Source organism: Rhodococcus sp. ARC_M5 (genome assembly GCF_022810405.1).
Lineage (GTDB): Bacteria > Actinomycetota > Actinomycetes > Mycobacteriales > Mycobacteriaceae > Rhodococcoides > Rhodococcoides navarretei.
Genome location: NZ_JALGQE010000014.1, coordinates 1 through 53967 on the forward strand (window position 1 = coordinate 1; position 53967 = coordinate 53967).

The 53967-nt window shown below is 64.2% G+C and carries 60 protein-coding genes and 1 pseudogene (1 of these 61 only partly in view); 34 read left to right on the forward strand and 27 right to left on the reverse strand.

Annotation, left to right across the window (positions count from 1 at the left end):
- The first annotated feature begins 89 nt into the window (after nucleotides 1-89).
- Together MTX34_RS19325 and MTX34_RS19330 are read left to right on the forward strand one after the other, a co-directional pair.
- The gene (locus tag MTX34_RS19325) at nucleotides 90-854 is read left to right on the forward strand and encodes an ArgP/LysG family DNA-binding transcriptional regulator (RefSeq protein ID WP_279393510.1); all 765 of its coding nucleotides are present in this window, start codon (nucleotides 90-92) and stop codon (nucleotides 852-854) included.
- A 69-nt stretch (nucleotides 855-923) separates the two neighbouring features.
- Nucleotides 924-1250: a hypothetical protein gene (locus MTX34_RS19330; protein ID WP_243610474.1), complete on the forward strand. Its 327-nt coding sequence runs from the start codon at nucleotides 924-926 to the stop codon at nucleotides 1248-1250.
- On the opposite strand, the gene lat is transcribed toward MTX34_RS19330, so the two are convergent.
- Nucleotides 1247-2575, reverse strand: coding sequence for an L-lysine 6-transaminase (gene lat, locus MTX34_RS19335; protein WP_243610475.1), 1329 nt, complete (start codon nucleotides 2573-2575; stop codon nucleotides 1247-1249). The genes MTX34_RS19330 and lat overlap by 4 nt on opposite strands.
- Nucleotides 2576-2699: 124 nt before the next feature.
- Here lat and MTX34_RS19340 point away from each other — a divergent pair, with 124 nt between their 5' ends.
- From MTX34_RS19340 to MTX34_RS19350, 3 genes are all read left to right on the forward strand, one after another.
- Nucleotides 2700-4235, forward strand: a complete 1536-nt coding sequence (locus MTX34_RS19340) for an aldehyde dehydrogenase family protein (protein WP_243610476.1) — start codon at nucleotides 2700-2702, stop codon at nucleotides 4233-4235.
- Nucleotides 4236-4251: 16 nt separating this feature from the next.
- Nucleotides 4252-5478, forward strand: coding sequence for a hypothetical protein (locus tag MTX34_RS19345; protein ID WP_243610477.1), 1227 nt, complete (start codon nucleotides 4252-4254; stop codon nucleotides 5476-5478).
- A gap of 68 nt (nucleotides 5479-5546) precedes the next feature.
- The gene (locus MTX34_RS19350) at nucleotides 5547-5978 is read left to right on the forward strand and encodes a hypothetical protein (RefSeq protein WP_243610478.1); all 432 of its coding nucleotides are present in this window, start codon (nucleotides 5547-5549) and stop codon (nucleotides 5976-5978) included.
- A 90-nt stretch (nucleotides 5979-6068) separates the two neighbouring features.
- Here MTX34_RS19350 and MTX34_RS19355 read toward each other — a convergent pair whose 3' ends face one another.
- Entirely contained in the window at nucleotides 6069-7781 is a 1713-nt protein-coding gene (locus MTX34_RS19355; RefSeq protein WP_374640089.1) for a cutinase family protein, read from the reverse strand.
- A 104-nt stretch (nucleotides 7782-7885) separates the two neighbouring features.
- Here MTX34_RS19355 and MTX34_RS19360 point away from each other — a divergent pair, with 104 nt between their 5' ends.
- Genes MTX34_RS19360 through MTX34_RS19390 form a run of 7 tightly spaced genes read left to right on the forward strand, consistent with a single transcriptional unit; the run spans nucleotide 7886 to nucleotide 14193 of the window.
- Nucleotides 7886-8107: a hypothetical protein gene (locus MTX34_RS19360; protein ID WP_243610480.1), complete on the forward strand. Its 222-nt coding sequence runs from the start codon at nucleotides 7886-7888 to the stop codon at nucleotides 8105-8107.
- Between the two features lie 26 nt (nucleotides 8108-8133).
- A complete protein-coding gene (locus MTX34_RS19365; RefSeq protein WP_243610481.1) occupies nucleotides 8134-9021 on the forward strand; it encodes a hypothetical protein in 888 nt (295 codons plus the stop codon).
- Entirely contained in the window at nucleotides 9018-11204 is a 2187-nt protein-coding gene (locus tag MTX34_RS19370; protein ID WP_243610482.1) for a cation-translocating P-type ATPase, read from the forward strand. The genes MTX34_RS19365 and MTX34_RS19370 overlap by 4 nt, the downstream gene beginning before the upstream one ends.
- A gap of 43 nt (nucleotides 11205-11247) precedes the next feature.
- Complete coding sequence (locus MTX34_RS19375) at nucleotides 11248-11481, forward strand: RNA-binding S4 domain-containing protein (RefSeq protein ID WP_032397061.1); 234 nt, start codon at nucleotides 11248-11250, stop codon at nucleotides 11479-11481.
- On the forward strand, nucleotides 11478-12215 hold the full coding sequence (locus MTX34_RS19380) for a class I SAM-dependent methyltransferase (protein ID WP_243595767.1): 738 nt from the start codon (nucleotides 11478-11480) through the stop codon (nucleotides 12213-12215). Before MTX34_RS19375 ends, MTX34_RS19380 begins: the two co-directional genes overlap by 4 nt.
- Nucleotides 12212-13729 (forward strand): NAD(P)/FAD-dependent oxidoreductase, encoded by a 1518-nt coding sequence (locus MTX34_RS19385; RefSeq protein ID WP_243610483.1) that lies wholly within the window; start codon nucleotides 12212-12214, stop codon nucleotides 13727-13729. Before MTX34_RS19380 ends, MTX34_RS19385 begins: the two co-directional genes overlap by 4 nt.
- Complete coding sequence (locus MTX34_RS19390) at nucleotides 13726-14193, forward strand: GNAT family N-acetyltransferase (protein WP_243610484.1); 468 nt, start codon at nucleotides 13726-13728, stop codon at nucleotides 14191-14193. The genes MTX34_RS19385 and MTX34_RS19390 overlap by 4 nt, the downstream gene beginning before the upstream one ends.
- Before the next feature lie 52 nt (nucleotides 14194-14245).
- Here MTX34_RS19390 and MTX34_RS19395 read toward each other — a convergent pair whose 3' ends face one another.
- Nucleotides 14246-14419 (reverse strand): hypothetical protein, encoded by a 174-nt coding sequence (locus tag MTX34_RS19395; RefSeq protein WP_243610485.1) that lies wholly within the window; start codon nucleotides 14417-14419, stop codon nucleotides 14246-14248.
- Between the two features lie 39 nt (nucleotides 14420-14458).
- Nucleotides 14459-14908: an Hsp20/alpha crystallin family protein gene (locus MTX34_RS19400; protein ID WP_243610486.1), complete on the reverse strand. Its 450-nt coding sequence runs from the start codon at nucleotides 14906-14908 to the stop codon at nucleotides 14459-14461.
- 230 nt (nucleotides 14909-15138) lie between these two features.
- On the opposite strand from MTX34_RS19400, the gene MTX34_RS19405 reads away from it, so the two are divergent.
- The 3 genes from MTX34_RS19405 to MTX34_RS19415 all read left to right on the forward strand — a co-directional run bounded on the left by MTX34_RS19405 (nucleotide 15139) and on the right by MTX34_RS19415 (nucleotide 16509).
- Complete coding sequence (locus MTX34_RS19405; RefSeq protein WP_243610564.1) at nucleotides 15139-15630, forward strand: N-acetyltransferase; 492 nt, start codon at nucleotides 15139-15141, stop codon at nucleotides 15628-15630.
- Nucleotides 15631-15700: 70 nt separating this feature from the next.
- Nucleotides 15701-16045, forward strand: a complete 345-nt coding sequence (locus MTX34_RS19410) for a helix-turn-helix transcriptional regulator (protein WP_243610487.1) — start codon at nucleotides 15701-15703, stop codon at nucleotides 16043-16045.
- A complete protein-coding gene (locus MTX34_RS19415) occupies nucleotides 16042-16509 on the forward strand; it encodes an SRPBCC family protein (RefSeq protein WP_243610488.1) in 468 nt (155 codons plus the stop codon). Before MTX34_RS19410 ends, MTX34_RS19415 begins: the two co-directional genes overlap by 4 nt.
- Nucleotide 16510: 1 nt before the next feature.
- On the opposite strand, the gene MTX34_RS19420 is transcribed toward MTX34_RS19415, so the two are convergent.
- From MTX34_RS19420 to MTX34_RS19430, 3 genes are all read right to left on the reverse strand, one after another.
- The gene (locus MTX34_RS19420; RefSeq protein ID WP_243610489.1) at nucleotides 16511-17530 is read right to left on the reverse strand and encodes a DUF5914 domain-containing protein; all 1020 of its coding nucleotides are present in this window, start codon (nucleotides 17528-17530) and stop codon (nucleotides 16511-16513) included.
- A 135-nt stretch (nucleotides 17531-17665) separates the two neighbouring features.
- The gene (locus MTX34_RS19425; RefSeq protein WP_243610490.1) at nucleotides 17666-17977 is read right to left on the reverse strand and encodes an AzlD domain-containing protein; all 312 of its coding nucleotides are present in this window, start codon (nucleotides 17975-17977) and stop codon (nucleotides 17666-17668) included.
- Nucleotides 17974-18702 (reverse strand): AzlC family ABC transporter permease, encoded by a 729-nt coding sequence (locus tag MTX34_RS19430; protein WP_243610491.1) that lies wholly within the window; start codon nucleotides 18700-18702, stop codon nucleotides 17974-17976. The genes MTX34_RS19425 and MTX34_RS19430 overlap by 4 nt, the downstream gene beginning before the upstream one ends.
- A 66-nt stretch (nucleotides 18703-18768) precedes the next feature.
- On the opposite strand from MTX34_RS19430, the gene MTX34_RS19435 reads away from it, so the two are divergent.
- Nucleotides 18769-19326 (forward strand): helix-turn-helix domain-containing protein, encoded by a 558-nt coding sequence (locus tag MTX34_RS19435; protein ID WP_243610492.1) that lies wholly within the window; start codon nucleotides 18769-18771, stop codon nucleotides 19324-19326.
- 242 nt (nucleotides 19327-19568) lie between these two features.
- Here the strand turns inward: MTX34_RS19435 and MTX34_RS19440 are convergent, their stop codons facing one another.
- Together MTX34_RS19440 and MTX34_RS19445 are read right to left on the reverse strand one after the other, a co-directional pair.
- Complete coding sequence (locus MTX34_RS19440; RefSeq protein ID WP_243610493.1) at nucleotides 19569-19955, reverse strand: hypothetical protein; 387 nt, start codon at nucleotides 19953-19955, stop codon at nucleotides 19569-19571.
- A 29-nt stretch (nucleotides 19956-19984) separates the two neighbouring features.
- Nucleotides 19985-20515 (reverse strand): DUF3558 family protein, encoded by a 531-nt coding sequence (locus MTX34_RS19445; protein ID WP_243610494.1) that lies wholly within the window; start codon nucleotides 20513-20515, stop codon nucleotides 19985-19987.
- A gap of 211 nt (nucleotides 20516-20726) precedes the next feature.
- Between MTX34_RS19445 and MTX34_RS19450 the strand changes: the two are divergent.
- Nucleotides 20727-21146: pseudogene (locus MTX34_RS19450) on the forward strand (ABC transporter ATP-binding protein).
- 58 nt (nucleotides 21147-21204) lie between these two features.
- Here MTX34_RS19450 and MTX34_RS19455 read toward each other — a convergent pair.
- A complete protein-coding gene (locus tag MTX34_RS19455) occupies nucleotides 21205-21591 on the reverse strand; it encodes a hypothetical protein (protein ID WP_243610495.1) in 387 nt (128 codons plus the stop codon).
- Nucleotides 21592-21619: 28 nt separating this feature from the next.
- Nucleotides 21620-22150, reverse strand: coding sequence for a DUF3558 family protein (locus MTX34_RS19460; protein WP_243610496.1), 531 nt, complete (start codon nucleotides 22148-22150; stop codon nucleotides 21620-21622).
- Between the two features lie 471 nt (nucleotides 22151-22621).
- Between MTX34_RS19460 and MTX34_RS19465 the strand changes: the two genes are divergently transcribed.
- Both MTX34_RS19465 and MTX34_RS19470 read left to right on the forward strand, forming a co-directional pair.
- Nucleotides 22622-23881: a reverse transcriptase family protein gene (locus MTX34_RS19465; protein ID WP_243610497.1), complete on the forward strand. Its 1260-nt coding sequence runs from the start codon at nucleotides 22622-22624 to the stop codon at nucleotides 23879-23881.
- 50 nt (nucleotides 23882-23931) lie between these two features.
- Complete coding sequence (locus MTX34_RS19470; RefSeq protein ID WP_243610498.1) at nucleotides 23932-24207, forward strand: YrhK family protein; 276 nt, start codon at nucleotides 23932-23934, stop codon at nucleotides 24205-24207.
- Between the two features lie 18 nt (nucleotides 24208-24225).
- Here the strand turns inward: MTX34_RS19470 and MTX34_RS19475 are convergent, their stop codons facing one another.
- From MTX34_RS19475 to MTX34_RS19490, 4 genes are read right to left on the reverse strand one after another with little or no spacing between them, the layout of a single operon-like run.
- A complete protein-coding gene (locus tag MTX34_RS19475) occupies nucleotides 24226-26358 on the reverse strand; it encodes an alpha-galactosidase (protein WP_243610499.1) in 2133 nt (710 codons plus the stop codon).
- A complete protein-coding gene (locus MTX34_RS19480) occupies nucleotides 26355-27284 on the reverse strand; it encodes a carbohydrate ABC transporter permease (RefSeq protein ID WP_243595786.1) in 930 nt (309 codons plus the stop codon). The genes MTX34_RS19475 and MTX34_RS19480 overlap by 4 nt, the downstream gene beginning before the upstream one ends.
- Entirely contained in the window at nucleotides 27284-28183 is a 900-nt protein-coding gene (locus tag MTX34_RS19485) for a carbohydrate ABC transporter permease (RefSeq protein ID WP_243595787.1), read from the reverse strand. Before MTX34_RS19485 ends, MTX34_RS19480 begins: the two co-directional genes overlap by 1 nt.
- A 52-nt stretch (nucleotides 28184-28235) precedes the next feature.
- Complete coding sequence (locus tag MTX34_RS19490) at nucleotides 28236-29534, reverse strand: ABC transporter substrate-binding protein (protein ID WP_243595788.1); 1299 nt, start codon at nucleotides 29532-29534, stop codon at nucleotides 28236-28238.
- 212 nt (nucleotides 29535-29746) lie between these two features.
- Here MTX34_RS19490 and MTX34_RS19495 point away from each other — a divergent pair, with 212 nt between their 5' ends.
- The 6 genes from MTX34_RS19495 to MTX34_RS19520 all read left to right on the forward strand — a co-directional run bounded on the left by MTX34_RS19495 (nucleotide 29747) and on the right by MTX34_RS19520 (nucleotide 37191).
- A complete protein-coding gene (locus tag MTX34_RS19495) occupies nucleotides 29747-31780 on the forward strand; it encodes a beta-galactosidase (RefSeq protein WP_243610500.1) in 2034 nt (677 codons plus the stop codon).
- Nucleotides 31780-32598: a DeoR/GlpR family DNA-binding transcription regulator gene (locus MTX34_RS19500; RefSeq protein ID WP_243595790.1), complete on the forward strand. Its 819-nt coding sequence runs from the start codon at nucleotides 31780-31782 to the stop codon at nucleotides 32596-32598. Before MTX34_RS19495 ends, MTX34_RS19500 begins: the two co-directional genes overlap by 1 nt.
- A gap of 16 nt (nucleotides 32599-32614) precedes the next feature.
- Nucleotides 32615-33730 (forward strand): galactose-1-phosphate uridylyltransferase, encoded by a 1116-nt coding sequence (gene galT, locus MTX34_RS19505; RefSeq protein ID WP_243610565.1) that lies wholly within the window; start codon nucleotides 32615-32617, stop codon nucleotides 33728-33730.
- Nucleotides 33727-34893 carry a galactokinase gene (gene galK, locus MTX34_RS19510; protein ID WP_243610501.1) on the forward strand — a complete coding sequence of 389 codons (1167 nt, stop codon included), beginning with the start codon at nucleotides 33727-33729 and terminating at the stop codon, nucleotides 34891-34893. Before galT ends, galK begins: the two co-directional genes overlap by 4 nt.
- A 21-nt stretch (nucleotides 34894-34914) precedes the next feature.
- Nucleotides 34915-36006 carry an ABC transporter ATP-binding protein gene (locus tag MTX34_RS19515; RefSeq protein ID WP_243610502.1) on the forward strand — a complete coding sequence of 364 codons (1092 nt, stop codon included), beginning with the start codon at nucleotides 34915-34917 and terminating at the stop codon, nucleotides 36004-36006.
- 354 nt (nucleotides 36007-36360) lie between these two features.
- Entirely contained in the window at nucleotides 36361-37191 is an 831-nt protein-coding gene (locus MTX34_RS19520; protein WP_243610503.1) for a MerR family transcriptional regulator, read from the forward strand.
- Here MTX34_RS19520 and MTX34_RS19525 read toward each other — a convergent pair.
- Together MTX34_RS19525 and MTX34_RS19530 are read right to left on the reverse strand one after the other, a co-directional pair.
- On the reverse strand, nucleotides 37179-37361 hold the full coding sequence (locus MTX34_RS19525) for a hypothetical protein (RefSeq protein WP_243610504.1): 183 nt from the start codon (nucleotides 37359-37361) through the stop codon (nucleotides 37179-37181). The two genes, MTX34_RS19520 and MTX34_RS19525, sit on opposite strands and share 13 nt — an antisense overlap.
- A gap of 38 nt (nucleotides 37362-37399) precedes the next feature.
- Complete coding sequence (locus MTX34_RS19530) at nucleotides 37400-38032, reverse strand: hypothetical protein (protein ID WP_243610505.1); 633 nt, start codon at nucleotides 38030-38032, stop codon at nucleotides 37400-37402.
- A gap of 135 nt (nucleotides 38033-38167) precedes the next feature.
- On the opposite strand from MTX34_RS19530, the gene MTX34_RS19535 reads away from it, so the two are divergent.
- From MTX34_RS19535 to MTX34_RS19545, 3 genes are read left to right on the forward strand one after another with little or no spacing between them, the layout of a single operon-like run.
- Entirely contained in the window at nucleotides 38168-39442 is a 1275-nt protein-coding gene (locus MTX34_RS19535) for a histidine kinase (RefSeq protein WP_243610506.1), read from the forward strand.
- Nucleotides 39433-40089, forward strand: a complete 657-nt coding sequence (locus MTX34_RS19540) for a response regulator transcription factor (RefSeq protein ID WP_243610507.1) — start codon at nucleotides 39433-39435, stop codon at nucleotides 40087-40089. Before MTX34_RS19535 ends, MTX34_RS19540 begins: the two co-directional genes overlap by 10 nt.
- A complete protein-coding gene (locus MTX34_RS19545; RefSeq protein ID WP_243610508.1) occupies nucleotides 40086-40859 on the forward strand; it encodes a DUF4097 family beta strand repeat-containing protein in 774 nt (257 codons plus the stop codon). The genes MTX34_RS19540 and MTX34_RS19545 overlap by 4 nt, the downstream gene beginning before the upstream one ends.
- Nucleotides 40860-40893: 34 nt before the next feature.
- Here MTX34_RS19545 and MTX34_RS19550 read toward each other — a convergent pair whose 3' ends face one another.
- Nucleotides 40894-42114: an FAD-binding domain-containing protein gene (locus MTX34_RS19550; RefSeq protein ID WP_243610509.1), complete on the reverse strand. Its 1221-nt coding sequence runs from the start codon at nucleotides 42112-42114 to the stop codon at nucleotides 40894-40896.
- A 43-nt stretch (nucleotides 42115-42157) separates the two neighbouring features.
- Entirely contained in the window at nucleotides 42158-42445 is a 288-nt protein-coding gene (locus MTX34_RS19555) for an FmdB family zinc ribbon protein (RefSeq protein WP_243610510.1), read from the reverse strand.
- A gap of 140 nt (nucleotides 42446-42585) precedes the next feature.
- On the opposite strand from MTX34_RS19555, the gene fmdA reads away from it, so the two are divergent.
- Nucleotides 42586-43839, forward strand: a complete 1254-nt coding sequence (gene fmdA / locus MTX34_RS19560) for a formamidase (protein ID WP_243610511.1) — start codon at nucleotides 42586-42588, stop codon at nucleotides 43837-43839.
- A gap of 6 nt (nucleotides 43840-43845) precedes the next feature.
- Nucleotides 43846-44343, forward strand: a complete 498-nt coding sequence (locus MTX34_RS19565) for a hypothetical protein (protein ID WP_243610512.1) — start codon at nucleotides 43846-43848, stop codon at nucleotides 44341-44343.
- On the opposite strand, the gene MTX34_RS19570 is transcribed toward MTX34_RS19565, so the two are convergent.
- Nucleotides 44340-44936 carry a hypothetical protein gene (locus MTX34_RS19570; RefSeq protein WP_243610513.1) on the reverse strand — a complete coding sequence of 199 codons (597 nt, stop codon included), beginning with the start codon at nucleotides 44934-44936 and terminating at the stop codon, nucleotides 44340-44342. The two genes, MTX34_RS19565 and MTX34_RS19570, sit on opposite strands and share 4 nt — an antisense overlap.
- Nucleotides 44937-44996: 60 nt before the next feature.
- The gene (locus MTX34_RS19575) at nucleotides 44997-45488 is read right to left on the reverse strand and encodes a hypothetical protein (protein ID WP_243610514.1); all 492 of its coding nucleotides are present in this window, start codon (nucleotides 45486-45488) and stop codon (nucleotides 44997-44999) included.
- Between the two features lie 120 nt (nucleotides 45489-45608).
- Between MTX34_RS19575 and MTX34_RS19580 the strand changes: the two genes are divergently transcribed.
- Both MTX34_RS19580 and MTX34_RS19585 read left to right on the forward strand, forming a co-directional pair.
- A complete protein-coding gene (locus MTX34_RS19580) occupies nucleotides 45609-47480 on the forward strand; it encodes an HNH endonuclease signature motif containing protein (RefSeq protein WP_243610515.1) in 1872 nt (623 codons plus the stop codon).
- A gap of 117 nt (nucleotides 47481-47597) precedes the next feature.
- Nucleotides 47598-47954, forward strand: coding sequence for a hypothetical protein (locus MTX34_RS19585; protein ID WP_243610516.1), 357 nt, complete (start codon nucleotides 47598-47600; stop codon nucleotides 47952-47954).
- Between the two features lie 4 nt (nucleotides 47955-47958).
- Here MTX34_RS19585 and MTX34_RS19590 read toward each other — a convergent pair whose 3' ends face one another.
- Complete coding sequence (locus tag MTX34_RS19590; RefSeq protein WP_243610517.1) at nucleotides 47959-48156, reverse strand: PLDc N-terminal domain-containing protein; 198 nt, start codon at nucleotides 48154-48156, stop codon at nucleotides 47959-47961.
- Nucleotides 48157-48203: 47 nt separating this feature from the next.
- Nucleotides 48204-49718, reverse strand: coding sequence for a hypothetical protein (locus MTX34_RS19595; protein ID WP_243610518.1), 1515 nt, complete (start codon nucleotides 49716-49718; stop codon nucleotides 48204-48206).
- A 134-nt stretch (nucleotides 49719-49852) separates the two neighbouring features.
- Here MTX34_RS19595 and MTX34_RS19600 point away from each other — a divergent pair, with 134 nt between their 5' ends.
- Nucleotides 49853-50095, forward strand: a complete 243-nt coding sequence (locus MTX34_RS19600; RefSeq protein ID WP_243610519.1) for a PLDc N-terminal domain-containing protein — start codon at nucleotides 49853-49855, stop codon at nucleotides 50093-50095.
- On the opposite strand, the gene MTX34_RS19605 is transcribed toward MTX34_RS19600, so the two are convergent.
- Nucleotides 50077-50460, reverse strand: a complete 384-nt coding sequence (locus MTX34_RS19605) for a GNAT family N-acetyltransferase (protein ID WP_243610520.1) — start codon at nucleotides 50458-50460, stop codon at nucleotides 50077-50079. The genes MTX34_RS19600 and MTX34_RS19605 overlap by 19 nt on opposite strands.
- A 55-nt stretch (nucleotides 50461-50515) precedes the next feature.
- Complete coding sequence (locus MTX34_RS19610; protein WP_243610521.1) at nucleotides 50516-51490, reverse strand: aldo/keto reductase; 975 nt, start codon at nucleotides 51488-51490, stop codon at nucleotides 50516-50518.
- Nucleotides 51491-51554: 64 nt separating this feature from the next.
- On the opposite strand from MTX34_RS19610, the gene MTX34_RS19615 reads away from it, so the two are divergent.
- Nucleotides 51555-52466 (forward strand): aminotransferase class IV, encoded by a 912-nt coding sequence (locus MTX34_RS19615; protein WP_243610522.1) that lies wholly within the window; start codon nucleotides 51555-51557, stop codon nucleotides 52464-52466.
- Between the two features lie 3 nt (nucleotides 52467-52469).
- Here the strand turns inward: MTX34_RS19615 and MTX34_RS19620 are convergent, their stop codons facing one another.
- A complete protein-coding gene (locus tag MTX34_RS19620) occupies nucleotides 52470-53618 on the reverse strand; it encodes a serine hydrolase (protein ID WP_243610523.1) in 1149 nt (382 codons plus the stop codon).
- 66 nt (nucleotides 53619-53684) lie between these two features.
- Nucleotides 53685-53967, reverse strand: partial view of a TetR/AcrR family transcriptional regulator gene (locus MTX34_RS19625; RefSeq protein ID WP_243610524.1) — the end only. 290 nt of this gene lie beyond the right edge of the window; 283 of the gene's 573 nt are visible here — the last part of the coding sequence; the start codon falls outside the window, past its right edge — the gene reads right to left on this strand; the stop codon is at nucleotides 53685-53687.

Below are 53967 nucleotides of genomic sequence, written 5' to 3' on the forward strand. Positions count from 1 at the left end.
TCCTACCGCCAACGCACCCGACCCGGAACAGTTGACCCCACCACCGACAACGAGCATCCTCAATAACGCGCCACGGTGGTCCCTACCCTCTGGCAACCAGGTGGTCCCATCACCCTGGCAAGCGACAGGGCCGGACCTTGGTGCAACGAAGCAAACCGGTGGTGGCCACCCAATCCGGCATTGCGGTGCTGCGTCTGGCGCGCCAGATCGATACGTTGACCGACCAGACTCGGGCGGAATTGAACGACGACGGCATGGCTGCTCCGATTTCCCTTGCCGTCAATGCGGATTCGATGGCGACCTGGGTGTTGCCGGCACTCGCGCCACTGGCGTCCCAGACGACCTTCGACCTGCATCGGCAAGATCAGGATCGGACCGCTCAACTGCTGCACGACGGGATCGTCTCCGCCGCAATAACGTCCGTGGCCAGTCCGGTTCGTGGCTGCACTGTTCGACGCCTCGGTGCGATGCGCTACCGGCCGTCGGCCACACCTGAATTCATCGAACGGTGGTTCCCTACAGGTGTGACGGCCGCTGCGTTGCGCGTCGCCCCAGTGGTCGTGTTCGATGCCGACGACCGGTTGCAGGACACCTACTTACGCCGCTACGGTATCGACCACGACGAGCCGCCCCGCCACCTGGTGCCGGCCTCTGCGGACTACGCGCAAGCCGTCGATCTGGGCTTCGGCTGGGGCATGATCCCCGATCTGCAGGCTCGCGACTCGCTGAAGTGCTTCGACGACAACGGAATCGACGACGTGACGCTGTACTGGCAGCAATGGTCACTGTCCTCTGCTGCACTCCAGCGAGCAGCCGATGCAGTCGCAGAGGGCGCAGCACGAATGCTGTTGTAGGCGTTTGTGACCTGCCGGGCTGCCCGATAATCGCTGTACCAGGCGAACTCCCGTTGCTACTTTGTGCCGATGACCATTCGCTATCACGTGACCTCGGTGCTCAACCGTGAGTCGATTCGGCAGCACGGACTCGACTGGCGTCGCATGGGTGCTGCTCGCGGTATTGCCGGTAGCCACCAGCCCGAGCAGGAAGGTTGCTTTCTGGCAGCCGATGCGTGGGAACGTGATTGGTTCGTCGGCATGAACAACACCGGAGGTCCGGTCGATGTCTGGGAGGTCAGCGGCGTCGAAGACGGTGATCTGCGGCAGTCGCCGGAGAACTTCTACTTCCGTTCCGGTGTCATTCCGACGTCACAGATTCGATTGGTGCAGAAGGACATCGAGCCCGAGCGCTAGAGCATGCTCAGCACCCGGTCGATGGACTCGACTGCCTGTGTCAGTTCGGCTTCGGTGATCGTCAGTGCAGGGCGGAATCGCACTGCCGCGTCGCCGCAGCCGAGCGCCAGGACATGTTCCTCGGTGCGCAAGAGCTCGATCACTCGGTCGCGGGTGGAGGCATCGGGCAGCGAGAAGGCGCACATCAGACCGCGTCCGCGGACCTCGGATACAACTGAGTGTCGAGTTGCCAACTCCTGCAGCATCGTCAGCAATACGTCTCCGAGCTGACCGGCACGAGAGATGAGCTTGTCGGATTCGACGACTTCCAGGATTCGACGCGACCGCACCATGTCGGTGAGGTTGCCGCCCCACGTCGAATTGATGCGTGAGCTGACGGCGAAGACGTTGTCGTCGATGTCGTCGACGCGACCGCCGGCCATCACGCCGCACACCTGGACCTTCTTGCCGAAGGCGACGACGTCCGGGACGACGTCGAGCTGTTGGAACGCCCATGCGGTGCCGGTCATTCCGGCTCCGGTCTGCACTTCGTCCATGACGAACAGCGCATCGAACTCGTGGCAGAGGGCGCGCAACTTCTGCAGGAATCGAGGCCGGAAGTGATGATCCCCACCCTCGCCCTGGATGGGTTCGATGATGGCGCAGGCGATGTCGTGCGGACTGGCCTCGAACGCCGCCCGCGCCGCTGCCAACGATGCGTCCTCGAGTTCGTCCATGTTCGCGTCGGATCTGATGAACGGGGACGGAATTCTCGGCCAATCGAACTTCGGGAATCGTGCGACCTTGTTGGGGTCGGTGTTGGTCAAAGACATCGTGTACCCGGAGCGGCCGTGGAACGCGTGCTCGAAGTGCATCACCTGTGAGCCCAGGGATGGATCGATGCCGTTGCGCTCGTTCCAGCGTGACTTCCAGTCGAAGGCGACCTTCAGCGCGTTCTCCACCGCCAAGGCGCCGCCTTCGACGAAGAACAGGTGGGGCAGTCGATCGTCACCGAGGACCCGCGCGAACGTGTCGACGAACCGTGCCATGGGGACGGTGTAGATATCGGAATTGCTGGGCTTGTTCATCGCCGCCTGCATGAGATCCGCCCGAAAGTCCGGGTCGTCGATCAGAGCGGGGTGGTTCATGCCGAGGGCGTTGGACGCGAAGAACGTGAACAGGTCCAGGTAGCGGGTGCCGTCCCTGGCGTCGACCAGGGTGGACCCGGTCGAGGCATCGAGGTCGAGAACCAGCTCGAAACCGTCGGCCAGGAGGTGTTCACCGATCACGTTCCGAACGTTGGAGGCGTCGATGGTCGCTCCGGTGCGCTGTAATACTTGCGTCATAAGGACGAAGATACGCGTTAATATTCCGTAAGCAAGCCCAAAAAGCAGGAAATTATACGGTTGTGACCGTCATCGGTAGGCTGATCTCCGACGGTTCGGTTCTCTTCACGGAAGGTGTACGCGCATGTCTGCATCCATCACCCACGACGAGTTGAGTGTGCGCACTCGCGCCATCCTCGACCGGCTGGGTGCCACGATCGCGCTCGACGCCCCCGCGGGACCGGACTCGATCGTCGCGCGCTCGCCGATCACCGGTGGGAATTTGGCGTCGCTGGCGTCGGCCTCTGCGTCCGATGTCAAGACCGTCGTCGCCGACGCGCGCACCGCGTTCGTGTCGTGGTCGCAGGTGCCGGCCCCCGTGCGTGGTCAGGTGATCAGGGAACTCGGTGAACTGCTGCGCGTACACAAGGAGGATCTGGGCGCGCTGGTGTCCATCGAGGCCGGGAAGATCGTCTCCGAGGGGCTCGGTGAGGTGCAGGAGATGATCGACATCTGCGACTTCGCCGTCGGACTGTCCCGTCAGCTGTACGGCAACACGATCGCCACCGAGCGGCCCGGGCATCGGATGATGGAGCAGTGGCATCCGCTCGGTGTCGTCGGCGTCATCACCGCGTTCAATTTCCCGGTCGCGGTGTGGAGTTGGAATACCGCTCTCGCTCTCGTCGCGGGAGACACGGTGATCTGGAAGCCGTCGGAGAAGACTCCGCTGACTGCCGTCGGAGTGCAGGCACTCTTCGAACGCGCCGCCGCCGCGGCCGGAGTGGACCCCAAGATCGCGCAGCTGTTGATCGGTGATCGCGCGTCCGGCGAAGCGCTGGTGGACGATTCGCGGGTTGCACTGGTCTCGGCCACCGGTTCGACGAGAATGGGCCGGGCTGTTGCACCTCGTGTCGCCGAACGATTCGGCCGAGTGTTGCTGGAACTCGGCGGCAACAACGCGGCGATCGTGACGCCGTCGGCCGATCTCGATCTGACGACGCGTGGGCTGGTGTTCTCGGCTGCCGGAACGGCAGGTCAGCGGTGCACCTCGCTCCGACGCGTCATCGTGCATTCCTCCGTCGCGGACGAACTGGTCGGCAAGCTGGTTGCGGCGTACCAGACGTTGTCGATCGGATCACCCTTGGCCAGTGACACTTTGGTCGGCCCGCTCATCGATGCGGGTGCTTTCGCGGGCTATCAGAAGGCGCTGGAGGCCGCGGTGTCCGACGGCGGAACCGTCGTGGTCGGTGGGGAGCGGGTGAACGTGGTCGACGAGTACTCGTTCTACGTTCAGCCCGCGATCGTGACGATGCCCGCGCAGACCGACATCGTCAAGCACGAGACGTTTGCGCCCATCATGTACGTGCTGACGTACGAGACCCTCGACGAGGCCATCGCACTGCACAACGATGTGCCGCAGGGTCTTTCGTCGTCGATCTTCACCACCGATCTGCGCGAGGCGGAGCGTTTCCTGTCCGCAGCCGGCTCTGACTGCGGTATTGCCAACGTCAACATCGGACCCTCCGGCGCGGAAATCGGCGGTGCCTTCGGCGGCGAGAAGGAGACCGGCGGCGGCCGCGAATCCGGTTCGGACGCATGGAAGGCCTACATGCGTCGAGCGACGAACACGGTCAACTACTCCAACGAACTGCCCCTGGCGCAGGGAGTGAAATTCGGCTGACGGCATGATCGGCAGTATGAAAGTACTGTCGATGATCCTCGCCGGCTTCGTCGTCGGCTATGCGATCAGTGATATCCGACCGTTCTACTCCCTGCTGAGCAGCACGGCCGAATTCGGTTCACCGGCAACGATCGTCAACGGGCTCACCGTCCTCGCGCTGACCGCGTGCCTGACCAGCGTCGCGCTGGCGCGTTGGAATGCACGGGGTGTGCTCGTGTTGGCGATAGGAGCTGTATTCGTCGTCGTGTTCCGGACAGTCGGCATGGTGACCGGATTGGTCGGCGACTGGGCCGGTGCTGTGGGAGCAGGCGTAGTGCTCGGCGCGTCCGCCGTGCTGGCGGGGCGACATCGCGGAGCACAGGCATCGCTGGCGGTCGCCGCTGTAGGAGCCGGTCTTCTCGGTAGAGCGCTGGATGCCTTGCTGCAAGCCGACGACGGCCCCGTGTTCGTGTGGGATGTCGTCGGTGCCGAGGACGCGGTGGTTCCGGAGCGGGCGATCATCATGGTGCTTGCGGCTCTGGGTGCGGCGATCTCGCTGTACGTGGCACACCGCGACGTGGCTTTGCAGTCGCACGAGACCCGAAGAATTCTGCTGGTCGGTCTTCCGTTGCCTGTGGTTGCCGGTGTTCTGAACTGGTTCGCCGACGGTCACGACAGTGGGGAAGCCGTGTGGCTCGGTGCACTCGCCGGTATGACAGCCATTGCGCTGTTGGCGTCGTTCGTGTTTCCGGGTCGGGACGGGCGCGTGCTGTTGGTGCTGTTCGCGTCGGCGACGGTCGGTTCGATGGGATTTGCCGTCGAGGATTCGCTGCAATTGGCCTTAAGTGCCGCGTTGCTGGTCGTCGGAGCGGGGATCGGCTACCGGTGGCCGCAGGTTTACGTCGGACTGGGCGGGCTGTTCGTCGTTGCAGGCGCATCCCTGGTCGAGGGCTACCTCGATCTGCCGTCGGTGTCGCAGTTCGCCCTGCCGTTCGTCGTCGCGTACGCACTGGTGTCCGTGCTGTCTGCTGCGCCGGGTTCATTGGCCGTCGCGTTGCCTGCGCTGTTCACCATGACCCTGCCGGTGACGGTGTACGCCGCAAGCTCGCAGATCGCCTCTACCTACGACCGCGCAGTCGCCACGCGCACGATCGAGCCCGACCACCTGGTGTTGTCGGTCGCCGGGCTGGCGGTCGTTGCAGTGGTGACGGTTGCCTGCGCGGTGCTGATGCGTCGGCCCGCCGTCGAGAGCGGCCATAGCTGAGCGAACGGTCGAACACGACTCCCGAAACGCCCGACCGGTCTGGGCACCGTGGACGTAGCCTGCAGGTGATGTCCGATCACAGCGGGAACACAGATCTGCCCGACGACGCCTCCGACGTGACACTGGGGTTCTTCCTCGCCGTTGCGGTGTTCTTGCCTTCGTATTTCGGCGCGACGCTCATCACCGACGCGTTGCTGGGCCGAGAAGGACTGCCGCTGTCTCCGTTGTTGTGGCTGTTCGTGGCGATACCGCTGGCGACAGTCATGGTGCATGTGGAAGATCGGGTCCAGAGCCGTTCCGACTGGGACCGGCTCGAGGGTTTCTGGTACGGCGGCGGTGCCTGTGCACTGACTGTGCCGCCGCTTGGGCTGGCCCTGCTCGCGCCGCTTCCGACGCTGACAGGTCTCGACCGTGGCGGTCCGTCGATGGTGGTGTTCGTGGCGGTGGCGCTGCTGATCGTGGGCATCGTGGTCCGAGGGAAGCTACGCGGCACGGCCTGAGGCCCGTCGCACTCTCGATGTGAAAACACAGAGCCCGCCCACCCAATGATTGCGGTGGACGGGCTCATGAGCGATCTGCGAGCAAACGGACTACGACGCAGGTACAACCTCGGTGGTCGTCGGAACCGCGGTCTCGGTCGCTGTTTCAGCAGCCGTTTCGGTCGCGGTGACACAGAGCGGCGGTGAACCCTCGACGGGGGTCTCACCCTCGACAGGGACGGTGCACTCGGGGGTTACGACCGGCTCGGATGCCGGTGCCGGTGCCGGTGCCGGTGCCGGTGCTTCTGCTGCGGGTGCAGGCACAACCGGAACCGTGGTGGTCACGACGGGCGTCGAGGTTGCCGGCGCGGTCGTCGTGGCCGTCGGGGTTGCCGTGGCCGAGGTGGTCTTCGGGGCCACGATCGTTTCGATCGCTGCACGTCCGGCCTTCTCCTGCACCTCTTTGGTCTTCACCGGCTCGCCCCTGTTGGCCTCCTCCAAGAGCTCGGTCAGCCAGGCGGCGGCGTACTGAGCCGATGTCAGTGGCTTGCCGTTGGCGGCGTCGGCGTCACGCCAGTAATCGAAGTGGTGTCCCGATCCCGGCCCCAACGTCAGACCGTACGGATCGTTCATGATCACCGGGACAGTGTTCTGGTTGGACGAGATGAAGCCGGTGATCTCGCGGAAGATCTTCTGCGGTAGGTACACCATGTCGATCATCTGATCGGTCCTGATGGGCTCCTGCTCGCCGTCGACCTCGGCTGAGACGGGGGTGGTGACTGCGCCGGGCTCGTAGCCGGGCTCGGACACCTTGATCAGCACGTCGAGGAACGTCTCGTCGCTCTGCATCCAGTTGGGCTGCGAGGCGATGTCGTTGAAGGCGTTGACTGCGATGCGGCCCAGTGCCAGCGCCAAATCCGCTCCAGTGGCGGGCGTCAGCTGCTCTCTCTCCAATGCGTCGGCATTGACCTGACGACCGATGTTGGCGGCCAGGTGAATCAGCGACGTGTTCTCCGGCAGTGCGCAGGTGAGGTCACCCTCGGAGCAGAAGGACGCCACTCGGCCGTCGAGTGCTCCGAAGCCACCCGATGTTCCGGGCAACGCGCCCTGGCCCGAGATTGCGGAGTTGCCGTTCTGGTACTTGGTGTCGAAACCGTCCGGGTTGCCGAACGGGTTCTCGGCACCGGGGAACGGGCCCTCTCCGGCGACACGGCCGGCGTCGGCGAGAATGACCACCCCGACGACCTGGGAGGGGTCGACGATGCCGTATTTGCCGTCGGCTCCGGCAACCTGGTTGCCGACCTCCATGGCGGTGCGACGAGCAACGTCGGCACCCTCGCTGTAGCCGACGATGGCGAAACGGGTCTGCGGGCAGGACGCCGAGATGGACTTCATGATGGTCTGCGAGTTGGTGACGCCGGTCTGCACGGCGTTCTCGTAGCTCGCCATGTCGGCCGGGTATTCGACGTACACCGCGGCGTACGAATCCGGAACGACGTTGCCGTTGTTGGGTGCCCGCACGACTTGGTCGATCCAATCGCTGGAGTAGTCGCCGGACATCGCGGCAGGCAGCCGTTCGCCATCGGGGGTGGTGAGCCACTTGACGCCCTCGCGCGGAGTGTCGTTGCGTCCGCCGATGGCGATGCTGACCATGTCGTAGCACGTTGCCGTCGACACCAGTTCGATCGACGCTTCGGTGGTCGTGGACGGAGCCGACCACGGTGCGGCCACTACTACTCCGGCACCGAGTGCTCCGATCGCGAACGCGCTCAGCGCAACGCGCACACGCTTCGACTTGCCAACATTCATGTTTTCGATCCCCATCACGTCCGCCCGAACCGTTCCCGACTGCAGTTGCCAGTGGGTTACCCGGGATTTCGTCGGTCGGGTCGTTTGCGTTACAAACCGCGTCATTTACCGTCGTACGCATGGGTTTTCACCCTCGAATGACATCGACGGGATTCGACCTGCCCGACGGCACCCACTGTGTTCTGCGTGAGGCGGTGGCGTCGGACCTCGGTGATGCGGTGGTGGCAACGCTGCAGCTGACGTCCCACGCCAGTCGAACGGACGCCCATCGCTTCTACCGGAGCCTGGGCTTCGTCGATTCCCATGTCGGCTACAAGATGCACCTCGAACCTACCGTTTAGATACCCTGGGGGGGTAGGGTGGCGATGTGAACTCAGGACGGCAGGAACTCGACGCACCCACCAGGCTCGTCGGATTTGTCGTCGGGATTGCGTTCCTGTTCCTGGCGGCCCTGTTCGTCGGCGACAAGATCGGACCCGACGCGCAGGCGACGGCAGCAACGCCGCACACCGACCACGGCGCACACGACGACACCACTGCCTCGGCGGCAGTTCCTGCCGGGCTGCAGGCGACCCAGGACGGCTACACGCTGTCGCTCGATCGGGCCGTGGTCGAGTCCGGCCCCGACGTACCGCTCGCCTTCACGATCAGCGGACCGGACGGAGCTGCTCTGACCGACTACGACGTCGTGCACACCAAGGAACTGCACCTCGTCGCCGTGCGGCGCGATCTGACGGACTTCCAGCACGTACATCCGACGCGAAACGCGTCGGGAACATGGTCGACGGCTCTCGATCTCACCCGGCCCGGGCCGTACCGTCTGTTCGCCGACTTCACTCCGGCCGGCGGGGAGAATATCACCCTCGGAGCCGAGCTGACCGTTCCCGGTGACTATCGGCCGCAGGCCCCGAGTACACCGAATGTGACATCGAGTGTCGACGGTTACGACGTGACGCTCGCCGGCGCGGTGGTCGCGGGGGAGGAATCCACGATTGCCTTGACCATCGATCAGAACGGCCGTGAGGTCACCGACCTGGAGCCGTACCTCGGCGCGTACGGACACCTGGTGGCCCTGCGCGCCGACGACCTCGCCTACCTGCACGTACATCCGGAGGACGGGCCGCCGGGGCCGACGGTCGACTTCGCCGTCGACGCACCGACCGCGGGAACATATGCGCTCTATCTGGACTTCCAGCACCGGGGAGTCGTGCACACCGCCGAATTCGTCATCGAAGTAGAAGGGAATCAGGGATGAGTACGGAAACCGAACTGATTCTGGGTGGCATGACCTGTGCGTCGTGCGCCAACCGCATCGAACGCAAGCTCAACAAGCTCGACGGAGTATCGGCGACGGTCAACTACGCCACCGAGAAGGCGCGCGTCACCAGTGACGGCGTGGCCACCGACGAGCTGATCGCGGCCGTCGAAGCCGCCGGCTACACCGCCACTCTTCCCGCGGCCGAACCAGCCGACGAACTCCCCACCGATCCGCTGAAGCAACGCCTGATTGTCTCGGCGGTGCTCAGCGTGCCGGTGATCGCGATGGCGATGATCCCGGCGTTGCAGTTCACCAACTGGCAGTGGCTGTCGTTGACTCTCGCCGCGCCCGTGGTCGTGTGGGGCGCACTGCCGTTCCACCGCGCGGCATGGACCAACCTGCGGCACGGCACCTCGACCATGGACACCCTCGTCAGCATGGGCACCCTCGCGGCGTTGGGGTGGTCGCTCTACGCACTGTTCTTCGGCACCGCAGGCACGCCAGGCATGACGCATCCGTTCGAGTTCACGATCGCGCGGACGGACGGGGCGAGCAACATCTACCTCGAGGCCGCGGCGGGTGTGACCACCTTCATCCTGGCCGGGCGATGGTTCGAGAGCCGGTCCAAGCGTCAGGCCGGGGCGGCGCTGCGTGCCCTCATGGACCTCGGTGCAAAGACGGTTGCCGTACTGAAAGACGATAGGGAACACCAGATTCCGATCGAGCAGTTGGCCGTCGGCGATCTGTTCGTCGTTCGTCCGGGTGAGAAGGTGGCCACCGACGGCACCGTCGAGAGTGGATCCTCGGCCGTCGACCGATCGATGCTGACGGGTGAATCCGTGCCCGTGGAGGTCGGCGTCGGCGATGCCGTGGTCGGTGCGACGCTCAACGTGGGTGGTCGAATCACCGTGCGAGCACAGCGAATCGGTTCCGATACTCAGCTCGCCCAGATGGCGAAGGCCGTCGAGGACGCGCAGACGGGCAAGGCGCAGGCGCAGCGTTTGGCCGATCGCATCTCCGGGATCTTCGTACCGATCGTCATCGCGATCTCGGTTGCGACGCTCGGATTCTGGCTCGGTGCAGGCAGTTCCGCGGCAGGTGCGTTCACCGCTGCGGTTGCGGTGCTCATCATCGCGTGCCCGTGTGCGCTCGGACTGGCCACACCCACGGCACTGATGGTCGGCACCGGGCGGGCGGCGCAACTCGGCATCCTGATCAAGGGTCCGGAAATTCTCGAATCCACGCGACGCATCGATACTGTCGTGCTCGACAAGACAGGAACCGTCACCACCGGTGAGATGACTCTGCAGTCGGTGCACGTGGCCGACGGCGAGGACGAGAACGTGGTCCGTGCCGTGGCAGCGGCGTTGGAATCGGGTTCGGAGCACCCCATCGCCCGAGCCATCGCGGGTTCGGCCCAGTCCATGACGGTCGAGGAATTCACGAACCTCGAGGGCCTCGGCGTGCAGGGCGTCGTCGATGGCCGGGCAGCGGTCATCGGGCGCCGCTCGTTGTTGGCCGACTGGTCGATGCCTCTACCGGCGGAATTGGCCGATGCCTTCGAGACGGCCGAACACGAGGGCCGCACCGCCGTCGCCCTCGGCTGGGACGGCAGGGCCCGCGGCGTGCTGGTGGTCTCCGATGCGGTGAAGCCGACCTCTAAGCAGGCCGTCGCGGAACTCCGAGCACTCGGCCTGACTCCTGTCATGCTGACCGGCGACAACGAGGCCGCCGCGCGCACGATCGCTGCCGAGGTGGGAATCGACCAGGTCATCGCCGGTGTCCTGCCGACGGGCAAGGTCGATGCCGTCACCGACCTGCAGGCGTCGGGCAAGGTCGTGGCGATGGTCGGCGACGGCATCAACGACGCAGCCGCGCTGGCCACGGCCGACCTGGGTCTCGCGATGGGTACCGGCACCGATGTGGCGATCGAGGCCAGCGACCTGACGTTGGTGCGTGGTGATCTCCGGGCCGTCGGCGACGCCATCAGGCTCTCCCGGCGCACGCTGAGCACCATCAAGGGCAACCTGTTCTGGGCCTTCGCCTACAACGTCGCGGCGATCCCGCTGGCCGCGGCGGGCCTGCTCAACCCGATGCTCGCGGGCGCTGCGATGGCGCTCTCCTCGGTGTTCGTGGTGAGCAACAGCCTGCGGTTGCGCCGGTTCCGTTCCTCGATGTGACCGGTTGGTAGCAGCGAACGGCTTGCTAGTACAGGATGGAGCCATGTCCGACGCACACGATGTCCCCATCCGCGACGAATCGATCAGACTGGGTCAGTTCCTCAAGCTCGCCAACCTCATCGAATCCGGTGCCGAGGCGAAGGGCGTGATCGCCGACGGTTTGGTCAGCGTCAACGGGGATGTGGACGTGCGGCGCGGACGGCAGTTGCAGCACGGTGATGTCGTATCGGTCCAGGGTGGGCCCTCTGCCCGCGTGAGCAAGGAAGAGGCACTGTGAAGGTCGGTAAGAGCGGACTGCCGCGCAACGAAGTTCCCGGGGCGTTCGACGTCGGAGCGAAGGCGTACGACCGACTCGTCGGAGCGAACCCCGGTTACCACGAACACCTGCTCAAGTCGGCCAAGCGGCTGCGGATCCCGAACCTGGGGGCAGGCCTGCGTCTGCTCGACATCGGTTGTGGCACCGGCGCATCCACTGCAGCGCTGCTCGAAGCCGCGCCGCATGCGGAGATCGTCGCCGCCGACGCGTCGGCCGAGATGCTCGACGTCGCGCGGAGCAAGGAGTGGCCGTCGAACGTGACGTTCGTGCACTCACGCGTCGAGGATCTGGCGATGAACGGGGTCGACGGTCCGTTCGACGCCATTCTCGCTGCGTACCTCATCAGGAACGTCGACGATCCGGACACGGAGCTGAAATCGCTTCTGTCGCTGCTGCGTCCGGGCTCGACCATCGCATTCCACGAGTACTCCGTGCATGATTCGCTGCGGGCCAGGATCTCCTGGAACGTGGTGAGCTGGGGCATCATCATTCCGCTCGGCTGGCTGGCGACGCGCGATGCGACCCTGTACCGGCATCTGTGGCGCAGCGTGGTGACCTTCGACGGCGCATCGGCCTTCATGCGGCGGATGCAGCGTGCCGGCTACACCGGTGTCGCCAGAGAAACCATGACCGGTTGGCAGAACGATGTGGTGCACACGTTCCTCGGTTCTCGTCCCGCGGAGGAAGAGCGTTGACCGATTCGAAAAAGGTCACCCATGCTGCCGCGCCGGGCTATTCCAGTGCCGGTCAACTGGCGGACATCCCGCACGTGGTGGTGGTCGGTGGTGGTATCGCAGGTTTGAGTGCTGCGACCGCACTGGCCGAGCGCGGGGTGAAAGTGCACGTGGTCGAGCGCGAGAGCTACCTCGGTGGTCGCGTCGGCGGGTGGGACACGACGCTCGAGGACGGGTCGCCCGCGACGATGAGCCGTGGCTTCCATGCGTTCTTTCGGCAGTACTACAACCTCCGAAACCTGTTGCGCCGCACCGATCCCGGGTTGGCGCGGTTGCGTCCGGTCGACGACTACCCGCTGATCGACGGTGACGGCCGAATCGACGGATTCAAGGGGCTGCCGGATACGCCGCCGCTCAACGCCTTCGCGTTCGTCAAGCGCAGTCCGACGTTCCGGTGGAAGGATCTCACCGACCTCAACGGCATCGCAGCGCTGCCGCTGATGACGGTGAGTGTGCCCAAGACCTTCGACGAGCTGGACACCACTCCGGCCGCAGAATTTCTGCGCAACATCAACTTCCCCGAGGCGGCACGGCACCTGGCGTTCGGAGTGTTCTCCCGAAGCTTCTTCGCCGACCCCGAGAAGATGTCCGCCGCCGAGCTGGCGATGATGTTCCACATCTACTTCCTCGGCTCCTCCGAGGGGTTGATCTTCGACGTTCCCCGTGACCCGTACCCGCAGGCGCTGTGGAACCCGTTGGGGGACTACCTCGCCGGTCTGGGCGTCGACATCAGGACCTCCACACCGTGCGGCGAGATCACCCGCGGCGGTTTGCGCAAGTTTCGCGTCGACGCAGGCGGCATCATCGACGCCGACGCGGTGGTACTCGCCACCGATATCGCCGGACTGCAGCGGGTGCTCGAGCAGTCCACGGAGCTCGGGACGCCGGAGTGGCGCGAACAGATTGCGGCCCTGCAGAACACGCCGCCGTTCCTGGTGCACCGAGTCTGGTTGAGCAAGGCCGTCAACGCTGATCGTCCCGCCTTCATCGGCACCGGTGGTATGCCCCCGATCGACAACATCAGTGTGCTCGAACGATTCGAGGACGAGGCGGCGCAGTGGGCTGCCCGCACCGGCGGCTCCGTCGTCGAACTGCACGCCTACGCCGCCGAGGAATCCGAGGAGGTCACCCGGCAGCAGCTGATGGATCGGATGCACGAGATCTATCCGGAAACCGCTGCTGCAGAGGTCGTCGCAGAGCGATCCGAGTGGCGCGACGACTGCCCCATGTTCGGCCTCGGCGCGTTCGCCGAACGCCCGACCGTCCGCACCCCCGAACCCGCACTGGTACTCGCGGGTGACGGCATCCGCATCGACCTGCCGGTGGCACTGATGGAACGTGCGGCCACCACCGGTCTGCACGCTGCCAACACGCTTCTGGCGAGTTGGGGTATCACCGGTCACGACATCGAAACAGTGCCCACGAGTGGACGATTCAAGATGTTCGACGCCATCGAAAAGCTCATGAACAGGTGAGTTCAGGCGTTCGGATCGAGGGCGACGATCTGTCGCGTCCGGACGTGCACGCGCTGCTGACCGAACATCTCGCGGACATGCATGCCACCTCGCCTGCCGAGAGTGTGCACGCCCTCGATCTGTCGAGTCTGCGCGGACCGGACGTCAGCGTGTGGACTGCCTGGGAGGCGGACGCTCTGCTGGGAATCGTTGCTTTGAAGGAGCTTTCACCCGATCACGGTGAGCTGAAGTCGATGCGGACTACGGGGGCGGCGCGGGGCCGCGGTGTGGCGTCGAGTCTGCTCGTTCATGTTCTCGACGACGCGCGCCGACGCGGGTACGGGCGGGTGAGCCTGGAGACGGGAACTCAGGACTACTTCGCCGCCGCCCGCAGGTTGTATGCGCGGCATGGATTCGCCGAGTGCCCGCCGTTCGCGGAGTACGTGGTCGATCCATCGAGTGCGTTCTTTTCGTTGTCTCTGTAGATGTTTCCGATGAGAAGGGCCGGCACCGAATGCTCGGTGCCGGCCCTTCTCGTCAGGCTGCGTGCTGTGTGTGCGGGTAGAGATCGTCGTCGAGAGGCTCGGCTCGACACTGATCGAGCACATCTGCCGTCGAGCATTCCCTCGTGCTCGTCTCGACGCCCACCACCGTGCGCCACCAGCGCTCACGGTCGGTCGATTCCGTCCACACCACCGCCTCGGATTGCATTGCGCATCACCCCCACTGCCGTGTCGTGGTCGGTTCGATTCAGGTCGTCTCGTGTTCGATGGACTTCTGCTCGCTGGGCGACTCGGCGCGAGCGATATCGATCTTTCGAGGTTTCGCACGCTCGGCGAGCGGAATCGTCACCGACAGAACGCCGTTGTCGTAGGACGCAGCGATGCGTTCGGTGTCGACACCGTCACCGAGTGAGACCTGGCGACGATAGGTTCCGGCGAAGCGCTCCGAGGAAATCCACTGCACACCCGAGCTTTCCGGTGCCGAACGATGCGCGGTGAGCGTCAAGGTGCCGCGATCGACGTCGACGTCGATGGATCCCGGGTCGATGCCGGGCAGATCGGCGCTGAGTACGTAGTGATCATCGACCTTGTACAGATCCATCGGCATGAATCGTGGAGCGCGGTCCGAACCGGAAGAGACACCCAGCATCGCCGAGGCCAGTGAATCGACGTCACGGAACGGATCGAATCGAAGCACAGCAACCACCTCCTGTACGCAGATGCGCTCACCCCTGTGGTGAGTCGCTCCTCAACTGTGCAGAACAGAAATTAGCACTCTCACCCTTGGAGTGCCAAGAGTCTTCGGGCAGTTTCTCGAGAAATTTTCAGCTTCAATAGTGCTGTGGCGCAGCAGGGGTCGAGTTCGCGGCCCGACTGGCTGACAATGATCGGTCGCGGACTCCACCACCGCTTACACTCACGCTGGTGATGACCATCGTGCCGTACGTCGAGCAGTACCGAGCCGAGGTGCTCGCGCTGTCACTTCGCGCGTGGGAACCGGTGTTTCCGCTCGTGCAGGAGTCCGTCCCTCCGTTCGTGTACGACTGTTTCTATCCGGCGGGGTGGAGAGCGCGTCAGTACGACGATCTGGCGGCCGTCGTCGACGACGAACCCGAGAACGTGGACGTTGCTCTGGACGGTGACAGTCCGATCGGCTGGGTCTGCACCCGACTGCACCCCGACGACAACATGGGTGAGGTGTATGTCCTCGTCGTCGATCCAGCCCGGCAACGAGACGGTATCGGTCGAGCGCTCATGAAAGGATCGTTCGAAAGGGTGAAGGCAGCCGGACTGCGGATGATCATGGTAGAGACCGGTGATGATCCCGGCCATGCGCCAGCGCGAGCAGCGTACGAGGCGAACGGTTTTCAGCGATGGCCTGTTGCTCGGTACTTCAAGGATCTTGCCGACGGATCGTAGCGTGGTCGGGTCGGAAGATCCGTGATACTTAGCCCTTGCGCTAAGTATGACTACAGCGATAGTGTGCCTTATGGCTCAGTATTCGGAAGTTCTCGACGACGTGTTCCAGGCCTTGGCGGATCCGACGCGGCGCGCGGTTCTGGGTCGGCTCGGGTCGGGACCGGCAACTGTGGGGGAGCTCGCCGAACCGTTCGACATGACGTTGCCGTCGTTCATGAAACACATTCGTCTGCTCGAACGCAGTGGCTGGATCACTACGCGCAAGGTCGGCCGCGTCCGTGCGTGTTCGATCGAGCGAGCCAACTTGGACGTGGCCGGTCACTGGCTGGAAGACCAACGGGCCGTCTGGGAATCCCGGACGGATCGCCTCGAACAGTTCGTCACCGGCTCCTCGAAAGAAAGTGAAGCGCAATGACATTCATCGATCCTGCTTTGGACCTGACCATCTCCCGCGTCATCAAGGCTCCACGCGCTGCAGTCTGGAGTGCGTGGACGGACCCGTCGAAATTCGAGAAGTGGTGGATCCCCGCGCCCGCGTTGTGCCGCGTCGACGCCTGGGATCCTCAGCCCGGTGGTGCCTTCCGAACGCTGATCAGCGAATCCGGTGGCGACTTCGCGCCGCACATCGACGGTTGCTTCCTGGCCGTCGACGACGGTGAGCGCATCGTGTTCACCAACTCGCTCGTCGAAGGGTGGCGGCCGGCACCGCAGCTGTTCATGACCGCGGTGATCACCCTCTCCGACCACCCCGACGGAACCAACTACCACGCCCACGTGATGCACCGCAACGCAGAGGACCGAAAGATGCACGAGGAGTACGGCTTCCACGACGGCTGGGGGACCGTCATCGCACAACTCGCCGAGTTCGTCGAAGGCTAGATCAGGCCCGGCCCTGCGAACGCAACTCGTAGCGTCGCTCGGCGTAGTCGAGATCGTCCTTCCACAACCGTGCAGCGGTGAAGTTCATCGCCGGACGCAGGAGCCCCGCTGCCTTGCGCGCCATCTGGAATCCCGGACGATCCGAGCTGGCAATCGTGGCCTCGATGACGGCGGTGCGCGGGGTGCCATCGGCTGCGGGGGCAAGTGGCGTCGCGTGCGTTTCGACGACGCTTCCCGCTCCTTCACCGTCGAGGATGCGCATCACGATGGTACGAGGGCCTGGGCAGACGAACTCGGCCCGCACCGGCACGCCGATGCCCCGGCTGACGCGGAAGGTCACGTCGACGAGGAAGCGATCGTCCTCGTCGGGCACGTCGATCTCGGTAGGCGCACTGACCACCTTCAGGCGTGCGAACGAGTACGGGTGGAACCACGCTCCGTGCCAGGGGTCGAGACGATTGGCGATGATGTCGTCGGGCTCGCACTTGCCGACGAGAGTCACCACCCCGGCGATGGCAGTCGAGGACGGCGGGCGGATCGGAACCACGGGGACGGGCGTCGGCTCCTCACCGCCGAGCTCGTCGAGCCGCACCCACACCAGAACCCCGTCGTCGAATGCCGGAACAGGACGCCAACCGGGCTTGCCCTTCGGCCCGAGCGCAAGACCGTGCCAGCGACAGACCAACGTGTCGCACTCGATCTTCGCGGTATCCAGCGCCGCACCGAGATGCGGACATGCGCCGGGGCCGATGTGCACCTTGCCTGCCGAGTCGCGCCAGGCCACGAGTTCGGTAGTGCCGACATAGCGACCGAACGGCTTGTCGGCCTTGACGTCGCGACTGGCGGCGAACACGAACCAATTACCGGAGGTCCGAGTCTTCGCACGCTTCAATGCGGACTCGATGACCTGCGGATTCGCACCCTTCCAGGTGGGCTCCTGCTTCGCCCACGACTCCGACGGCAACGGCTGCAACGGCATCGTCTTCGGCCACCGTCGTCGTACTGCATCCAGCGCGGTCATTGCTGCTCCCAAAGTCGACAGTCGATTTCCCGTGTTCCGTCCCCATTGTTCCCGTTCCTGGGTACTCAATGTGACATCTGGTGGCCTTTTCGGGGGTCAATGTCACATCGAGTGGACCAACTGACCGCTGCAGAGTCAGTTGACGCCGACCCATCGAAGTCCCGCAGTAGTGACAGCTGCGGCGAGAACGATGACGACGAAGGGTGCTTTGCGCCAGGCGAGCACGCCGGCAACGGCGACGCCTGCGGGTAGTGCGAAGCCCGCGAAGTCCCGATCCACAAGGAGGGTCGATGTGGCGATCAGTGCCACGAAGATGACGGCGACGGCAGTGGTCATCACCTTGTCGATGCGAGGCGAGATGGTGACTCGGGTTCGGAGTGCCGGCCCTGCGATGCGGAGCGCATAGGTGCCGATGATCAGCGCGATCAGGGGAGTCGTGAGGTTCATGCGGATTCCTTCGGTGCAACAGGAGCCGTGGACAGCATGGCCGGGACGACAGCGATCAAGGCCAGGAGCACGGGCAGCCCGCTCGGCAAGAACATCGACGCGACGAGAGCGACACCCGCTCCGAGAAGAGCTGCAGTGCGGGTGGCCTTGTCTCGAAGGGCAGGCATGATCAGTCCCAGCAGAATCGCCGGGAATGCGGCATCGAGACCGAGCGCGGCAGTGTCGGTGATCGCTCCTCCGCCGAGAGTGCCGATGACTACGCCGATGTTCCAGGTGACGAACAGACCGATGCCGCACAGCCAGAACGCTATTCGACGACTGCCCTCGTCCTTTTCAGAAACACTGAAGGCCACCGCCTCGTCCGTGATGAGGTGAGTTCCGAGCAGCCGCTTGATCGGCGACAGGTTCTGGAAGACCTCGCCGATGGAGAAGCCGAGCGGAACGAGTCGGGTGTTGGCGAGCAACGCGCTCGCGACGGCGGCAACGGGATTGCCGCCTGCCGCAAGAATGCCGACGAAAATGAACTGGGAGGAGCCCGCGAAGACCACCAGCGACATCACGACCGGCAACCACAGGGGCAGGCCAGCGGCCACCGAGATGGCACCGAACGATGCTCCGACGAGCGCGTCGGCCAGACAGACGAGCGCTATGTCGCGGATGTTGACCCCGCCGAAGCTCGTGAGCCAGTTTCTCGAACCGCCTGGGGTTCGCCATGTCGAACGCATGGTCGTTATAGTGGACGATGTTAGGCTGTTCGTCAAATCAAACGCGCGTACCGATGGAGTGAACGAATGGCGGATACCGGACCACCGATCGCGGCCATCGCTGCCGCTCTCCAGCAGGAACGACGACGGGTCGGCCTGTCTCTCGCGGAAGTGGCTCGTCGAGCAGGAATTGCCAAATCGACTCTGTCACAACTGGAATCGGGTACCGGGAACCCGAGTCTCGAGACCCTCTGGGCGCTCAGCGTCACTTTGGACGTGCCGTTCTCCAGATTGGTCGAACCCGCGAAGCAGTCTGTCCGTCTGATCCGTGCGGGGGAGGGGCCGAGATTCGCGTCGGACAGGGCGGACTACTCGGCGACGCTGCTGGCGTCGTCTCCACCGAACGCTCGACGGGACATCTATCTGATCAGCGCGAACGTCGGTGAACCGAGGCGCTCGGACCCGCATTCGCCGGGAGTTGTCGAACATGTGGTGCTCAGTGCCGGGCGGGCGATGGTGGGGCCGATGGGTGAGGCCGTCGAACTGGCTCCGGGTGATTACGTCGCCTATCCCGGCGATGAGCCGCACATCTTCGAGGCGCTGGAGTCGAACACCATGGCAGTGATGATCACCGAACACAGCTGACGTGGGTGGGAATAGTCAGCGAAGGCACCTCGTTGGACTCTTTCGACGGCGTTCGCTTGGCAAGCCCCGGGCCTCACCCCATTTGTCGCTTCGAGCGACCACTCGCCGAGAGGCGTTTGCAGCGGACGTCGTCCCTTACTTTTCGTGCACCTGAGCGCTCACGAACGATCAGGTGCGGTGCAACCAGCCCTTTCTGCGTGCGGAGGGTGTGAAAAGCGCGTCGCGAAGCGTTGAATGCAAACTCAGTTTCCCGGAGTGAGTGCGGTGATATTCGCAGACGTCTGGTCATCGGCAGCCTCGGTCTCGTCGAAGTAGCGACGAAACAGCATCCGCATCGATTCGATGACGTCGATGTGCTGCTGAAGGATCACGTCGAGAGAGCGATCGGTGCCGGTGGCCTTCTTGAGGAATCTGTCGCGCAGGTCCTGGGCGGATTTCAAGTCGCCCCAGTCTTTGGCTTCTGCCAACGCGAGCGCGTCGATCTGCATCTTCTCCAGGTGCGCGAGGTAAGTGACACATGCCGCGTCGCACTTGGCAGCGACGTCGGCGGGAATGGCCACGGTGCCTTCGTCGGCTTGGGCATTGAGGTCCCGCCAGTACGTGAGCAGGTCCGGTTGGGAATCGGCCACGAGTTCGACGCCTTTCGTATCGGGATGGTCTAGGTGGGAAGTTCGGAATCGAGAGCGGCCACGACCGTGTTCAACTCGGTGCACGGGTCGTACGGCGGGTTGCCAACCTGTGTGCCCGTGATTAGTGTCGCTCTGATCAATTCAGCACCTGCGACGAAGGCGACACCGCAGTTCAGAGCTGCATCGGCCGCAAGTTGTTGGTACTGCGTGGCGTCGCGTGTGCCCACCCGGACAGGTTGAAGTCGATTGAAGTAGCTCGGATCGTCGACAAAGTCCAAGGTCTCGAAACCGACGAAAACACGCACGTAATACTTGCTACTCGGCGGCCGGCTTTCCCATCCGCATATCTTGAATCCGTTCTGATCGCGGCCGAAGATTCCTGACTCCTTGGTACTGACGTTCAATCCTGCACGCTCGATGGCCTCGTCGGGGATGGTGCATGGGTCCCATGGCGTCGGCGTGGAGGCGGTCGTACTAGCCGCCGCACTCGATGTCGCTGTGGCGAGGGCGTCACCGTCGGTGGTGTTCGCGCAGCCCGCGAGCAGCAGAAGTGCTGCCATCGCCGGCGTCCATCGTTGTGCCCTGCCCATTGCTCTTGTCCGTTCCTCGGAGAACACCTAAGTGCTTGGACGCACGCCGGCGGGCAACGGTTCCCGGGACGGGCGAGGTGCCCGCTTACGCGCCTGACGCTCGATTCACGCCGGCGGTGGGTATCCACACCTCTTCGACGGGGTGACGATGGACTTCGAGAGGGGGAGTTTCACCGCGACCATGGGATCGTCGGGTTCGGGGAAGTCGACGCTCCTGCACTGCGCAGCGGGGCTCGATCGCCCTACCAGTGGCACCGTCGCGATCGCAGGTTTCGACATTGCCGACTCGGACGAGAAGGCTCGGACAGAGTTGCGACGACGACATGTGGGATTCGTGTTTCAGGCGTTCAATCTGGTGGGCTCACTGACCGCTGCGCAGAACGTCGAACTGCCCGTGCGGTTCGCCGGTCGCCGGGTCCCGGCGAGCTAGGTGACGGCAGCGTTGGCCGATGTCGGGCTCGGGGATCGTGCGTCGCATCGTCCTGCTGAGATGGCGGGCGGTCAGCAGCAACGGGTCGCCCTTGCGCGCGCACTGATCACCCGCCCCGATGGGTGGTCGCGGGGTGTTCGGCTCTCGCACTGGTGGCCACCGTGGCTGTGACTCGACGGGTGCTTAGGTGCGGGCGGGATAGCGGGGGTCCGGCGACAGCGGCGGTCTCTCAGTTCTTCGGAGTGAGCGCGGTGATGTTCGCAGCTGTCTGGTCGTCGGCAGCCATGGTCTCGTCGAAGTAGCGACGAAACAGCATCCGCATCGATTCGATGACATCGATGTGCTGCTGAAGAATCACGTCAAGAGAGCGATCGGTGCCGGTGGCTTTCGCGAGGAACTTGGCTTGCAAATCCTGGGCAGACTTGAGGTCGCCCCACGATTTTGTCGTTTTCAATGCAAGTGCGTCGCGCTTCATCTGTTCGAGGTGTTCGATGTAGGTCGCGCACGCTGCGTCGCATTGTTTGGCGACGCCAGCTGGAATGGTGATGGTGCCGGCGTCAGCTTGGGCGTTCAGGTCTTGCCAGTGTGCGATGAGGTTCGGCTGGGCATCGATCATGGTTGATGCATCCTTCGGGCGACAATTCTTAGGCGGGAAGTTCGGAATCGAGTGCTGCGACCACCGAGTTCAGTTCGGTACACGGGTTGTACGGCGGGGTGCGGACCAGCGAATCTGTGTTGAGCGTCGCCATTATCAGTTCCGCTCCGGCGGAGAAGGCAACGCCGCAGTGCAGAGTCGCGTCCGCAGCGATTTGCTGATACTGGGTGGCGTCGCGAAAGCCGATCTGAACAGGCTGAAGCCGGTCGAAGTAGCCTGGGTCATCGATGTAGTCGATGCCTTCGAGCCCGGCAAAGATGCGCACGTAGTACTTGTTGTTCGGCGGGCGGTCCTCCCATCCACAGATCTTGAATCCGTTCTGATCTCTTCCGAACACCCCCGACTCCTTGGTGTCGACGTTCAATCCTGCACGCTCGATGGCCTCGTCGGGGATGGTGCATGGGTCCCAGGGCGTCGGCGTGGAGGCGGTCGTACTAGCCGCCGCACTCGATGTCGCTGTGGCGAGGGCGTCACCGTCGGTGGTGTTCGCGCATCCCGACAGCAGCAGAAGCACCGCCATCGCCGGCATCCATCGTTGTGCCCTGCGCATTGCCTCACCCATTTCTCGCGAACGTCTACGGTCTTGGACGCGGCGGAGCTCCTGATGGTTCCACTACCTTCGCTTCGGACTTGGGCATTCAGAATCGGCGTCGATCGGCGGGTAGTTGCGCGCGGTGGACGATAGTGAACCAGCAGGTGCGGCCGCAGCTCTACGACGATTGTCATGGGAGCCGTCGAATCGATCTTTCCCTGACGGTCCCGCTGACAGATCTACCTCCCTTTGGCATGGTGGAGGGATGCAGCGGCGCGTGGGCGAGAGTCGGTCCACGAGACCGGTCTCAGGGGTAACCCCTGGGTACATCACGAGAATCGAGCACTGCGTCCGAAGCTGGTCCGCACGCTCCGCGTGCTTTGCAGCTCCGAGGACGAAAGATTTCGGTCGCCCCGCGCCGTTGCATGTCACTGCGTTGCACCCGATCGGTAGACATCCGTGACCGAGCGGGAATTTACCCCGCGAGCAGCAGCGACACTGGCGCGCCTGGCTGCCGATGCCGAATGGACGCGGTCCGGACTCGAGGAGGCGTTCGAGCCACTCGTCCCGGCCAAGGCGTCGTGGTTGGCAGATCGGGTCGTCAATCTGTATCCGAGTCCGCCGTTCGACGAGGCGTCGATTTTCGTTCTGCTGCGCGACCTTCCGTTCATTCCGGAGCCGTCGGTATCGTCACAGAGACCGACTCGTAACAGTGACAAGCCCTGGCGATTCGAGGTACCGCGGTACGAGACCACCGGCCAGCTCGCGCGATCGCTGGATCTGACGATCTCGGAAATCGAATGGTTCGCCGATCTGCAGGGCAGGCTGCGCACCGCACCGTTCCCGTTGCAGCACTACCGATCTGCGCGACTCGACAAGCGTCAGGGCGTCCGCTTGCTGGAGGTGCCGAAACCGCGTCTGCGTGAGATTCAACGAAAGATACTGCGCCGCATACTCGATCGAATCCCGGCGCATCCAGCCGCGCACGGCTTTCGCAAGGCGCGTAGTCCGCGTACCTTCGCGATGCCGCATTCCGAACGCGACGTCGTGATCTCGGTGGATCTTCGACGCTTCTTCCCGTCCATCGGGTTCGATCGAGTGGTCGCGATCTTCGAGGCCGTGGGCTACCCGCGAACGGTCGCAGCCACACTCGCGGCACTGTGCACGACGGTCACCCCGGCATCCGAATTGATCGGGATGGACCGTCCTACTGCGGCGAGGCTACGCACCACCCACCTACCGCAGGGCGCGCCCACATCACCTGCTCTGGCGAATCTGGCTGCGCGACAACTCGATATCCGAGCAACGGGCCTGGCCCGGTCCGTCGGTGCCCGCTACAGCCGATACGCCGACGATCTGGCGTTCTCCGGTGGTGCAGACCTCGACGTCGACAGACTGCTGTGGCTGATCTCCCAGATAGCCCACGACGAAGGCTTCACGATTCACCCCGACAAGACCCGGGTCAGGCGCGCACATCAGCGGCAACAGCTCACCGGACTCGTCGTCAACTCGTGGCCGGCAGTACCCCGACAGGAATACGACGATCTCAGGGCGCTGCTGCACAACTGCATCACCACCGGTCCCGTCGAGCAGAATCTCCAGGATCGCAACGACTTTCGAGCGCATGTCTACGGGCGAATTGCCCGAATCGGCGAGACGAACGAGACCCGTCGGGCGAAGTTGCTGAACATGGCAACGCAGGTCCAGTGGTTCGAGTAGCTGAATTGGGGTAGGCGAATTCAACATACTCATCTTCCCCAGGAGCCGCTATGAACGACCTGACCTTCACCATCGGACACGAGGAACTGGTGATCCGGCAGCGATGGGAAGTCGTCAGCATCATCAACGACATTCTCGTTGCCGTGTGGTTCATCATCGGCAGCATCCTGTTCTTCCACGAGAGCACCACTGTGGCCGGCACGTGGTTGTTCCTCCTCGGAAGTATCGAACTGCTCATTCGGCCGCTGATTCGCCTCGCTCGACGCGTGCACCTGACGAGGATCGGGCGCGGCCAGTCGGCCTCGGACAGCGACGAGGACTACTGACCGGTGGCCCGACCCGGCTCACTGTGCAGTGACTCGCAGCAGCACCCCCGTCTGCGGGAACAGCACCGGTAGTGCCACGCCCGCCCGCGCCAACATCGAACCCGTCAGTTCGACGTCGCCACCGTCGGCGATCCACGGCGGTAGTTCGGTTCCGTTGCCGAGATCGCTCAGGGAGTGCACGAATTCGACCCGGTACCTGACGAAGGGATCGAGACCGGGAAGCCGAACCCGATCGGTGCGGTCCTCGGGCGAGGTGTCCATCCGCACCACCGCATACGCGGCCTCCGAGAAGTCCGCTGCGACGACACCGTGCACCCACACACTCGGGTCGGGATGGTCGGCGCGTACCACGTCGCCGGTGTGCAGTAGCCCGCGCATTTCCTTGTACAGCGCAGTCCACGACCTCAGGTATTCGTGGTCCTCCGACGAGAGCTCGGTGACATCCATCTCCAGTCCGGCGTGACCGAAAAGGGATGTCAAGCAACGGAACTGAAGAGTCGACCATCGACCGGACGTGTGCGCTATCTGGGGTCCGACATGCGAGCCGATCAGCTCCGGCGGCAGCAACTGCGTCGTCCACCGTTGCAAGCGTTGACGTTCGAGTGGATCGTTGGTGTCCGACGCCCAGACCCGGTCGGTGTGTTCGAGGACCTCGAGGTCGATGCGCGCACCACCGGAAGCGCAGGATTCGAACTCGACGTTCGGATGTCGGGACCGAAGCTCGTCCAGCAACCGGTAGAACGCCGAGGTCTGAGCATGCACCGCGGCCCGTCCGTCGGAATCGACCGCCAGCATCAGGTCTCGGTTGTGATCCCACTTCACGTAGTCCGGCCGCTCGGTCGTCAGCACCGAATCGATCGACGAGAGCAGGTAGTCGAACACCTCGTCGCGAGTCAGGTCGAGCACGTGCTGGTGACGCCATTCGAGTGGAATCCGCCCGGGTGCCGTGAGGAGCCAATCAGGATGCGCCCGAGCAATATCAGAATCCAGGTTGACCATCTCGGGCTCGAACCACAGGCCAGGACTCATGCCGAGCCCGCGGACGTGATCGAAGAGGGGTGCCAGCCCGTCGGGCCAGACTCCCTCGTCCACCTGCCAATCACCCAGTCCGGCCCGGTCGTCACGTCGGTGCCGGAACCAACCGTCGTCGAGCACGAATCGTTCGACGCCCACGTGCGCGGCGACGTCGGCGATCCTGCGGAGCCGGGCGAGATCGTGATCGAAGTAGACGCCTTCCCACACGTTCAACACCACCGGCCGCGGCGAGGTGGGATGTGCGGGCCGGGACCTCATCCATCGGTGCAGCGAATGCGCCGAACCATCGAGTCCGGCAGCGGAATACACGAAGTGCACCCACGGCGTCGTGTAGGTGTCACCGCTCGGCAGCACGACCTCGCCGGGAGCGAGCAGCTCTCCGCCACCGAGCACGCCGGAGGCCTGGCCGGCACGTTCGGGCAGACGCTCGGCCAGATGCAGGTGATCGCCGCTCCACGCGACGTGAGCACCCCACACCTCGCCGCTGCGAAAGCCGAAACCTTCGCTGCCGGCGGTGAGGACCAGGGTGGCGTCGTGCCCGGTTCTTCCGCGACGCGACGCGCGCACGGTCGAGCCGTGGTCGAACCGTCGACGCTGAGGGGTGCGCTCACGGCAGTGCCGTCCCGTCAGGTCGAGAAGTTCGGTTGCAGTGTCCGGCAACGGCATCAGGGTCACGACGCCGTCGACGGTCAAGGGTCCGCCGGAGTCGTTCCGGACACTCTGCCGAACTCGCAGTGATCCACCGACCTCGAGGGACAACTCGATCGACCACGAGATTCCCAACTCGTCATCCGACGCGTCCACAACACAACCGAATTCGGTAGCGGCAATCCGCACGTCCGCCCAGCGTGGGTACTGCACGGTGCCGGAGCGGTGCAATGCCTGAGCCGGTGTTCCCTGCCAGGCGTCGTCGCCGCCGGGTGCGAGGGTGAGCCACCGTGGCACGTCCACGCTCGAATGCGGGACAGCGGGGATCGCGGCCTTGCGCAGCTCGGTGAGGTCGTTCTCGGACAGCTCGCCCAGATCGGAACCCCAGTGCAACACGGCCGGAACGGCGGTGGACGACGGTCCGAGGATCACCATGACACCGTCACGGCGAAGGACGGAAAAACTCACTTGTTGGCACCCATCGTCAGACCGGACACGAAATGGCGTTGCAGCGCAACGAATACCAACACTGTCGGCAGAGCCACCATGACAGATCCGGCGGCGAGCAAGTTGGTGTCGGTGAAGAAGCTACCCTGCAGGTTCTGCAGCGCCGTCGTCACCGGGAGCTTGTCTCCGCTGACCATCAGAGCCAGTGCCCAGAAGAAGTCGTTGTAGATCCACGTCACCATCAGCGTGGCAAGGGCGGCGAGGGCAGGCCGGCACAGCGGCATCACCACCTGCCAATACTGGCGGAAGAGGCTTGCTCCGTCGACGGTGGCGGCCTCGAGCAGTTCGTGCGGAACGGTTTTCATGTAGTTGCTCAGCACGAACACGCAGAATCCGGTCTGGAATGCGACGTGCACGATGATCAGGCCCCAGTAGCTGTCGTACAGCGAACCGGACGAGCTCATCCAGTACGGAACGGGAATTGCGTTGTACAGACGGAACAGTGGCGTGAGCAGTGTCTGCTGGGGCAGCAGGTTACCGGCGATGAACACCGCGAGCATGAAGATGTTGAACTTCCAGCTGAAGCGCGCCAGGATGAACGCCGCCATCGAGCCGAAGAACAGGATGAGCAACACCGACGGCACGGTGATGATCAGCGAGTTGAAGAAGTAGTGCGGGATCCCGCCGATCTGCCACGAATCGATGTAGTTGCTCAGCGTGTAACCACCCACGGAGAGATAGCCGTTGAGCAGTACGTAGTCGTAATCGCGGAACGAGTTGTACACCGCCCACACGAGCGGAAAGAGCCAGACGATCGCCATGACGGTCAGCAGCACGTACATCGCGATCTGGGCGGTGCCTGCGCGCCGACGGTTGGCGACGGCGGCGCGGTTGCGGGTCAGCGGATCACGCTCGGGAGGCGCTGTGCGGGTGAGTGAAGTGGTCATCAGTCTTTGCTCCGAAGAACGATGGCGAGGTACAGGGCGATGAAGACGAGAGAGATGAGAAGCATGACGGTCGCGAGGGCCGAGCCGAAGCCGATGCGGCCTGCTTCACCGACGACGTTGGCCGTGACCAACGCCGATATCAGTTCCAATCCGTTTCTGCCCCTGTTGATCACCCAGACCAGGTCGAAGGCGCGCAGTGCCTCGATGACGGTGATGACGACGATGAGCAGATTGGTGTTCTTCATCAGCGGGAAGATGACGCTGAAGAACGTGCGGATCGGCCCCGCGCCGTCCATCACCGCAGCTTCGCGGACGGACGGATCGATGGCCTTGAGGCCGGCCAAGTACAACAGCATGATGTAGCCGGTATGACGCCACCCGGCCGCGACCATCACGGCCCAGATGTTGATGTCCGGGTCTCCGAGCCAGTCGACGTCGGTGCCCAGCAGGCTGTTGAGGACGCCGCCTTCGGTGGAGTATATGAGCTGCCAGATGAAGCCGATGAGGGCCATAGACAGCACCACGGGAATGTAGAAGATGCTCTGGTAGAGCCGAGATCCCTTGAGGTTCTTGTCCAGCAGGATCGCCAGCAGGATGCCGATGACGGTGGGAACCAGGAACAGGAACACGAGCCAGAGCACGTTGTTGTGCAGAGCCTGCTGGAACGGGGGGTAGGCCTGCACCGCGTCGACGTAGTTCTGAGTGCCGATCCACTCGATGCTCGACGTGCCGCCGATGCCGTCCCAACGGGCGAAGGACAGGATCACCGTGAAGATCGTCGGAATCCAGACGAGGCCGATGACGATCAGCGCGGGAAGCCCGAGCATGAGAGCGATGGTCCACTTCTCGCGGACACTGCGCCGGACCTTAGGGGACGCAACCCGTTCGGTGGTGGTCATGGCTGTACCTGATCTCGAGGTCGGCGGGATGGGAAAGTGACGTCGTTGCGGCTCATGTCGTTCCGAACACCGCCGACTTCTGGCGTTCGATACTGCGGACCAGGCCGTCGACATCGTTGGGGTTGCCGATGAACTGCTGCAGGGCCGGGATCATGACGATGGATGCGAAATCGGGACGGGTATCGCGGTCGAAGAACTGGGTGATCTCCTCCGCGTTCTGCACGAGGTCCGCCGATTTGCGAACCAGCGCAGGGAAACTCGACAGGTCGGCATCTCGGTGAGCGGGAATGGCCTGCGGATCCTGCTTCGCGTAGGCGACGGCAGGGTCGGGTCCGGTCATGTAGGTGAGGAAGTCCTCGGCCCCCGGGCGGTTGCGTGGGTCGGTGCGCATCATGAACCCGTCCATCGGTGCCTCGACCGTGGATGTTCCGACGGCGGAGTCGAGTTCGGGGAAGGTGAAGAAGTCCAGATCGTCGCGTTCGGCACCGGCGGGGAAGCTCTGCGCGACGAACATGCCGGCGACCAGCGAGCCGACGCTCTTGTTCAGCAGTGCCATCTGCGCATCGGCGATCTTGCGGCCCAGTGGCTGTGGCTGGTGGAACGGCAACAGTTCACGCCAGGTGTCGAACACGGAGCGCACGCGATTGTCCGTCCAGCTCACGTCACCGGCAAGCAGGGTTCGGTGGAACTCGACGCCGTTGAGTCGCAGGTTCAGATAGTCGAACGTTCCGAACGGCGGCCACCCGTCGCGGGCACCGAAGCCGAGTGGGGTGAGGCCGTCGGCCTGCATCTGCTTGCTCAGCGCCACCCACTGGTCGTAGGTCGCCGGGGGCTCGTACCCTCGCTCGGCCCACAGGCTCGGCCGGTAGAACACCGCCCACGGGTAGTAGAAGAACGGGATCAGGTACTGCTTGCCGTCCATACCGGTCGAGTTGTCGCGGAAGCTCTCGTTGAAGCCGCCGCCGTGGTTGGCCCAGATCGGCGACAGGTCCTCCACCAGACCCTTCTCGGCGAAGTACTTCACCCGGTACCCACCCATCCAGGTGATGACGTCGTCGGGGGTGCCCTGGAGGTAGTTGTTGACGTTCTCCTGGAAGGACGTCGAGTCGACGGTGTTGACGGCCAACTCGCGCCCGGTCTGCTGTCGGTACATCGCGACGAAGTCCTCGACACCCAGCTTGGAGTTGGGGTCGGACAGGCGTGACCCGAGCGTGGTGACGTTCGGGTCGACGCTGTTCGAGCATGCCGACAGCGCGCCACCTGCGGTGATCGCACCCGCAGCGACGAGTGCGGACCGCAGGAAATCGCGTCGGGACGGCTGCCACGTACGCGGCCACTCGTGTGGGTTCATGGAAGTCCTTCGACGAAAAGTATCGATAACGATCAGAAGTGAACATCGCAGCTGTGCGTTCTGAGGTGTCCATTCGACCATTCGGGGTGATGCAGGTTACAGAAACACGACGGCTGGGCGTCTGTCAAGCCTTCGATAGCCCGCTCACCTGCGTCAGTAAGAAAATGTTCATTCATGTTGACATCTGAGAACGCCTCGTTCATATTGTGAGCATGGACACAGCGCGACGCAGCACCTGGCCGACCCAGGGAATCTCCTTCGGCGGCGACTACAACCCCGAGCAGTGGCCCGAGGACGTCTGGCGGCGCGACGTCGAGCTGATGCACGAGGCAGGCGTCGACTTCGTGACCGTCGGTGTCTTCTCCTGGGCGCGCCTGCAGCCGACCGCGTCGACGTGGGACTTCGAATGGCTCGACCGCGTCATGGATCTGATGCACGAGGGCGACATTCGCGTCGACCTGGCCACGGCGACCGCGTCGCCCCCGCCGTGGTTGGCCACTGCGTACCCGCAGATGCGCCCGGTCGACGATCGCGGCTACCGGTACGCGATCGGCAGCCGCCAGACGTGGAGCCCCAGTTCTGCTGTCTACCGCGAACATTCACTCGCGCTGGTCGAGAAGATGGCGCACCGCTACGGCGAGCACCCCGCGCTGGCGATGTGGCACGTCTCCAACGAACTCGGCTGCCACAACGCCCTGTGCTATTCCGACGACAGCGCGCACGCGTTCCGAGAGTGGCTCAGCGCCAGGTACATCGACCTCGAGACCCTCAATACCGCCTGGGGCACCGACTTCTGGAGCCAGCGCTACAGCGACTGGGACGAGATCGTTCCGCCGTCGGTGAGCACCACGTTCGGCAACCCGACGCACCAACTCGACTGGCGGCGTTTCTGCTCCGACGCACTGCTCGAGCAGTACCGCGCCGAGAAGGCCGTGCTGAACCGGATCACCCCGGACGTGCCGGTCACCACGAATTTCATGGTGGGCATGGGCCAGGGCCCCGCGCTCGCCGGCAACATGGACTACGCCTCCTGGGCCCCGGAACAGGACATCGTCTCCACCGACCACTACCTCGTCGGCCCCGAGACCGGCGACGGCGCAGCGCATCACAAGCTCTCGTTCTCGGCGGATCTCACTCGAGGCGTTGCCGGCCGTCGACCCTGGTTGTTGATGGAGCATTCCACCAGCGCCGTCAACTGGCAGCACATCAACCGCGCCAAGGTCCCCGGCGAGATGATGCGAAACTCGCTGGCACACATGGCCCGTGGAGCGGACGGCATCGCCTACTTCCAGTTCCGTGCGTCCAAGGCAGGGGCGGAGAAGTTCCATTCCGCACTGGTACCGCACGCAGGCGAGGACTCCGCCCGCTGGCGTGAGGTCGTCGAGCTCGGCGCGGCTCTGCGTCGCATGGCTCCGGTGGCAGGAAGCACCGTCGATGCTCGCGTGGCCGTGCTCTTCGACTGGGCCTCGCAATGGGCGTGCGAGCAGGAGGGTCATCCGTCGATGGCCATGCAGCCCATGGAGATTGCTCGACGCGCACATCACGCATTCACCTCCGCAGGCGTGACCTGCGACGTCGTTCCGTCGTCGACGGATCTGAGTGGCTACGAGATCGTCGTCGTACCGGCCCTGTATCTGTGCAGCGACGAGACTGCCGCGCGGATAGCCGACGCGGCCGATGGCGGCGCGCAGGTACTCGTCACCGCATTCTCGGGAATCGCCGACGAGGACGACCATGTGCGACTCGGCGGCTACCCGGGCGCATTCCGCGAGCTGCTCGGCGTGCGCGTCGAAGAGTTCTTCCCGCTCGCCGACGGAGAGGCCCTGGCCCTCGACGACGAGACCGTCGGCGAGATCTGGAGCGAATATCTCACCGCGTCGGAGGACGTCGATGTGCTGGCGCGGCACACCGAGGGACATCTGCGGGGCGTCCCCGCACTGACCAAGCGCACCGTCGGCAACGGCGCCGCCTGGTACGCGGCCACCGTTCCCGACGCAGCGGGCTGGGCCACGCTGGCCGACAAGCTCTGCGCTGCAGCCGAAATCGACACCCGACGCGATCTCGGATCCGATGTGGAGATCGTGCGACGATCGGCAGGGGAGCAGTCCTGGCTGTTCGTCCTCAACCACGGAACCGACAAGGTCAGCGTGCCTGCCTCGGGTACCGATCTGGTCAGCGGCGCGCAGATCGACGGCGAACTCATCCTGGCTGCCGGTGCGAGCGCCGTGATTGCCGAAGCACGCTGATGCTTGCCCACCAGCGTCAGCAGAAGATCCTGGACCAGGTGACGGCCCAGGGCGCTGTCAAGGTCGCAGATCTGGGAGCCGCACTGTCGGTGTCGGACATGACCATTCGACGCGACGTCAACGAGCTCGTCGCTCGTGGTCTGGTCGAGCGGGTGCACGGCGGCGTGACGTTGCCGCGGTCGGCCAGCGTGTTCGAGCCAGGGTTCTCGGCAAAGTCCGAGCTCGATCGAGATGCCAAGGCTGCCATCGCCCGTGCCGCAGCGCGTTTCGTTCGGCCGGGGACATCCATCGGGATTTCCGGCGGCACTACGACGCACGCCCTGGCACAGGAACTACTCGATGTTCCGGACATCACCGTCGTGACGAACTCACTGCCGGTTGCGGAGGTCTTCCACACCGGTGGCCGGACGGATCAGACCGTGTTGCTCACCGGCGGGCAGCGGACGCCGTCCTACGCGCTCGTCGGACCGCTCACGGTCAGTGCACTGCAGAGTATCCACTTGGACATGCTGTTCCTCGGAACACACGGTGTCGACATCGAATCCGGACTGACCTGCCCCAATCTGATGGAAGCACAGACCAATCAGGCACTTGTCGCGTCGTCTCGACGCGTCATCGTGCTCGCCGACCACACCAAGTGGGGTGTCCGCGCGCTCGCCAACACCATCCCGCTCTCACGCGTCGACGTGTTCGTCACCGATGCCGGACTCGACCCCGGCGTCCACGACGCGTTGTCCGAGACGGTCGACGACGTGGTGATCGCCGGAGAGCAATCCCCCGACACGAACGAGGAACGAGTACTCGATGACCGCGCATGACGCCACCACGCACTCGATGCGCAAGACGTCGACCACGCTGGCCGACGGTCGTGAGCTGATCTACTACGACGACACCGAGCCCTATGTTTCCGGCGACGCCACTCGCGATCTGGTCGACACACGAGCCCTGTCTCCGTCGATGTCGGAGTCGCAGATGCGATTCGATGTCCTCACCGGTGAATGGATCGTCATCGCCGCACAGCGGATGGATCGCACGTTCCTGCCGCCTGCCGACGCGTCGCCGCTGGCACCGAGCCGCCCGGACCGCCCGGCCACCGAGATTCCGGCAGCCGATTACGACGTGGTGGTGTTCGAGAACCGTTTTCCGTCTCTGTCCGAAACCGCAGCGCAGCAATCACTTCCGAGCGAGGTCGACGGTGAGTCGCTGTGGCCGCTGGCACCGGGAACCGGGCGATGCGAGGTGATCTGCTTCGCCAGTGACCCCGATGCGTCCTTCGTATCGCTGGAACTCTCCCGGGTCCGCACCATCATCGATGTCTGGGCCGACCGCACTACCGCCCTGTCCGCCATCCCCGGAGTTCAGCAGGTCTTCTGCTTCGAGAACCGCGGCAAGGAAATCGGCGTCACCCTGACCCACCCGCACGGTCAGATCTACGCCTACCCCTACCTCCCGCCGCGTACCGATGCGCTGATTCGACAGTCCCGCAAGCACGTCGAGCGAACGGGCCGTGTGTTGTTGGCCGATGTGCTCGCGGCCGAGCTGCGATCGGGTCGACGCGTGGTCGTCGACGCCGCACACTGGGTCGCGTACGTGCCTGCAGCATCGCGCTGGCCTGTAGAGGTGCACCTCGCGCCGCGTCGCGACGTCGCAGATCTCGCCGAGTTGAGCGGTCCCGAGCGGGACGAACTGGCCGGTGTCTACCGGGATCTGTTGCGCGCGGTCGATGCGTTCTTCGAGGGCGTCGACGAGGTGCCGTACATCGCTGCCTGGCATCAGGCGCCCGTCGGAGCCGATCGTGAACTGGGACGTCTGCACCTGCAACTGTTCTCGATGATGCGCTCACCCGGCCGGATGAAGTTCCTCGCCGGTTCGGAATCTGCGATGGGAGCCTGGATCAACGACACCACTCCCGAGCGGATCGCAGACCGGCTGCGTGAGGTACTGGCGTGAACTGGCTCGATGTGATCGCCGAGGAGGATCTCGCCGACGGTGCGGCCGCGCTGTTCCGCAACGCATTCGGCGGTGATCCCGACGGCGTCTGGATCGCCCCGGGTCGCGTGAATCTCATCGGTGAGCACATCGATTACGCAGGCGGGCTGGTGTTGCCGTTCGCGCTGCCGTACGCCACTGCGGTGGCCGTGCGCCGCCGCGAGGACACGACAATGCGAACCGTATCGACGCACACGAACAAGACGTGGACCGGTGAGCTCGGCGAGATCGGCCCGGGGAATCCGTCGGGCTGGGCTGCCTACGTGGCCGGGGTGTCCTGGGCACTTCAGGAGCACGGCGTCGGCGGAGTCGACGTGGCCGTGCATTCCTCGGTGCCGGTGGGTTCGGGGCTGTCGAGCTCGGCCGCCCTCGAATGCTCGTTCGCCCTCGCGCTCGACGACCTGTTCGATCTTCGGCTCGACCGAAAGCTGCTGATCGAGGCCAGTATTCGCGCCGAGAACGAGATCGCAGGCGCGTCGACGGGCGGCATGGATCAGAACATCGCGATGTCGGCCGAAGCGGGACACGCACTTCTGCTGGACTGTCTCGACGGTTCGACGCGTCAGATTCCTCTTGATCTGGCCGGGTCCGGCTCGCGGCTGCTGGTGATAGACACCAATGCGCCGCACCGCCTGGTCGACGGTCAGTACGGCGCGCGTCGGGAGGCGCTCGACATCGCGTATGCCGAATTGGGTGTCACGACACTGCGCGGGTTGGATCTCGACACGGCCGTCTCGGGCCTCGTCGACGACACCCTGATCTCCCGAGTTCGCCACGTCGTCAGTGAGATCGGCCGAGTGGAGCAGGCGGCAGCGCTTCTCGACCGCGGTGCCGCAGGAGCTGAGCTCGGTGCGCTGATGACGGCGTCGCACGTGTCCTTGCGAGACGACTACGAGGTCAGTTCACCCGAGCTCGACAGCGCCGTCGACGCGGCGCGGCGCGCAGGCGCATACGGAGCTCGGATGACCGGCGGTGGTTTCGGCGGCTCCGCCATCGCCCTGGTTCCCTCGAATCTGGTCCAGGCCGTGGCAGACGAGATTGTCTCCAGCGCAGCACGATACGAACTGCCACCACCCACGTTTCTCACCGCCGAGCCCGCCGGCTCCGCTCATCGATTCTTCTAACCCATACAAAGGAGCATTCCCATGGCACAGGTCACGTACGAAGGAGCCACCAAGCTCTACCCGGGATCGGATGTCGCAGCAGTCGAGTCGTTGGACCTCGCCATCGAGGACGGCGAGTTCCTGGTGCTCGTCGGGCCCTCCGGTTGCGGAAAGTCCACCTCCCTGCGGATGCTCGCCGGTCTCGAGGACGTCGACTACGGTGCCATCAAGATCGGCGACCGCGACGTCACCTCACTGGCCCCCAAGGAACGCGACATCGCCATGGTGTTCCAGAACTACGCGCTGTACCCGCACATGACCGTCGCCAAGAACATGGGCTTCGCGCTGCAGATCGCCGGGATGGACAAGGCCGAGGTGGGTCGACGCGTCGACGAGGCCGCGAAGATCCTCGATCTCACCGACTACCTGGGCCGTAAACCCAAGGCGCTCTCCGGTGGTCAGCGTCAACGTGTGGCGATGGGTCGCGCGATCGTGCGGAACCCGCAGGTGTTCCTCATGGACGAGCCGCTGTCCAACCTCGACGCCAAACTCCGCGTGCAGACGCGCACCCAGATCTCGCTGCTGCAGCGCAGGCTCGGCACCACCACCGTGTACGTCACCCACGACCAGGTCGAGGCGATGACGATGGGTGATCGCGTGGCGATCATGAAAGCCGGTGTGCTGCAACAGTGTGCGAGCCCCAAGGAGCTCTACGAGCGGCCGGTCAACGCCTTCGTCGCCGGGTTCATCGGATCACCGGCCATGAACCTGTTCGACGTGGACGTCGTCGCCGGCGCTGCGAAGCTCGGATCGCTGTCGGTGCCCATCGAGCGCACCATCGCGGACCGGATCGACGGCAGCCGGGTCACGATGGGCGTCCGACCGGAAGCGTGGACGCTCTCGGATTCCGGTACCGACATCGTCGTCGACGTCGTCGAGGAACTCGGTGCGGACGCCTACATCTACGGACGGACCGTCGAGGACGCGTCGAATCTCGGAACCGTGGGGGCGCAAATCATTGCTCGCATCCCGGACATCACGGCTCCGTCGCAGGGTGACGTCCTTCGAATCGCGCCGCGCGCGGAGACGGTGCACTACTTCTCGACCACCACGGGACTGAACCTGCGCCCCTGAGCGGTCACCGATGCAAAGCGAAGGCGGGTATCTGTGACGGTTCACTCGACACTGGCCACCCCGACGGTCGACCTGCGCGAGCAGTGGCTGGAAGCCCACAACGAGTGGGGGTCGGGCCTCCACGAGGACGGCTTCGGCTTGAGGCCGAGTGCACGAGGTGGACAACGCGGCCTCGATAGCCACCCTGGAGCGGGCCGGAGGCAAGCAAGTCGGCCGTCTGTGGTCGGTGGTTCGCGTCTGGATTCCCGTGCCCTGACGAATCGGGTGGCAACTGACCGCGCTCAGCGCGGTCCAGTGCACCCGATTGTGCGCGCTTGACCCTCACACTGTGTGAGACGAGAACCTCGGAGGGTCATGTTCAGCATTGGAGAGTTCGCATCGATCGGCCGGGTCTCGGTTCGTATGCTTCGGCACTACGACGAGATCGGGTTGTTGACGCCGGCACGGGTGGATCCGTTCACTGGTTATCGCTCGTACGACGGTTCGCAGTTCGAGGTTCTGGGACGCATTCTCATGTTCAAGGACCTCGGGTTCAGGCTCGACGAGGTGACGCAGATCGTGCACGGCCAGGTCGGCGTCGACCGGCTACGCGAGATGCTCGCCGCCAAGCGCGATGACGTCGCTCGTCGACTCGATCTCGACGCCGCTCGATTGCGTCGCATCGATGCGCGGCTCTCCGACACCGAAGGGATTTCGATGATCACCGTGGACACCAAAGCATTGCCGAGCACCCGCATTGCCGTCGTCACCGAGACCGCTGCCGGGTTCGGGCCCCAGAACATCGGCCCGGTCATCGGCCCGATGTACGCCCGACTCGCCCAGACGCTGGCTGGGCACGGCGTGGCGTTCGGGCCGTCGTCCATTGCCATGTACGAGGCCGTCGACGACGGGGACGGCACCGGCATCAGCGTGCATGCCGCATTCGAGGTGGGGCCGGAGGTGGCAGCGGCCGAGGGGTACGAGGTTCGCGAGCTTCCGCCCGTCGAGCTGGCGGTGACCACCGTTCACCACGGTTCCATGGCGACGATCGGTGAGACCTGGGAGCAGTTCACGGCGTGGATCGAGGCCAACGGCTACGAGCTCTCCGGGATTTGCCGTGAGTACTACCTGGTGTCCGAGCCGCAGCCGCAGGAGAATTGGGTCACCGAACTGCAGCAGCCGGTGATTCGACGTCAGGACGCCTGAGCGAGCTCGACGAGTGCGGTGCACTGGCAGCCGCCGGTGACCTCCTCGCACTCGAGCACCAGGAAGTGGCGCACGTGCTCGAGGTCCACGCAGTCCGGCTCCGTGCACTCCGCACCGCCGACCGCGTGGATCACGAGTGTGCCGTTGCAGGTATCGAAGCGTGCGGACATGCGAATCCCTTTCTGTCGTTTCCTCTACATCCTTGATATCACCGGGCTCCGACAAGTTCGGGAGAAGACGAGCGTGTTCGACGCCTGAGCTGGGTAACAACCATCACCGTCAGAGCCGGAATCCAGGCGTATCCCAGGGCGGTTCTGATGATCGTTCGGTCGCCCAGCCATGCTCCGGCCGATACCAAGACAGCCGCCCACACGACTGCAGCCAGCAGGCTGAGCAGCGCGTATTCGCGGTGCCGCAGTGAGGAGGTCGCTACGAGTCGGGGAGTGACGGTGCGGATACCCCCGATGAGGTGTCCGGCAGTGGCGACAGCGCGTGGCCGCGATCGCGCCTGAGTGGTCAGCCCGAGGACGACCCTCATCACCGCGGCCGGCAGCGCGGACTCCACTCGTCCGAGACCCGACACCGTGGCTGTGCGGCGACTGTGCCAGAACGCCCACTGCGCACCCATGCTCGACGCCACCGCCGCAGTGACGACGGCAGGTAGCCACGGCACGACGCCGATAGAGGTCAGTACCCCGAGGGTGATCGGGACGCTGTTGCCCGGTGTGAAGAGACCGAGCAGCGTCGCGGACTCGAATGCCAGCAGTACGAACACGATGGTGAAGACGACCCACACGGGAACGGACGACAATCGGTCCACGTCGAGGATGTTGAGGTTCATACCTGTCGAATCTGGTCGTCCGTACCGCGGAAAACACCACGATCGACCCACGGATCGACGGTAGGGCTGGCCCTACCCACAACGGTGGGTTCACCGTGGGGACAGGTCCACTACGGCGCACTTAGGCTGATCCGCATGAACGAGGCACTACCGATTCCCCTGAATCCGCTCAGGGCATGGATATCGCCGCAGTGGTGGCTGGCGGTGGCGTCGTTGCTGGCGTCGACTCTTGCCGGGCTGGGCGGCTGGATGATCCTGGGACTGCTGGTACTGGCGGTGTGCGCATTGCCGTTTGCGCTCAGCGGCGTGCTCGTCTTCGCGCTGACGATAGTGGCGCTTCGATGGATGGACCGTGTAGCGCGCGCCGGAATCGGTTTCACCGGTGGACTTCTCATCGAGGGTCCCGAAGTGACCGTGTACCCCACCAGTTGGCGCACGTTCGTCTGGTGCCTCCGCGACATCGGGCTGTGGAAGTCGCTGTGCTACTGGCTCGTTCGCATACCGGTATCGGCCGTGCTGCTCTTCCTGCTGCCGGCGCTGTTCGTGGCCCTGCCGGTTCTCGCGGCGGCGCCGGTCGCGTGGATCGTGACGAACCCGGTCGCCAATGGGCTCGAAATTGGCGAACGGGTGGGCTATCCGTTCGTCGCGTTGGTCGGCTTCGCCTCCCTGGTCACTTTTGTTGCCGGGGTGCCGCTGCTGCTCACCGCCTTGGCAAGACTCGACTGGTGGAGTGCTACAGCCCTTCTCGGCCGATCCGAATCCAGTAGGAGAGTGGACGAGCTGACGGTGAGTCGAGCTCGCGTCGTCGACGCTGCCGACGCCGAACGCCGTCGCATCGAACGCGATCTGCACGACGGGGCCCAGCAGCGGTTGGTCTCGGTGGCAATGTCATTGGGACAGGCGAAGTCACGCGTCGCGGCGACCGACGATGCGGTCCTGAAGGAATTGCTCGACGACGCCCATCGGGAGGCCAAGAACGCGATCGGTGAGATCCGCACCCTCACCCGTGGTCTCCATCCGCCGATCCTGACCGACCGCGGTCTCGATGCCGCACTCTCGTCCGTCGCGGCGCTGTGTGCGATTCCGGTGACCATCGACATCGACCCGGACCTCTCCGGTGATCGGCGCCCGGACGCCACCGTCGAGTCGACCGTCTACTTCGTCGTCTCCGAGGCCCTGACCAATGTCAGCAAGCACGCACAGGCCGACCACGTCCGAGTCGACGTCTCGAGAGCCGATTCGGCAGTGCGAGTGACGGTGATCGACGATGGTTGCGGCGGAGCATATTCCGCCCCGGGCGGCGGCTTGGCCGGGCTCGGGGACAGGCTGAGCGGGATCGACGGAACATTGTCCATCACGTCGCCGTCCGGCGGCCCGACGCGGCTCGAGGTGAGCATCCCGTGCGAGTGATCATCGCCGACGACTCGGTTCTGTTGCGAGAGGGCGTCGCTCGACTGCTGATCGACGGTGGAGCCGACGTGACAGGCAAAGTGGGCGACGCGTCTCAACTGCTCGCGGCCATGTCTGCTGCCGATCCGCTTCCGGATGTCTGCGTGATCGACGTACGCATGCCGCCGACCTTCCTGGACGAAGGCCTGCGCGCGGCTCTGGTCATTCGCCAACGGTGGCCCGCCGTCGGTGTTCTCGTGCTCTCTCAGTACGTGGAGGAACGGTACGCAGCCGAGCTCATCCGGCAGAGCACGGACGGCGTCGGATACCTGTTGAAGGACCGGGTGGCCGACGTGGACGAGTTCGCCGATGCCGTGCGGACCGTTGCCACCGGTGGAACCGTCATCGATCCCGAAGTGGTGCAGCAGATTCTGGCCCGGGCCCCGCGGTCGGATCCACTCGATTCGTTGACCCCGCGGGAGCGAGAAGTGCTGACGGCCATGGCCGAGGGCAAATCCAATGCCGGCATCGCGACCGCGTTGGTGGTCGGTCAGGCAGCCGTCGAGAAGCACATCGGAAACATCTTCGCCAAACTCGGCTTGCTCGGGGACAGTGCTGATCATCGCCGCGTCATGGCGGTACTACGATATCTGGGAGCAATACAGTGAAGAAAGCGTTGTGGCGCAATGTTGTTGCTGTCTCGGTGGCCGTGGTGGTCGTGGGCACTGCAGGTGCTGCCACGGCGGCGGCAATCGTCGAAGGCTTCAGCACGCCGAAGATGCAGTCCTTCGATTACGTCGAGAACCACGCCGTCGCCGGGAACAATCTCGCATTCACAACGAGATTCGCTCATGTGACGGTGTCGATGAGCCCAGATTCCGATGTGCACGTACGGGCCGACGGGTCCTACCGCGGACATATTCCGACGGTCGACATCAGTGACGACGGGTCGCAGGTCGCTGTGGAGTGCTCGTACCGACAACGTGGCAGCTGCGATATCGATGTCGAGCTTCGGATACCCGCCGGGCTGATCCTCGATATCGATGGGGCAGCAGGTGACGTGGTGCTCTCCGACGTGGACGCGCAGACGTCGGTGTTTACCTCGTCGGGCTCGGTGGTAGCTCGTGGATCCGCCGGAACCCTCGATGTAACAACCAGATTCGGTGATGTCGACATCGCCGACGCCGCAGTATCCGTAGTGGAGGTGGACACGACATTCGGCCAGGTCGTTCTGGATTCGAGGGTGCCACCGGACTCGGTACTCGTGCGGAACATTCAGGGTGACAGCATGATCGAACTTCCGGCGGCCGAGTTCTACGACGTCGAGGCGACGTCGGAGAAGGGAGATGTCGACATCGACGTCGTCGACGATCCGACTTCACCGAGGTCGGTGTCCATCACCAGTGAAGAAGGCCAGATTTCGGTGCAGCGGCGGTAGTCTCGGTCAGTGACTGCTGTTCAATGTCTGCTGTTCAATGACTCCGGCGCCACGCACTGAAGGAACGGACAGAGGACGTGGTGGGACGCACCAGCCACGGCCACGGATGCAACTCGACCGGGGCGGTGGCGTCGGCGATGCGGGAAAAGCCGGGAACGGGTGCCCACGTGGTGGCCAGGGACCGTCCGGAGAGCTCATCCGAGACTCGGCCGCGACGGACCTCCAACGGCCGGGTGGACGCGATCTCGCCGAGCGTCTCGGCGAGAAACACCAGTCGCTTGCCGGAGAGCCTCAGTTTGCGTAGCAGTGGCTCGTCGAACACGAAGACGGCAGGCCGATCGGTGTCGGCGGCCAGCGCTGGGTCCGCGGTGCCGAGAGATTCGGCGGTCAGCCAGACCTGTTCTGCATCAGTACCTTCCACGTGGGCGGGCCCGGCGGGAATCGGAGCCTTGTTCAGATCGGGACCTTCGACAGCCGGCCCGAGTTCATCGTCGGGCCAGTTCTCGATGGGACAAGCATCTTTCAGTGCGCAGTTGCGGCACAGCGACGGTGCTCTCTTGTTCACCTGCCACCGGCTGAAGCCGTAGACCTTCCCGCTTCCGGTACCGACGGTCCATTGCCAACCGAGGCGGTTGGCGGCGCGGGACCCGTCGAGCAGGTGGGCGAACATCTCGTCCTCGCCGTCGCGCCACGTCGCACCGGCGCGGACGGCCCATTGGGAGGCCAGCCACATGCGCGTTTGGTTGACAAGCCAACCGTCCTCGTGCAATTCGCCCACCACCGAGGACATGCAGTTCATCTCTTCGGCCCAGGGCTGCGACGTCCAGTTCTGTGGCCGCGGTTGTTCGCGGCGGAGAGATTGTCCCAGTTCGGTTCCGACTCGTGAGTACAGGTGGCGGGCGTACTCCTGCCACATCAGCTCGTCCCGGTACCTGGAACGGTCGCGTGGGGGAGCGTCGGACACCGAGTCCCAGACCTCTCGTAGCGTGAGCAGCCCGTGGCGAATATACGGGGACATACGGCTCGCTCCACGGCGATTCACCGGGAGAACGGTGCTGCGGTCTCGGGCGTACCCGGTGATGTCGAGTCCGGCCAGCGCGGCATCGGCAGCGGACTGCCCGCCGCGAATGCCACCCGCCGTGATGGCATTCGGCCCTTCGCGTGTCAGATCGCCCAGATGCTCGGCAACCCAGTCGACGACGTCCTCGGTGGTGGAGCCGTCGGCAATGGACGGCGGAGTGGGTAGCTCGGACATGCCGTCGGACTTCCCCGTCGGTACGAAAGGGAAACGCCGGTCGTCAGGGGCGCGGCAGTCGGCGATGCAGTGGGTTGGATGTGGTCCTCGTTGCCGATCTGGCGGCCGGCGGTAGGGATGAGACGACAGCAGGCGTGTCGGCCGTGGCGCGCGAGGCGTCGTGCGCCTGCATCGCAGCGCTGTTTCCCCGTCCGAGAGCGGGCGAGGAGATTTTCCGAGCGGCCGCCTGCCCGCACTGGGGGCACGTCACCTCGGACGGCGCGTCGGCCATGGAGAATCGCTGCTCGACGGGGTCGCAACGCTGTGCGCAGCGGAAGCTGTAGGTGGGCACGCATCCGAGGATAGCTGTAGGCGTCGCATCAGCAACGTTCCGGCACAACGTCATACAAGATTTACACGTCAGAAGCGACCGGATCGGCCGCGACAGTGCAATGATCGAGGCAGGAGAATCCGCGCAACCGGAGGTGCCTCGTGCCCGAACTGCTGTTTCCGCTCGACTCGACGAAGAGTTTCACCGAGCAGGAGGTCGTCGGTCACAACCGATGGCATCCCGATATCCCGGCGGCGGTCACGGTCAAACCCGGCACGTCCTTTCGGGCCCACTGTCGTGAATGGTTCGACGGTGCCATCCGCAACGACGATTCCGCCGAGGACATCCTGAATGCGCCGCTCAACAACGTGCACACGCTGTCCGGGCCGTTTCATATCGAGGGTGCCGAGCCCGGTGACCTGCTGATCGTCGACATCCTCGACGTCGGTCCGATCCCGCAGGAGGATTCGGGTCCGCTGGCCGGCCAGGGCTGGGGGTACACGGGAATCTTCGCCAAGGAGAACGGCGGCGGATTCCTCACCGATCGATTCCCCGACGCGTACAAGGCGATCTGGGATTTCTCCGGGCAGACCACCACGTCTCGACACGTTCCGCACGTGAAGTACACCGGCATCACCCATCCCGGGCTCATGGGGACCGCGCCCTCGGCGCAATTGTTGGCCAAGTGGAACGCTCGTGAAGGTGCGCTGATCGCCACCGATCCGAATCGTGTTCCGCCACTGGCTCTTGCACCCGAGCTCGACGGGGCAATTCTGGGATCGTTGAGCGGTGACGAATTCGCCCGCGTAGCAGGCGAAGCCGCACGCACGGCACCGCCACGCGAGAACGGTGGAAACCAGGACATCAAGAACCTCACCAAGGGAACCCGCGTCTTCTACCCGGTGTTCGTGCCGGGCGCGAAGCTGTCCTTCGGTGATCTGCACTTCTCGCAGGGAGACGGGGAGATCACGTTCTGCGGTGCCATCGAGATGGGTGGCTTCATGGATTTGCACGTCGACCTGATCAAGGGCGGCATGGAGACCTACGGGGTGAGCGAGAACGCGATCTTCATGCCCGGGAACACCGCACCGCAGTACTCGGAATGGATTGCCTTCTCGGGTATTTCGGTGACCGAGGACGGTGAGCAGAAGTATCTGGATTCCGACCTGTCCTACCAGAATGCCTGCATGCATGCGATCGACTACCTCACCAAGTTCGGCTACAGCCCCGAGCAGGCGTACCTGTTGCTGGGTTCGGCCCCGATCGAAGGACGCCTGTCCGGGGTCGTGGACATTCCGAACTCCTGTGCAACGGTGTACATCCCGACCGCGATCTTCGATTTCCCGATCGCGCCTTCGGCCTCCGGGCCGTTCCAGATCGACCCGGGAATGGGAGCGCCGAGGGCGCAGTTCTGACGCCGTATGCCGACATTGTGGATGCTCGAGGACCTGGAACCCTTCCCCGACGAGCCTGTTGTAGGTGCGGTGTTTTCGCCCACGACGTACTGGGCGTCACCCGAGCAGATGCAACTGCCCGCTGAGGTGTGTGCCGAGGTACCGGCTCGGGTGGAGGCCGTCGTCACCGACGGCCGGACGGAGTGGGTAGCGCACCTCGACAACGGTTTCACCACGATGATGGGCGACGGCAGCACGGTTGGGGACGTGATGTTGCACGGGTGTTTGGTGTGGGACAGGTACCTATGGATCGATTTCTGGGCAAGGCCGCGGGGCAGTCTTTGCCTGCTCGACCGGGCCGGATTCCTCGTGCAACGTCAGAAATGGACCGCGACCCGACACCCCGGCGCATTCAGTGTGACGTACGAGGGTGGTCTGGAGTACCACCAACGGGGTTCAACGCCAGAGGGATTCGGAGTTCGGTGGGAGGCATCAGTCGTCGAGATTGTTCCGTCGGGTGGCTAGCCGTCGTCGCCGTGGCCCGCAGTGATGATCTGGTCGGCGCGGGTCGGCCGGGACTCGATGTCGGTGAGCGCCAGAATGCCGGCAACGGTCTCCGCGCTGCCTCCGAGGAATGCACACGGGAAGTCGAAGTGCTGAGCCACGCACCACGCGTGGTCGGCGGGCCACCACAGGTGCGGCGACAATCCTTCGAGTGTGTCCGCTGCGCGTGAGACCGGTCCCCTCAACAGGAAATAGTTGTAGCCGGCGATGGCTGCGGTCGGTGCCTCGTCGCGAATGTCATCGAGGGCGGTATTGCCTTCCCAGACCGCGAACCAGCATGTGTCCGGTGTGTTCGTGCTTCGAGCGAGTACCTCGATGATGGACGCCTGTTGATCCTGCCAGGCAACAACGGGTTTCGCCGGCACCGTAGCGCCACGCGTGCTGCCGCGAGCGGGATACTGAATGCTGGCATAGGCGTCGAACACAGTGGGGACCAGCGAGCCCACTGTGGTTGTGGCGACGATGGCGAGGTTGTTGTTCACCCACTGTGCCTCCGAGACATCCTGTTGCAGATCATCACCCGACCATTCCGCCCAATCGGTATTCGATTCCATGGACGCGACGCTACCGACATTCGGTGTGGGTGGTCGACCCATCTCGCAGGTGAAGAATGGCTAGGTTACGGATCCTGCCTGCTTGCTTCGCCCCCGCCAGAGCGTTGTCAGCGTCGCTACTGTCGGAATCAGGAAGACTGCGTACGGTGCCGCAACCGCCCACTGTTCGAGCGAGGACAATTCGGGGCTCCAACTGCTCGGGTCGCGACGGACTGAATCGCCGAAGTTTGCGACGACCGAGTTCAGCAACATCAACAGGTAGAAGGCCATCGTCAGAGTCAATCCAACGGTCGCATACCAACGGCCGTGACGGAGATTGTCAGGTGAGGTGAGCTCGAAGCCTCCGCTTACGGAAAAGAAGGCCGCTGGAATGAGAAGGACCAATCCGGCTGCTGTCGTGATGTTCCAGGTGCTCACAACGTCGCCGATGGCGTAGTAACCGATACCCAGTGCACCCGCAGCCAGGCTGAGGCACCACCAGGCCAGTGGAAGTATCCCCGCGAATATCACCCAGCGGCGAACTCCGCTCGGGTGATCAGGGAGGGTCGGCATGTCGACATTCTCTACCAATGTCATCGCACAGGTTTCTGGTCCAAAGCCCGGCGACTGCCTTCTTGGCGCAATCGCAATTGTGTTCGAAAGTGTGTCGGTGGGTCGCGATAGATTCTGTTCATGCTTTCGGGGGACGGCGGATCAGGGGTGGACGGCATCGAGACGGTGCCGCCCGCCCCTGAGGTGTCCGATCCCGAACTATCGGTGCTGGTGGATCGTGTGGAGTCCGCGGTCGCGGAGTTGGCGGAACAGGCGTCGGTGTCGTGGACGAACGCCGACCGGCGTGCGGTGATCCAGCGCATGGAAACGCTCACCAGGTCGGTGACCGCCTACTCGCACACCTGGCTGAACGAGCTGATCACCCAGCACGGCCTCGATGTGTATCCGGGGTCGGTGCCGTGCTCGGTGGCGTGGATGCTGCGGATCACCCCACGCGCAGCAGGCGCACGAGTGCGACTGGCTGTCGAATTGGGTGACCGCACCGCATTGTCCGGTGAAGTCCTGCCGCCGTTGCTGCCGCACACCGCTGCAGCATTGCGGGCGGGGTTGCTCGATGCCCAGCATGTGCAGATGATCCGCGAATTCTTCAAGCACTTGCCTGCCAGTGTGGATCCGCAGACCCGCGATCTCGCTGAGGAGCAGTTGGTGGGCTTCGCGTCGACCAGACGGCCCGACGATTTTGCGCCGTTGGTGGCGAACCTGGACTCGATCCTCAACCCCGACGGCGATCACGACGAGGACGAGGACGAGGACGAGGACGGTAAGCCCAAGCCACGCAAGCGACGCGATGCCTTCTTCTACCTCGGCGAACAAGGTTCAGACGGCATGTCGGAAGGCAAATTCTGCGTCGACCCCGAGTTGCGGGCTTACCTCGAGGCCCTGTTCTCCAAAGCCGCGAAGCCGGGGGTGAACAACCCGGCCGACCCGACATCGGTCGTCCGCGATGAGACCAGCAGCGATGAGACCAACAGCGGCAGCGACGAGAAGGGCGGAAGCAGGAGTCGCGGGAACGGTAGCGGCACAGCGCCTAAGCCCGAGCCCAGCGATGCCAGTTCCAGTGATGCCGGCCTGTGGCACAGCAACAACTGTGGCAGCGACGGCGACTGCGGCGACAACTGCTGCGATGAGGGCAACTGTGGCGGCGAACGTAACCGTCGCGACTGTGGTTGCGGCACAGAGCCAGATGACACGACTGACTCCGACGCAACCGACACCGACACCGACACCGACACCGACGATGCACCGGACCGCACTGCCCCCGGTAGCGACGAACCGGATACCGCGGTGCCGGATACCGCGGTGCCGGATACTGCAGCGCGGGATGCCGCCGCCGCACGTGATCGACGCACCCAGAACGAACGCCGTCACGACGCCCTGAAACTGGCGCTCCGACACACCCTCGCCTCCGGCACACTCGGCACCCACCGCGGCCTGCCCGTCACCGCCATCGTCACCATGACCCTGAAAGACCTCGAAGCCGGCTGCGGCTACGCGAAGACCGCCACCGGATCACGCGTATCGATCCGCGACTCCATCCGCATGGCCTCCCACGCCCACCACTACCTGACCATCTTCGACGACCACGGCAGAGCCCTCTACCTCGGCCGCTCGAAACGCATAGCCTCCGCCGACCAACGCATCATGCTCATCGCCCGCGACCGCGGCTGCAGCTTCCCCTCCTGCACCCGACCCGCGACCTGGTGCCAAGCCCATCACGTGACCGACTGGGTCGAGGGCGGAAACACCGACATCGACTCCCTCACCTTCGGCTGCGACATGCACCACGCACTCGTCGGCACCGGACCTAACACATGGGCCACCACCAAAACCACAGCAACACATCGCTATCCAGGCCGCACCCTCTGGCACCCACCCACCGGAATGGACCCGCGCAGGCGCGGGCTGATCAACCACGCACACCACCCCGAAGAAGTCCTCTACCCACCCGACCACCACGACGATCCCGGCGACGAACCACGACAACCCGCCTGATGACCTACACCACCATCAGGGCACAGCTCTGCCTGTCGTCGGTGCATGGCAGCCGCCGCACCGGGCGTACGCGAAAATAGTAGGGCTTCAGAGTCGTGCCCTGCGTACGGTAAGCGCATGATGGTTCTCGCGAGCAGGACGGCAGTGCTGTCGCCGCCGGCACGCGTCGTCTGGAAAGCGTTGATGCGTCCCGATCTGCATCCGTTGAACAAAGGATTCGCCTGGCCGGTCATGTTCCACGACCAGTCGCTGCCTCGGATTGTCGAGAGCAGCGAGTTCGACCGGGTCGTGTGGAGCTCGCCGTGGCCGACGGTCCCGGATCTCCTGCTGCAGTTCGATGTACGCCCGGAGACCCGGCTTCGCTGGACGTTGTTGGCCCACACGCCCGCGCCCGGGCAGCAGACCGTCGAGTGGCTCCGCGATCAGGTCAGTCATCTGGTGAACGTCGACCTGCGAGAGGCAACGTCACACTGAACTGCTATCGGTTGCCGCCGGTCGGTCCGTAGGGATAACGCTTGCCGACTGCGAACCACAGGATCGGCCCGACAATGGGCAGAATCAACGCAACGACTACCCATGCAGGCTTCGCCACGAATCCCAGAAAGGGGTCACGGACGATCGACACCAAGGACATGGCGAACAGTGCAAATGCAACCGTAACGCCGACAGAAGTCATGTCCCACAGGGTAGATTAGACATCGTTCCGGTAGCGAGGGGTCAGCTTCACAACCGGCTTGAGCGTGAGTTGTCGAGCATCTCGGCAATATCGAGATGCACAGGCCAGCTCATCACCGGGTCGTCGGGTCGAAGTGCTCGGACTCCACGCGCGATGACCAGGATCCGACCGGTGTCGTCGACGGCGACGTTCGGTCTGGTTGCAAATACCGGGACACTCGTCAGTGGTGTGAAGGTCGACGCGTCGTAGACGGTGAACAACCAGAACTGTTCGGTTCTATCAAAAGTGACAGGGCCGGGTAGTGGCCACCAACCCGTCGACGAGGTGCCATCGGGCGGATGTCCTATCGTCCAAGCGAGGTCACCGAGTTGTCCACCGTGAAACTGACTGCGGCCCAGAATTTCTTCCTCATCAGCGATGCCAAGATCCGGTTCGACGACGGCGACGTCGACACCGCGAATCAAGCGCACAGGATCGCCCGCAAGATAGGGATATCCGTGTCCGCGAGGCAGCTGCGGAATGCTGGGTCCGATCGTCGAGTGTCCTGCACTCGTCACCCGCACCAGACGTACCACTGATTCCCCACGGGGTTGAACGGAGACGATCCAGGTATCACGTTCCGCAGCAACCGAATTGATGTAGCCGTCGAATGCCGCAACGTCGGTGGACCCGCTTCCGGGTGTGTACATGCGCCACGTAGTGTCGCCGGTGCAGACCAGCAACCGGTCGTCGTTGATGGCTCCGACGTGCGCGGGCAGGGAATCGATCCGAACCGCCTCGTGGCCGCGGGAAATCCAGAACATTCCATCCACTCCGCCGACCCAGCACCCTGCATCGGTGGCCCAGATGGAACGGGTGTCACCGACTTTGGCCGGTAGAACATGCTCGACGGCAACCCCTTCCGTATCGATGCTGACGACCAGCGGCAATTCGGCGTCGAGGACCCAGGTGACGCCGCCGGCAGCGGCCACGTTGCCCGGCACGATGCTCGGGCGAGTCGGCAGAGGTGGAACGTCGTCGAGATCGAGAGTGACCATGACGCTGTTCTCCTGGTCGATGGGGCCACCGTCCTCGCGCATCGACTCATGGCCGAAGATTCGGCGGACTTCCTCTACGTCGCGGGTGGCACGGTACCCAGGGCATATGACCCAGCCCTCACCTGGAATCGACCTGTAGCGCTCCGACACCAGCTGAGCGCGGGTCACTCGACCGCGGAAACGGCCCTCGGTGTCATAACCGAAGACGCCGTAGAAGCGTCCGGTCAGCTCGACTCGGCCTGTGCGGGGGATGAACCCGCGCCACGACGCAGTCCAGCCCTCGCCGCGCAACAACCCGGCCCACTCCCAGCGCCGCGCGGAGTTCTGCCCCGTGTATTGCAAGATCGGTTGATGTCCGGAGGGTTCGAGGCTCGCCGATATCGTGACGACATCCGCTTCGGTATCGGGCAGCTCCACGAAACGGAGTGCGCCGGTCAGAACCGCACCCACCTGCGGCGGGGCGATCTCACCGTCGCCGATCACCGATGACGAGATATGCACGACGAGCGTGCGACGGTCGCTCATGCGCCTTTCAGTGAAGTCATGCACGTGAGGCTAGCGGCATCGTCAGGTCACTGCAGCGAGATCGGGTCCAAGGGTGGCATTCCAACGCCGGGCGAAAGCGATAAGCTCGGTCCCCGAGGCGAAGGGGGTTGGCGATGAACGGGAACAGCAATCCCACTCTGCCGTTGGCGTTCGATCTCGCCTGGATGGCCGCGACCGTGGTGTGGCTGTTGCTCGTCGGTGTTGCGTGGGTATCGATTCTGCGTACTTCCCACCGCCGGCGCGGTGCCGCGTTCTGGTGGTGTCTTCTCGTATTGCTCATGCCGTTCACCGGCGCGCTGATCTGGTTTGTCGCTCGCCCGCGTAACTCCGATACCGATCAGCGGACGAGTTCGTAGCGCGCCAACCACAGCCCGGGCCGTACCTGTTGATCCTCGGCGTGCACGAAGCCGAAGGACTCGTACAACCTGCGGGCCGGTGGATTGTCTCGCCCGGTGGCAACTCGCACGTGTTGTCCCACAATCGATTCCAGCATCACCGCGACCAAACTCCGTCCGATTCCTCGTCGGTGCGCGTGGGGAGCCACCACCAGACGGTCGATCTCCGTCTCGGACCACGCTGCAGCGCCGAGGATTTCGTCGCCCTCCCGAGCGACGATCCAGTGGACCTGTGCAGCGCACAGATCGTCCACCGACTCGTGCAGCAGTGGGATTCGGTCGTCGCCGATCAGTCTCGCTTCGACTGCATACGATCCCTTCTGCATTGCGAGAATGTGTTCGGCCAGTTGCCGATCCGAAGCGGGGTCGACGCAAACGATCTCAATAGCGGCCACCGGCGGGGGCAGGCAGGGCGTCGAGTGTGGCGAGGTTCTCGGCGCTCAACTTCAGAGACGCGGCACCCGCGTTCTCGTCGAGACGCGACGTACGTCGGGTGCCGGGAATCGGGACCACGTGCTCACCCTGCGCCAGAACCCAGGCCAAGGCCACCTGCGCCGGGGTCGCGCCGAGCTCGTCGGCGACGGCTGCGATGGCGTCGACGATCACGAGGTTCGCATCGAGATTGTCCTGGCTGAAGCGAGGCAATCGTGATCGGAAATCGTCTGCAGCGGGGGTAGTTCCGCGAAAGTTGCCGGTCAGGAAGCCGCGACCCAACGGTGAGAACGGAACGAATGCCGCACCGTTGTCCTGCGTCCACTTCAGCGATGTGGCGAGGTGATCGCGCGTCCACAGCGACAGCTCCGACTGCACCGCAGAAACAGGGTGCACCTGCTGGGCGCGATCGAGCTGCTCGACGCTGAACTCCGAGACGCCCAGTGCGCGAACCTTTCCGGCCTGCACGGCCTCGGCCATCGCGCCGATGCTGTCCTCCACGTCGACCTCGGGATCAGGCCGGTGCAGGTAGTACAGATCGATGTGGTCGACGCCCAGGCGGCGCAGCGAATCGTCGATCGCCGAACGTAGATGCTCCGGCTTGCCGTTGGGGCCCGAAATGACCGGCTCTCCGGCGTCACCGACGTGGGAGACGAGACCGCCCTTGGTCGCAAGGATCACCTCGTCGCGTCGGCTGCCGATTGCCTTGCCGACGACCTCCTCGTTGGTGAACGGTCCGTACACATCGGCCGTGTCGATGAAATTCACACCCAGGTCCAGGGCATGCCCGATGACGCGATCGGGGGTCTCCGTTCGATCGTCGGCCTTGTATGCCCAGGTCATTCCCATGCAGCCCAAGCCGATGGCACCCACCTCGGGGCCGTCGTTCCACAGGGTGCGGGTCAGTACTGTGCGTTCGCTCATGTACTCGACCATACGACGGTAAATGCGTTGTCGCTCGGACTCGCCGGGCGACTAGCATCGCCGCATGGCTCTTCCACACTCGAAGGTGTATTTCGGCGATCGCTTGGTGGACGCGCAGGAGGCGACGCTCGGGGTCGCAACCTCGGCCGTCCTGTATGGGCTCAGTGTCTACACCGTGTTCCCCGTGCAGGTGGACGGTGATCGGCGTACCGCGTTCCGCTTGCTCGATCACTATCGACGCCTCGTCGAGTCCTGCAAGATCATCGGCATCGACACTTTCGCGTCGGAGTGGACGTTCGATAGGTTCGTGCAGGCAACGCGCGACGTGATCGCCGCCAATGCTCCGACTGCTGAGGTCTACGTTCGCGCCACCGTCCACGTGGACGAGTCGATTCCCGGAACGCGGGTACGTGGTCTGCACACCACCGTCTCCATTTTCCTGTACGACGCGAATCCCATTGTCCCGCAGAATGGTATGCGGCTGAAGACGAGCGTGTGGCGTCGTATCCCCGACAATGCCATTCCCTCTCGTGCCAAGGTGAACGGAGCGTACGTCAATTCCGTTCTGGCGAAACAGGATGCGATCGACAGCGGCTTCGACGACTGCATCTTCCTCGACATCAACGGTCACGTCTGTGAACTCAGTGCCGCGAACATCTTTCTCGTCCGCAATGGAGTGCTGGTCACTCCCGATGTCACCAGCGATATTCTCGACGGCATCAATCGTCGGACCATTCTGACCCTGGCGCGCGAAGAAGGGCTGACCGTCCAGGAGCGCACCGTCGACCTCACCGAGCTGTACATCGCCGACGAGGTCTTCGTCTGCGGCACCTCGGCGGGAGTTGCCCCGGTGTACGAAATCGACGGTCGTGCAATAGGAACCAAGGAAACCGGCCCGGTGACGCTCACCCTACGAAAGCGTCACCAGGCCGCGCTCACCAGCGACGAAGTACACGGCTGGGTGAGCGAGCTGTAACCGCTACGCCGGGCAGGTCGAGGTGAGTCCGGCGATCAACGCTTCGGCGGCCGGCTGTTCGAGTGGATCGGCGGCCGGGTTCGCGCCGGCAGTGGTCCAGGCCAGCGAGACCTGTCGCTGTCCGTCCGGGCTGGAGAACGCATATGTGCGGTAGCCGAAGCCGTTGCCGCGGTTGCCGAACACGAGTTCAGCCGATCCCGGGTTGCAGGCGTCCCCGCCCAGCAGCAGGCCGAGTCCGTACGTGGATGGCGTCACGACCTGCATTTCGTCGATCAGGTTCTGCGGGATCAGCGTGCCGTCGAACAGCGCTCTGAAGAAGGTGTTCATGTCTGCCACGGTGGAGACCACGGCAGCCCCCGACGACCAGATACTGGCGTCGTACTCGGTGACGTCGGTGTAGTTTCCGTTCTCGACAACGTAGCCGTGCAGGGCATCGGCGTCGAGAGTGGAATCGGTGGGGTACGTCGAGTCGGTCATCTCCAGGGGATCGAAGATCCTGTCCTGCAACGACTGTCCGATGGACTTGCCGTCCAGGTCGGCGATGATCTGTCCGAGCAGGACGTAATTGGTGTTGGCATAGCTGAATTCCTGACCGGGCTCGCTCGCCCAGGGCATGGCCACCGCCCGGTCGATCAGTTCGTCGTCGGTGACGGCATCGGTTGCGCGTGCGGCGATCTGCTCGGCGGAATCGAATCCGGTGAAGTAGTCAGGAACGCCACTGGTGTGATCGAGTAGTTGGCGAACGGTCACCGGCCTGGGCAGCAAACCGGGAAGTAGCTCGTCGACCTGCTGATCGAGCTCGAGCTTCCCCTCGTCCACGAGCTGCAGCACCACTGCGGCAACCATTGCCTTGGTGACGCTGGCGATGCGGACCGGGTCGTCGGCGGAGGCAGGGTCGGTTCCATCGCGTTCGACCAGACCGGCCGCTCCCGACCAGGAATCCTCGCCGTCGCGCACCTGCGCAACAGCGGCGACGGACCCGGCGTCGACCATCGCGTCCAAGGCGGCCTGAACGTCGTCGGTCCTGATGCTCCCGCTCGAGGGCGTGGTGGTGGTCGGCTCGACGGCTGATGGCTCGTCAGATGATGTGCATCCGCTGACCAGCAGGGACGTCGAGACGGTGAGGGCGGCGAGGATTCGTAGCTTGCTCATGTCTTCGACGCTATCGCCGTCGAACGAAGTATTTCAGTGTCAAATGTCAGTAATTGCCGATGCTGGTCAGCGATCGACCTGCCCCGCACTCGAATCGAGCAGAACCTTCGCCGCAGCCTTTGCTGCAGTGGCAGATTCGGCCAGCTCTGTGATGGCCGCGGTGGTTTGAGCACCCTCGGCGAGCAGCGCGATCTGTAGCCCGACGGCCGGCGCGCAGCCGGCTTCTACGGCCAATCGGGTGACGTAGTCGATGAAGTTCTTCTTGTGCTGATGCGCGGCGTCGGCCACCTCGGGCATCGTGGCGCCCAGTTCGCCGAAGGAGTTGATGAAGGCACACCCGCGGAAGTCG

Excerpts from the sequence above, each read along its gene's own strand:
- MTX34_RS19490 (WP_243595788.1), bottom strand. The coding sequence starts at position 29,534 with ATGAACCCACACGAGTGGCCGCGTACGTGGCAGCCGTCCCGACGCGAT.
- MTX34_RS19610 (WP_243610521.1), bottom strand. The coding sequence starts at position 51,490 with ATGAGCGAACGCACAGTACTGACCCGCACCCTGTGGAACGACGGCCCC.
- MTX34_RS19520 (WP_243610503.1), top strand. The coding sequence starts at position 36,361 with ATGTTCAGCATTGGAGAGTTCGCATCGATCGGCCGGGTCTCGGTTCGT.
- MTX34_RS19530 (WP_243610505.1), bottom strand. The coding sequence starts at position 38,032 with ATGAACCTCAACATCCTCGACGTGGACCGATTGTCGTCCGTTCCCGTG.
- MTX34_RS19370 (WP_243610482.1), top strand. The coding sequence starts at position 9,018 with ATGAGTACGGAAACCGAACTGATTCTGGGTGGCATGACCTGTGCGTCG.
- MTX34_RS19565 (WP_243610512.1), top strand. The coding sequence starts at position 43,846 with ATGCCGACATTGTGGATGCTCGAGGACCTGGAACCCTTCCCCGACGAG.
- MTX34_RS19550 (WP_243610509.1), bottom strand. The coding sequence starts at position 42,114 with ATGTCCGAGCTACCCACTCCGCCGTCCATTGCCGACGGCTCCACCACC.
- MTX34_RS19430 (WP_243610491.1), bottom strand. The coding sequence starts at position 18,702 with ATGCGTTCGACATGGCGAACCCCAGGCGGTTCGAGAAACTGGCTCACG.
- MTX34_RS19395 (WP_243610485.1), bottom strand. The coding sequence starts at position 14,419 with ATGCAATCCGAGGCGGTGGTGTGGACGGAATCGACCGACCGTGAGCGC.
- MTX34_RS19595 (WP_243610518.1), bottom strand. The coding sequence starts at position 49,718 with ATGAGCGACCGTCGCACGCTCGTCGTGCATATCTCGTCATCGGTGATC.
- MTX34_RS19415 (WP_243610488.1), top strand. The coding sequence starts at position 16,042 with ATGACATTCATCGATCCTGCTTTGGACCTGACCATCTCCCGCGTCATC.
- MTX34_RS19420 (WP_243610489.1), bottom strand. The coding sequence starts at position 17,530 with ATGACCGCGCTGGATGCAGTACGACGACGGTGGCCGAAGACGATGCCG.
- MTX34_RS19410 (WP_243610487.1), top strand. The coding sequence starts at position 15,701 with ATGGCTCAGTATTCGGAAGTTCTCGACGACGTGTTCCAGGCCTTGGCG.
- MTX34_RS19330 (WP_243610474.1), top strand. The coding sequence starts at position 924 with ATGACCATTCGCTATCACGTGACCTCGGTGCTCAACCGTGAGTCGATT.
- MTX34_RS19460 (WP_243610496.1), bottom strand. The coding sequence starts at position 22,150 with ATGGCGGTGCTTCTGCTGCTGTCGGGATGCGCGAACACCACCGACGGT.
- MTX34_RS19445 (WP_243610494.1), bottom strand. The coding sequence starts at position 20,515 with ATGGCAGCACTTCTGCTGCTCGCGGGCTGCGCGAACACCACCGACGGT.
- MTX34_RS19360 (WP_243610480.1), top strand. The coding sequence starts at position 7,886 with ATGGGTTTTCACCCTCGAATGACATCGACGGGATTCGACCTGCCCGAC.
- MTX34_RS19340 (WP_243610476.1), top strand. The coding sequence starts at position 2,700 with ATGTCTGCATCCATCACCCACGACGAGTTGAGTGTGCGCACTCGCGCC.
- lat (WP_243610475.1), bottom strand. The coding sequence starts at position 2,575 with ATGACGCAAGTATTACAGCGCACCGGAGCGACCATCGACGCCTCCAAC.
- MTX34_RS19435 (WP_243610492.1), top strand. The coding sequence starts at position 18,769 with ATGGCGGATACCGGACCACCGATCGCGGCCATCGCTGCCGCTCTCCAG.
- MTX34_RS19575 (WP_243610514.1), bottom strand. The coding sequence starts at position 45,488 with ATGCCGACCCTCCCTGATCACCCGAGCGGAGTTCGCCGCTGGGTGATA.
- MTX34_RS19500 (WP_243595790.1), top strand. The coding sequence starts at position 31,780 with ATGCTTGCCCACCAGCGTCAGCAGAAGATCCTGGACCAGGTGACGGCC.
- MTX34_RS19480 (WP_243595786.1), bottom strand. The coding sequence starts at position 27,284 with ATGACCACTTCACTCACCCGCACAGCGCCTCCCGAGCGTGATCCGCTG.
- MTX34_RS19375 (WP_032397061.1), top strand. The coding sequence starts at position 11,248 with ATGTCCGACGCACACGATGTCCCCATCCGCGACGAATCGATCAGACTG.
- MTX34_RS19405 (WP_243610564.1), top strand. The coding sequence starts at position 15,139 with ATGACCATCGTGCCGTACGTCGAGCAGTACCGAGCCGAGGTGCTCGCG.
- MTX34_RS19495 (WP_243610500.1), top strand. The coding sequence starts at position 29,747 with ATGGACACAGCGCGACGCAGCACCTGGCCGACCCAGGGAATCTCCTTC.
- MTX34_RS19615 (WP_243610522.1), top strand. The coding sequence starts at position 51,555 with ATGGCTCTTCCACACTCGAAGGTGTATTTCGGCGATCGCTTGGTGGAC.
- MTX34_RS19355 (WP_374640089.1), bottom strand. The coding sequence starts at position 7,781 with ATGGGGATCGAAAACATGAATGTTGGCAAGTCGAAGCGTGTGCGCGTT.
- MTX34_RS19620 (WP_243610523.1), bottom strand. The coding sequence starts at position 53,618 with ATGAGCAAGCTACGAATCCTCGCCGCCCTCACCGTCTCGACGTCCCTG.
- MTX34_RS19455 (WP_243610495.1), bottom strand. The coding sequence starts at position 21,591 with ATGATCGATGCCCAGCCGAACCTCATCGCACACTGGCAAGACCTGAAC.
- MTX34_RS19485 (WP_243595787.1), bottom strand. The coding sequence starts at position 28,183 with ATGACCACCACCGAACGGGTTGCGTCCCCTAAGGTCCGGCGCAGTGTC.
- MTX34_RS19350 (WP_243610478.1), top strand. The coding sequence starts at position 5,547 with ATGTCCGATCACAGCGGGAACACAGATCTGCCCGACGACGCCTCCGAC.
- MTX34_RS19515 (WP_243610502.1), top strand. The coding sequence starts at position 34,915 with ATGGCACAGGTCACGTACGAAGGAGCCACCAAGCTCTACCCGGGATCG.
- MTX34_RS19570 (WP_243610513.1), bottom strand. The coding sequence starts at position 44,936 with ATGGAATCGAATACCGATTGGGCGGAATGGTCGGGTGATGATCTGCAA.
- galT (WP_243610565.1), top strand. The coding sequence starts at position 32,615 with ATGCGCAAGACGTCGACCACGCTGGCCGACGGTCGTGAGCTGATCTAC.
- MTX34_RS19470 (WP_243610498.1), top strand. The coding sequence starts at position 23,932 with ATGAACGACCTGACCTTCACCATCGGACACGAGGAACTGGTGATCCGG.
- MTX34_RS19585 (WP_243610516.1), top strand. The coding sequence starts at position 47,598 with ATGATGGTTCTCGCGAGCAGGACGGCAGTGCTGTCGCCGCCGGCACGC.
- MTX34_RS19580 (WP_243610515.1), top strand. The coding sequence starts at position 45,609 with ATGCTTTCGGGGGACGGCGGATCAGGGGTGGACGGCATCGAGACGGTG.
- MTX34_RS19605 (WP_243610520.1), bottom strand. The coding sequence starts at position 50,460 with ATGCAGAAGGGATCGTATGCAGTCGAAGCGAGACTGATCGGCGACGAC.
- MTX34_RS19525 (WP_243610504.1), bottom strand. The coding sequence starts at position 37,361 with ATGTCCGCACGCTTCGATACCTGCAACGGCACACTCGTGATCCACGCG.
- MTX34_RS19535 (WP_243610506.1), top strand. The coding sequence starts at position 38,168 with ATGAACGAGGCACTACCGATTCCCCTGAATCCGCTCAGGGCATGGATA.
- MTX34_RS19425 (WP_243610490.1), bottom strand. The coding sequence starts at position 17,977 with ATGAACCTCACGACTCCCCTGATCGCGCTGATCATCGGCACCTATGCG.
- MTX34_RS19345 (WP_243610477.1), top strand. The coding sequence starts at position 4,252 with ATGAAAGTACTGTCGATGATCCTCGCCGGCTTCGTCGTCGGCTATGCG.
- MTX34_RS19590 (WP_243610517.1), bottom strand. The coding sequence starts at position 48,156 with ATGACTTCTGTCGGCGTTACGGTTGCATTTGCACTGTTCGCCATGTCC.
- MTX34_RS19600 (WP_243610519.1), top strand. The coding sequence starts at position 49,853 with ATGAACGGGAACAGCAATCCCACTCTGCCGTTGGCGTTCGATCTCGCC.